Annotated in this window: 50 protein-coding genes and 1 pseudogene (2 of these 51 cut by a window edge); 17 read left to right on the top strand and 34 right to left on the bottom strand. The window is 74.7% G+C overall.

Annotated features, from left to right (window positions below; genetic code table 11):
* The 3 genes from GA0070213_RS08015 to GA0070213_RS32505 form a co-directional block, all read left to right on the top strand.
* Window positions 1–878: the end of a SpoIIE family protein phosphatase gene (locus GA0070213_RS08015; RefSeq protein WP_175441252.1), read on the top strand. The gene continues 1744 nt to the left of window position 1, outside the view; 878 of the gene's 2622 nt are visible here — the last part of the coding sequence; the start codon falls outside the window, past its left edge; the stop codon is at window positions 876–878.
* A 72-nt stretch (window positions 879–950) separates the two neighbouring features.
* Entirely contained in the window at window positions 951–1817 is an 867-nt protein-coding gene (locus GA0070213_RS08010) for an aldo/keto reductase (protein ID WP_091059824.1), read from the top strand.
* A gap of 68 nt (window positions 1818–1885) precedes the next feature.
* Window positions 1886–3478: a GMC family oxidoreductase gene (locus tag GA0070213_RS32505; RefSeq protein WP_091059820.1), complete on the top strand. Its 1593-nt coding sequence runs from the start codon at window positions 1886–1888 to the stop codon at window positions 3476–3478.
* A 43-nt stretch (window positions 3479–3521) separates the two neighbouring features.
* On the opposite strand, the gene GA0070213_RS08000 is transcribed toward GA0070213_RS32505, so the two are convergent.
* On the bottom strand, window positions 3522–4355 hold the full coding sequence (locus GA0070213_RS08000) for a lipase family alpha/beta hydrolase (protein ID WP_091059817.1): 834 nt from the start codon (window positions 4353–4355) through the stop codon (window positions 3522–3524).
* Window positions 4356–4649: 294 nt separating this feature from the next.
* Here GA0070213_RS08000 and GA0070213_RS07995 point away from each other — a divergent pair, with 294 nt between their 5' ends.
* Window positions 4650–5960 (top strand): pentapeptide repeat-containing protein, encoded by a 1311-nt coding sequence (locus GA0070213_RS07995; RefSeq protein WP_139128643.1) that lies wholly within the window; start codon window positions 4650–4652, stop codon window positions 5958–5960.
* Window positions 5961–5967: 7 nt separating this feature from the next.
* Here the strand turns inward: GA0070213_RS07995 and GA0070213_RS07990 are convergent, their stop codons facing one another.
* The 3 genes from GA0070213_RS07990 to GA0070213_RS07980 form a co-directional block, all read right to left on the bottom strand.
* Entirely contained in the window at window positions 5968–6231 is a 264-nt protein-coding gene (locus GA0070213_RS07990; protein WP_089157165.1) for a DUF6244 family protein, read from the bottom strand.
* Between the two features lie 128 nt (window positions 6232–6359).
* A complete protein-coding gene (locus tag GA0070213_RS07985; RefSeq protein ID WP_091059811.1) occupies window positions 6360–7076 on the bottom strand; it encodes a hypothetical protein in 717 nt (238 codons plus the stop codon).
* 58 nt (window positions 7077–7134) lie between these two features.
* Window positions 7135–9705, bottom strand: coding sequence for an FtsK/SpoIIIE domain-containing protein (locus GA0070213_RS07980; RefSeq protein WP_091059809.1), 2571 nt, complete (start codon window positions 9703–9705; stop codon window positions 7135–7137).
* Between the two features lie 185 nt (window positions 9706–9890).
* Here GA0070213_RS07980 and GA0070213_RS07975 point away from each other — a divergent pair, with 185 nt between their 5' ends.
* Window positions 9891–11300 carry an alkaline phosphatase PhoX gene (locus GA0070213_RS07975; RefSeq protein ID WP_091059806.1) on the top strand — a complete coding sequence of 470 codons (1410 nt, stop codon included), beginning with the start codon at window positions 9891–9893 and terminating at the stop codon, window positions 11298–11300.
* A 52-nt stretch (window positions 11301–11352) separates the two neighbouring features.
* Here the strand turns inward: GA0070213_RS07975 and GA0070213_RS07970 are convergent, their stop codons facing one another.
* The 3 genes from GA0070213_RS07970 to GA0070213_RS07960 form a co-directional block, all read right to left on the bottom strand.
* Window positions 11353–11784 (bottom strand): hypothetical protein, encoded by a 432-nt coding sequence (locus GA0070213_RS07970; RefSeq protein ID WP_139128642.1) that lies wholly within the window; start codon window positions 11782–11784, stop codon window positions 11353–11355.
* Between the two features lie 166 nt (window positions 11785–11950).
* Window positions 11951–14629 carry a type 1 periplasmic-binding domain-containing protein gene (locus GA0070213_RS07965; RefSeq protein WP_091060175.1) on the bottom strand — a complete coding sequence of 893 codons (2679 nt, stop codon included), beginning with the start codon at window positions 14627–14629 and terminating at the stop codon, window positions 11951–11953.
* 117 nt (window positions 14630–14746) lie between these two features.
* The gene (locus GA0070213_RS07960) at window positions 14747–15325 is read right to left on the bottom strand and encodes a TetR/AcrR family transcriptional regulator (protein ID WP_175441251.1); all 579 of its coding nucleotides are present in this window, start codon (window positions 15323–15325) and stop codon (window positions 14747–14749) included.
* A gap of 165 nt (window positions 15326–15490) precedes the next feature.
* Between GA0070213_RS07960 and GA0070213_RS07955 the strand changes: the two genes are divergently transcribed.
* Complete coding sequence (locus GA0070213_RS07955) at window positions 15491–17032, top strand: MFS transporter (RefSeq protein WP_245716299.1); 1542 nt, start codon at window positions 15491–15493, stop codon at window positions 17030–17032.
* On the opposite strand, the gene GA0070213_RS07950 is transcribed toward GA0070213_RS07955, so the two are convergent.
* Window positions 17022–17708, bottom strand: coding sequence for a Type 1 glutamine amidotransferase-like domain-containing protein (locus tag GA0070213_RS07950; RefSeq protein WP_091059796.1), 687 nt, complete (start codon window positions 17706–17708; stop codon window positions 17022–17024). The two genes, GA0070213_RS07955 and GA0070213_RS07950, sit on opposite strands and share 11 nt — an antisense overlap.
* Window positions 17709–17849: 141 nt before the next feature.
* A complete protein-coding gene (locus tag GA0070213_RS07945) occupies window positions 17850–18635 on the bottom strand; it encodes an SGNH/GDSL hydrolase family protein (RefSeq protein ID WP_091059794.1) in 786 nt (261 codons plus the stop codon).
* Between the two features lie 198 nt (window positions 18636–18833).
* Between GA0070213_RS07945 and GA0070213_RS07940 the strand changes: the two genes are divergently transcribed.
* Window positions 18834–20369: a M1 family metallopeptidase gene (locus GA0070213_RS07940; protein ID WP_091059791.1), complete on the top strand. Its 1536-nt coding sequence runs from the start codon at window positions 18834–18836 to the stop codon at window positions 20367–20369.
* Between the two features lie 4 nt (window positions 20370–20373).
* Here the strand turns inward: GA0070213_RS07940 and GA0070213_RS07935 are convergent, their stop codons facing one another.
* The 3 genes from GA0070213_RS07935 to gltB form a co-directional block, all read right to left on the bottom strand.
* Complete coding sequence (locus tag GA0070213_RS07935) at window positions 20374–20901, bottom strand: hypothetical protein (protein ID WP_091059788.1); 528 nt, start codon at window positions 20899–20901, stop codon at window positions 20374–20376.
* Between the two features lie 130 nt (window positions 20902–21031).
* On the bottom strand, window positions 21032–22537 hold the full coding sequence (locus GA0070213_RS07930; protein ID WP_091059784.1) for a glutamate synthase subunit beta: 1506 nt from the start codon (window positions 22535–22537) through the stop codon (window positions 21032–21034).
* Window positions 22530–27203, bottom strand: a complete 4674-nt coding sequence (gene gltB, locus GA0070213_RS07925) for a glutamate synthase large subunit (RefSeq protein WP_091059779.1) — start codon at window positions 27201–27203, stop codon at window positions 22530–22532. The genes GA0070213_RS07930 and gltB overlap by 8 nt, the downstream gene beginning before the upstream one ends.
* A 145-nt stretch (window positions 27204–27348) precedes the next feature.
* Here gltB and GA0070213_RS07920 point away from each other — a divergent pair, with 145 nt between their 5' ends.
* Window positions 27349–28191 carry a GNAT family N-acetyltransferase gene (locus tag GA0070213_RS07920; RefSeq protein ID WP_091059776.1) on the top strand — a complete coding sequence of 281 codons (843 nt, stop codon included), beginning with the start codon at window positions 27349–27351 and terminating at the stop codon, window positions 28189–28191.
* A gap of 18 nt (window positions 28192–28209) precedes the next feature.
* Here the strand turns inward: GA0070213_RS07920 and GA0070213_RS07915 are convergent, their stop codons facing one another.
* The 5 genes from GA0070213_RS07915 to trpC form a co-directional block, all read right to left on the bottom strand.
* Window positions 28210–29397 carry an FAD-dependent oxidoreductase gene (locus GA0070213_RS07915; protein WP_091059772.1) on the bottom strand — a complete coding sequence of 396 codons (1188 nt, stop codon included), beginning with the start codon at window positions 29395–29397 and terminating at the stop codon, window positions 28210–28212.
* Window positions 29398–29408: 11 nt separating this feature from the next.
* Entirely contained in the window at window positions 29409–30683 is a 1275-nt protein-coding gene (gene lgt, locus GA0070213_RS07910; protein ID WP_091059769.1) for a prolipoprotein diacylglyceryl transferase, read from the bottom strand.
* A 736-nt stretch (window positions 30684–31419) separates the two neighbouring features.
* The gene (gene trpA / locus GA0070213_RS07905; protein ID WP_091059765.1) at window positions 31420–32223 is read right to left on the bottom strand and encodes a tryptophan synthase subunit alpha; all 804 of its coding nucleotides are present in this window, start codon (window positions 32221–32223) and stop codon (window positions 31420–31422) included.
* 4 nt (window positions 32224–32227) lie between these two features.
* The gene (gene trpB / locus GA0070213_RS07900) at window positions 32228–33454 is read right to left on the bottom strand and encodes a tryptophan synthase subunit beta (RefSeq protein WP_091059761.1); all 1227 of its coding nucleotides are present in this window, start codon (window positions 33452–33454) and stop codon (window positions 32228–32230) included.
* 37 nt (window positions 33455–33491) lie between these two features.
* Complete coding sequence (gene trpC / locus GA0070213_RS07895) at window positions 33492–34295, bottom strand: indole-3-glycerol phosphate synthase TrpC (protein ID WP_175441263.1); 804 nt, start codon at window positions 34293–34295, stop codon at window positions 33492–33494.
* Between the two features lie 442 nt (window positions 34296–34737).
* Between trpC and GA0070213_RS07890 the strand changes: the two genes are divergently transcribed.
* A complete protein-coding gene (locus tag GA0070213_RS07890; RefSeq protein WP_091059754.1) occupies window positions 34738–35013 on the top strand; it encodes a hypothetical protein in 276 nt (91 codons plus the stop codon).
* Here GA0070213_RS07890 and GA0070213_RS07885 read toward each other — a convergent pair.
* The 5 genes and pseudogenes from GA0070213_RS07885 to GA0070213_RS07870 all read right to left on the bottom strand — a co-directional run bounded on the left by GA0070213_RS07885 (window position 35006) and on the right by GA0070213_RS07870 (window position 38931).
* Window positions 35006–35578 (bottom strand): Trp biosynthesis-associated membrane protein, encoded by a 573-nt coding sequence (locus tag GA0070213_RS07885; protein WP_091059751.1) that lies wholly within the window; start codon window positions 35576–35578, stop codon window positions 35006–35008. The two genes, GA0070213_RS07890 and GA0070213_RS07885, sit on opposite strands and share 8 nt — an antisense overlap.
* On the bottom strand, window positions 35575–37128 hold the full coding sequence (locus tag GA0070213_RS07880) for an anthranilate synthase component I (RefSeq protein ID WP_091059747.1): 1554 nt from the start codon (window positions 37126–37128) through the stop codon (window positions 35575–35577). The genes GA0070213_RS07885 and GA0070213_RS07880 overlap by 4 nt, the downstream gene beginning before the upstream one ends.
* A complete protein-coding gene (hisI, locus tag GA0070213_RS32090) occupies window positions 37125–37559 on the bottom strand; it encodes a phosphoribosyl-AMP cyclohydrolase (protein ID WP_091060172.1) in 435 nt (144 codons plus the stop codon). Before hisI ends, GA0070213_RS07880 begins: the two co-directional genes overlap by 4 nt.
* Before the next feature lie 249 nt (window positions 37560–37808).
* Window positions 37809–38378, bottom strand: a pseudogene (locus GA0070213_RS32085) (phosphoribosyl-AMP cyclohydrolase); the annotation flags it as partial.
* 163 nt (window positions 38379–38541) lie between these two features.
* Window positions 38542–38931 carry a MerR family transcriptional regulator gene (locus tag GA0070213_RS07870; RefSeq protein WP_091059742.1) on the bottom strand — a complete coding sequence of 130 codons (390 nt, stop codon included), beginning with the start codon at window positions 38929–38931 and terminating at the stop codon, window positions 38542–38544.
* Window positions 38932–39039: 108 nt separating this feature from the next.
* On the opposite strand from GA0070213_RS07870, the gene GA0070213_RS07865 reads away from it, so the two are divergent.
* The 3 genes from GA0070213_RS07865 to GA0070213_RS07855 are packed head-to-tail and all read left to right on the top strand — an operon-like array spanning window position 39040 to window position 41149.
* Entirely contained in the window at window positions 39040–39765 is a 726-nt protein-coding gene (locus GA0070213_RS07865; RefSeq protein WP_091059738.1) for an ABC transporter ATP-binding protein, read from the top strand.
* Complete coding sequence (locus GA0070213_RS07860; RefSeq protein ID WP_091059734.1) at window positions 39762–40517, top strand: ABC transporter permease; 756 nt, start codon at window positions 39762–39764, stop codon at window positions 40515–40517. The genes GA0070213_RS07865 and GA0070213_RS07860 overlap by 4 nt, the downstream gene beginning before the upstream one ends.
* Window positions 40514–41149 carry a TetR/AcrR family transcriptional regulator gene (locus tag GA0070213_RS07855; RefSeq protein WP_091059729.1) on the top strand — a complete coding sequence of 212 codons (636 nt, stop codon included), beginning with the start codon at window positions 40514–40516 and terminating at the stop codon, window positions 41147–41149. The genes GA0070213_RS07860 and GA0070213_RS07855 overlap by 4 nt, the downstream gene beginning before the upstream one ends.
* A gap of 155 nt (window positions 41150–41304) precedes the next feature.
* On the opposite strand, the gene GA0070213_RS07850 is transcribed toward GA0070213_RS07855, so the two are convergent.
* Both GA0070213_RS07850 and GA0070213_RS07845 read right to left on the bottom strand, forming a co-directional pair.
* Entirely contained in the window at window positions 41305–43068 is a 1764-nt protein-coding gene (locus tag GA0070213_RS07850; RefSeq protein ID WP_091059726.1) for an ABC transporter ATP-binding protein, read from the bottom strand.
* 5 nt (window positions 43069–43073) lie between these two features.
* Window positions 43074–44948 (bottom strand): ABC transporter ATP-binding protein, encoded by a 1875-nt coding sequence (locus GA0070213_RS07845; protein WP_175441249.1) that lies wholly within the window; start codon window positions 44946–44948, stop codon window positions 43074–43076.
* A gap of 194 nt (window positions 44949–45142) precedes the next feature.
* Here GA0070213_RS07845 and GA0070213_RS07840 point away from each other — a divergent pair, with 194 nt between their 5' ends.
* The 3 genes from GA0070213_RS07840 (at window position 45143) to GA0070213_RS07830 (ending at window position 48793) form a co-directional block, all read left to right on the top strand.
* Window positions 45143–45772, top strand: a complete 630-nt coding sequence (locus GA0070213_RS07840; protein ID WP_091059719.1) for a TIGR03085 family metal-binding protein — start codon at window positions 45143–45145, stop codon at window positions 45770–45772.
* A gap of 126 nt (window positions 45773–45898) precedes the next feature.
* Window positions 45899–46849, top strand: a complete 951-nt coding sequence (locus tag GA0070213_RS07835) for a terpene synthase family protein (protein WP_091059715.1) — start codon at window positions 45899–45901, stop codon at window positions 46847–46849.
* 117 nt (window positions 46850–46966) lie between these two features.
* Complete coding sequence (locus GA0070213_RS07830) at window positions 46967–48793, top strand: AMP-dependent synthetase/ligase (protein WP_091059712.1); 1827 nt, start codon at window positions 46967–46969, stop codon at window positions 48791–48793.
* A gap of 63 nt (window positions 48794–48856) precedes the next feature.
* Here the strand turns inward: GA0070213_RS07830 and GA0070213_RS07825 are convergent, their stop codons facing one another.
* A complete protein-coding gene (locus GA0070213_RS07825; protein ID WP_175441248.1) occupies window positions 48857–50164 on the bottom strand; it encodes a low temperature requirement protein A in 1308 nt (435 codons plus the stop codon).
* Between the two features lie 71 nt (window positions 50165–50235).
* Window positions 50236–51687 carry a MocR-like transcription factor YczR gene (gene yczR, locus GA0070213_RS07820; RefSeq protein ID WP_091059709.1) on the bottom strand — a complete coding sequence of 484 codons (1452 nt, stop codon included), beginning with the start codon at window positions 51685–51687 and terminating at the stop codon, window positions 50236–50238.
* 60 nt (window positions 51688–51747) lie between these two features.
* On the opposite strand from yczR, the gene yczE reads away from it, so the two are divergent.
* Together yczE and GA0070213_RS07810 are read left to right on the top strand one after the other, a co-directional pair.
* Complete coding sequence (gene yczE, locus GA0070213_RS07815; protein WP_091059705.1) at window positions 51748–52380, top strand: membrane protein YczE; 633 nt, start codon at window positions 51748–51750, stop codon at window positions 52378–52380.
* A 116-nt stretch (window positions 52381–52496) separates the two neighbouring features.
* Complete coding sequence (locus tag GA0070213_RS07810) at window positions 52497–52958, top strand: hypothetical protein (protein ID WP_091059702.1); 462 nt, start codon at window positions 52497–52499, stop codon at window positions 52956–52958.
* Between the two features lie 12 nt (window positions 52959–52970).
* Here the strand turns inward: GA0070213_RS07810 and hisF are convergent, their stop codons facing one another.
* The 8 genes from hisF to hisH all read right to left on the bottom strand — a co-directional run.
* The gene (gene hisF / locus GA0070213_RS07805) at window positions 52971–53738 is read right to left on the bottom strand and encodes an imidazole glycerol phosphate synthase subunit HisF (RefSeq protein ID WP_091059698.1); all 768 of its coding nucleotides are present in this window, start codon (window positions 53736–53738) and stop codon (window positions 52971–52973) included.
* Window positions 53739–53815: 77 nt separating this feature from the next.
* Window positions 53816–54826: an NADP-dependent oxidoreductase gene (locus GA0070213_RS07800; RefSeq protein ID WP_091059694.1), complete on the bottom strand. Its 1011-nt coding sequence runs from the start codon at window positions 54824–54826 to the stop codon at window positions 53816–53818.
* On the bottom strand, window positions 54823–55248 hold the full coding sequence (locus tag GA0070213_RS07795; RefSeq protein ID WP_091059690.1) for an organic hydroperoxide resistance protein: 426 nt from the start codon (window positions 55246–55248) through the stop codon (window positions 54823–54825). The genes GA0070213_RS07800 and GA0070213_RS07795 overlap by 4 nt, the downstream gene beginning before the upstream one ends.
* 2 nt (window positions 55249–55250) lie before the next feature.
* Window positions 55251–55697 (bottom strand): MarR family winged helix-turn-helix transcriptional regulator, encoded by a 447-nt coding sequence (locus GA0070213_RS07790; protein ID WP_091059687.1) that lies wholly within the window; start codon window positions 55695–55697, stop codon window positions 55251–55253.
* Between the two features lie 118 nt (window positions 55698–55815).
* Window positions 55816–56265 (bottom strand): RidA family protein, encoded by a 450-nt coding sequence (locus GA0070213_RS07785; protein WP_091059684.1) that lies wholly within the window; start codon window positions 56263–56265, stop codon window positions 55816–55818.
* Window positions 56262–56990, bottom strand: coding sequence for a bifunctional 1-(5-phosphoribosyl)-5-((5-phosphoribosylamino)methylideneamino)imidazole-4-carboxamide isomerase/phosphoribosylanthranilate isomerase PriA (gene priA, locus GA0070213_RS07780; protein WP_091059681.1), 729 nt, complete (start codon window positions 56988–56990; stop codon window positions 56262–56264). Before priA ends, GA0070213_RS07785 begins: the two co-directional genes overlap by 4 nt.
* A gap of 19 nt (window positions 56991–57009) precedes the next feature.
* A complete protein-coding gene (locus GA0070213_RS07775) occupies window positions 57010–57330 on the bottom strand; it encodes a hypothetical protein (protein WP_091059677.1) in 321 nt (106 codons plus the stop codon).
* A protein-coding gene (hisH, locus tag GA0070213_RS07770) for an imidazole glycerol phosphate synthase subunit HisH (protein WP_091059673.1) crosses the window boundary here: on the bottom strand, window positions 57323–57332 show its end. 617 nt of this gene lie beyond the right edge of the window; 10 of the gene's 627 nt are visible here — the last part of the coding sequence; its start codon lies beyond the right edge, outside the window — the gene reads right to left on this strand; it ends in the stop codon at window positions 57323–57325. The genes GA0070213_RS07775 and hisH overlap by 8 nt, the downstream gene beginning before the upstream one ends.

Raw genomic sequence — 57332 nt, 5'->3', positions numbered from 1 at the left:
TCGGCGCCCACGGCCTGGTGACCACCGTGGCGCTGCCGCTGTTCGGCGCCGGGCACCGCCCGATCGCCGCGCTGGGGTTCGGCTGGCGGCGGGAGCGCCCGCTGCGCGACACCGACCTGGCGCTGCTGGACACGGTCGCCGACCTGTGCGAGCAGACGCTGGAGCGGGTCCGGCTGGCCGCCGCCGAGCACAATCTGGTGACCCGGCTGGCCGGCCGGCTGCGCAGCTCGTCGCTGACCGCGCCGCGGGGGATGGAGGTCGCCACCCGCTACCGGCCGGCGATGAGCGGCCTGCACCTGGGCGGCGACTGGTACGACCTGGTCCGGCAGGACGGCGACCGGCTGGCCGTGGTGGTCGGCGACGTGGTCGGGCACCAGGTCGAGGCCGCCGCCGACATGGCCCAGCTGCGCACCATGCTGAACACGTTGATCCGGTTGGGCGTGCCGCTGGAGGAGGTGTTCCTCCGGCTCACCGAGCTGCTCGGCGTCGGTTTCCTGGGCACCTGCCTGGTCGTGGTGGTGGATCCGGTGGCCCGTACGGCGCGGGTGGCCCGGGCCGGGCACCCGCATCCGGTGGTGCTGCCGGCCGGGCAGCCACCGCGCACCGTGCGGACCGCGCACGCCCTGCCGCTGGGCATGGTGGACCGGCCGATGACGGTCACCACCATCCCGTTCTCCCCGGGCGACGTGCTGGTGGCGTACACCGACGGGCTGGTGGAGCGGCGCGGCCGGCCGTACGACGAGGGCGTCGCGGCGCTGCACCGGTCGCTGCTGGGGGTGCGCGACGAGCCGGTGGAGGCGATCGCGGACGCGCTGCTGCACGACCTGGCCGGTTCCGAGGACGACCAGGCGCTGGTGGTGTTGCGGCACCTCGGTTGAGCAGGCTTCGGCCCGGCGTTTCGGGGAATGTCCTCCGGTCGGGAGACCACCCACCACCTCAGGAGGACCGTGATGGCCACCAGCGACCAGCCGGCCAAGGCGTCGGGCAGCTACCGGATCGGCGGTGACCTGCGGGTCGACCGCCTGGGCTACGGGGCGATGCAGCTCACCGGGCCCGGTGTCTGGGGCGACCCGAAGGATCCGGCCGAGGCGGTGCGGGTGCTGCGCCGCGCGTACGAGCTGGGGGTCACGTTCATCGACACCGCCGACTCGTACGGGCCGTTCGTCAGCGAGATGCTGATCAAGGAAGCGCTGCACCCGTACCCGGACGACCTGGTGATCGCGACGAAGGCCGGGCTGACCCGCTCCGGTCCGGGTGACTGGCGGCCGGTGGGGCGCCCGGAATACCTGCGCCAGCAGTGCGAGCTGAGCCTGCGTCACCTGGGCCTGGACGCGATCGGGCTCTACCAGTTGCACCGGATCGACGAGAAGGTGCCGCTGGCGGACCAGCTCGGCGAGCTGGCGCTGCTGAAGCAGGAGGGCAAGATCCGGCACATCGGGCTCTCCGAGGTGAGCGTGGAGCAGATCGAGGCGGCCCGGAAGATCACCCCGATCGTGTCCGTGCAGAACCTCTACAACCTGGCCGACCGCAGCGCCGAGGACGTGCTGGAGCACTGCGAACGCAACGACCTGGCGTTCATCCCCTGGTTCCCGATCGCCACCGGCAACCTGGCCCGGCCGGGCGGCCCGCTGGACGCGATCTCGACCGGGCACGGCGCGAGCCCCGCGCAGCTCGCCCTGGCGTGGCTGCTGCGCCGGTCGCCGGTGATGCTCCCGATCCCGGGCACGTCGTCGGTGGGGCACCTGGAGGAGAACGTGGCGGCGGCCGAGGTGGAGCTGACCGACGACGAGTACGAGGCGTTGGCGAAGGCCGCCTGACCGGCCCCCTATGCGCGGCGTGATCGACAAACTACGGTGAGAAGGATTCTCGTGAGTGGGGGTCCTCAGTGGTGGAATTCGACTACGTCGTCGTGGGCGCCGGCGCGGCGGGCTGCGTGCTGGCCGACCGGCTGAGCGAGGACCCCGGCACCCGGGTGCTGCTGCTGGAGGCCGGCGGCTGGGACCGCAGCCCGTTCGTCCGGGTGCCGAAGGCGTTCTCCCGGCTGATGGACGATCCGCGCACCGCCTGGCACTACCCGGCGACGATCGGGCCGGACCGGCGGGAGGTCTGGCAACGCGGCCGGATGGTCGGCGGCTCCACCTCGGTCAACGGCATGATCTGGAGCCGCGGCGCGGCCCGGGACTGGGACGCGCTGGCGCCGCTGGGCTGGGGCTGGTCGGCGGTGCGGCCGGCGTTCCAGCGGCTGGAGGACCATCCGCTGGGGCCCGCGCCGCACCGGGGCGTCGGCGGTCCGGTGCGGCTCTCGATCGCCACCGGCACCGACCCGCTGGCCGAGGAGATGGTGGCCACCGGGGCGGAGCTGGGGTGGCGGCCGGTGGACGACCTGGACGCCGACGACGACGAGCGGATCGGCTATCCGACCGCCACCATCCACCGGGGCCGCCGGGTCAGCGCCGCCGACGCGTTCCTGCACCCGGCCCGGCGGCGACCCAACCTGACCGTCGTGGTGGGCGCGGTCGCGCTGCGGGTGCTGGTGGAGGACGGCCGGGCGGTCGGCGTGCGGGTGGCGCACCGGGGCCACGAGGTCGAGCACCGGGCGGCCGGCGAGGTGATCCTCGCCGCCGGCGCCCTGGCCACCCCGCAGTTGTTGCAGGTCTCCGGCATCGGGCCGGCGGACACGCTGCGCGCCGCCGGGGTGGAGGTGCTGCTCGACCGGCCCCGGGTGGGCGCCGGGCTGCGGGAGCACCGGTCGATCGCGTTGCAGTACCGGCTCGCCGGGCCGGGCGGCCACAACGCCCGGCTGGCGAGCCCGCTCGGGCAGGCCCGCGCCACGCTGCGCTGGCTGCTCACCCGCGGCGGCCCGTTGGCCCTGCCGGTGCTCGACGTGGCCGCGCACGTGAAGTCCCGCCCGGGCCTGGACCGTCCGGACGGCCACCTGCTGATGGCGCCGTTCTCGGCCGCCCCGCCGCGCCCGGGCCGGGCGCTGGAGCTGGAACGGGAGCCCGGCCTGATGTGCCTGGGCACGGTGACCCGGCCGGACAGCGAGGGCAGCCTCGCCGTCACCGACGCCGACCCGCGGGTCCCGCCGGCGATCGTGGCGAACTATCTCGCCACCGCGCACGACCGGCGGGCGGCGGTGGGCCTGTTCCGCCGGATGCGGGAGTTCTTCGCCACCGGGCCGATCGCGAAGCGGATCCACGCGGAGACGGTGCCCGGCCCGGCGACGCGGACCGACGACGAGATCGTCGAGGCGGCGGTGACGCGCGGCTACTGCGGCTACCACGCGGTGGGCACCTGTGCGATGGGCGCGGACGACGACCACGTGGTCGATCCCGAGCTGCGGGTCCGCGGCGTCGACGGGCTGCGGGTGGTCGACGCGTCGGTGCTGCCGGCGATGGTGGCGGGCTGGACCAGCGCGCCGGTGTCGGCGCTGGCCTGGCGGGCCGCCGACCTGATCCGGGGCCGCGCGCAGGGGTGAGCGCGGTCGGTCCGGGCCCGCCCGGGGGCGGGCCCGGACCGGCTCAGACCGCGAGGCAGTTCGGCCGGATCGCGGCGCCCGCGAGGGTCTGCCGCACCGCCGTGTAGGTGGTGCCGTCGAGGACCAGTCCGAGGTGGCCGACGACCCGCAGCGGGCACCACGCCTGCACCAGCACGTTCGTCGCGCCGTCGGCGAGCACGGCGTTGTCGACCGGTCGGACCAGCTCGTCCTGCCAGGTGCGCAGCGTGGTCCAGCGGACCGGCCCGGGGGTGTCGTCGCCGGCGTTCAGCTCGGCCAGGAAGCTCGACCCGATGGTCATCTGCTGGCAGGCGACGATGCCGGCGCAACTGCCCAGCCCGACGAAGTTGACGATGTTGGCGACGTAGGTGCCGTACTGCGGGCTGCCGAGGCTGACGTACTGGTCGACCTTGTCGGCTCCGCCGAGGAACTTGACGTACCAGCGGCTGACCAGGCCGCCTTCGGAGTGGGTGACCAGGTCGACCCGGCTCGCGCCGGTGGCGGCGCGGACCTGGTCCACGTAGGACGACAGCGCCCGGGCGGACTCGCGGATGTCACCGAAGCCCAGGTTGGGCAGCTGGTAGATGGAGACCCGGTAGCCGTCGGCGCGCAGCCGGGCGGCGATCGGTTCGTAGGCGATGGAGATCCCGATCAGCCCGCCGACCACGATCACCGGGTCGGCGGCCGCGGCGGCGGCCCGCTCGGCGGCGGTGACGGTGCCGGCGGGGGCGCCGATGGTGGTGGTGGTGGTGGTGACCGTGTCCGGCCGGGTGGGGGGCGCGGCGGCGTGGGCGGCGGTGGCCGGCCCGAGCAGGGCGGTGGCGGCGGTGGTGGCGGCCAGGATCGTTCGGAGCAGCATGGGCTGCACCTCCGATGGGAGGAGGCACCCGGGGTGACCGGGAGGGACGGGTGGGATCCGATCGATCGTGGGAACGATGATGCGTGGCCGATTTCACACACGTCAATGAGAAGTTACGCGCCGGTAACCAGTTGTTCCGCAGGGCGCGTGAATCCCCAAAAGGGACGGACGGCGGAACCCCACGTCGCCGGCCCGGATGGCATGCTGGGCGCCGTGTCCGCCCCGCCACCGGCCGAACCGGCCGCACCGCCAGCCGGGTCCGCCGCACCGCCGACGGAGAAACCGCTCCGGGTGATGCCCTGGTGGCTGGCCCTGCTCGGGCTGCTGCTGGCCGTCGGCCTCGGTTGGCTGGTGCTCGACTGGCTGCTCGCCGAGGCCGACCGCGCCGTCCAACCCGACACCCGCGCCACGCTGCGCGTCGACGCCATCCGCACCGGCCTGAGCGTGGTCGCCGGCACCGGCGGCGGGTTGGCGCTGCTCTTCGCCGCGCGTCGACAGTGGATCACCGAGCGCGGCCAGCGGCACCAGGAGGCCGTCGCGGCCCGCGACCAGGCGCACCGCGACCGGGTGCAGGAGCATGCCGAGACGGTCGCCGAGACCGCCGCCCGGCACCAGGAGCGCCAGGCCACCGCCGCCGAGCACGACGCCGTCGAGCGCCGGCTCACCGAGCTCTACGTCCGGGCCATCGAGCTGGTCGGCAGCGACAACCCGGCGGTACGCCTCGGCGGCCTGCACGCCCTGGAGCGGCTCGGTCAGGACAACCCGGGGCAGCGGGCGACCACGGTGGCGGTGCTCTGCGCGTACCTCCGGATGCCGGCGCCCGACGACCCGCGCGAGACCGAGGTGCGCCGCACCGCGCAGCGGACCCTGACCCGGCACCTGCGGGCGGACGGGGACACCTGGTGGCCCGGCATCGCGCTGGACCTGACCGGCGCCCGGCTGGACGACTTCGACGCCGCCGGCTGCACCCTGGCGGACCTCGACCTCACCGGCGCGGTCTGCACCGGCACCACCAGCTTCGCCGGCGCGGTGGTGCACGGCCGGCTGCGGCTGGCCGCCGAGTTCGCCGACGTGGTGTTCGACGACCTCACCGGCGACGCCGAACTCGTGCTGGACGGTGCGCGGGTCACCGGCCGGGCCAGCTTCGACCGGGCCGACCTCGGCGGCCCGCTGTCCTGCCGGGACGCAAGCTTCGGCTCGTTCTCCCTGTTCGCCGCCGTGCTGCGGCAGCCGAGCAGCTTCGATCGGGCCACATTCGCCGGCGCCGCCACCTTTCGCAAGACAGTCTTCCTCAGTGGACTGTCCATGGAGCACACTCACTTCGCCGGCTACGCGGGCTTCCGCCGGGCCCGCTTCGCCGACCTGGCGCTGTTCCGCTGGACCGAGTTCGGCGCGGAGGCCTGGTTCGAGGGCGCCCGCTTCGAGGGTGGCACCAACTTCGGCCGGGCCGTCTTCCACGCCGGGGCCCACTTCGACGGGGCGGAGCTGGCCCGCCGGCCGCTGGTCGACCAGGCCCGCGCGTCGGCGTCCGCCACCCACGTCTGGCCCGCGGACGTCACCGTGACCCGGCGCGACGGCGACTGGCTCGTCCTCACCGACCCGTGACGACCGGTCAGTTGCCCAGCGCCTGGACCTTCGCGATGGTCTCCTGCACGTGCTGGCGGGCCGGCTCGCCACCCTGCGCGGCCTGGGCGAGCGCCTGCCGGTAGGCGTCGATGACGCCGATCAGCGGCCCCGCCGTCGCGCCCTCCAACGCGCCCGCGACCAACGCCCGCGCCTCGGCCGCGTCCTGCGCCGCGGCGGCCGTGCGCGCCTTCGCCTCGTCCAGCTTCTGGGCCGCCGCCGCCAGCCGGGCGATCACCTCCGCAGCACTCACAGCCCCTCCCCGGGTCCACGTACCCGTCACCCTACCCATCCCCTCCCGCGATCTTGCACGTGCTGCCCGCCCACAAGCCACAAAGACGCGAGGGAGGGGCGCAACCGCACGATCGGCGAGCGGAGGGGTCAGCGGAGGAGGCGGAAGAGGAGGAGGTAGACGCAGAACAGGGACGGGGAGACCAGGGCGCAGATCACGAAGCCCAGCGGGACGTAGCGGCCGGCGGGGGTCTCGCCGTCGGCCAGCACCGGGCGGCCCCAGCGGGCGAGCACGAACTGGCCGGCCACGAACGACATCAGCGGCACCCCCGCGCAGGACAGCGCCGCCACCAGGTCCATCCCGGACACCGGCAGCGGCGACCCGACCAGCGCGATCAGCATCAGCAGCGAGCCGACCAGCGCGCACCCGGCGTAGACCGCGACCGCCCGGGCCGGCGCCGACCAGGCCGGCAGCAGCACCGGACGCCGGGCCAGCGCCTCGGCCTCCCGCCCGTGCCGGTCGGCTTCGTCGGCCAGCCGCCCGGCCGTCGCCAGCTCCGCCGCCGGATCTCCGGGGTACGCCCCGACGTCCGGCCGCCCCGGCGCGGCGGCTCCGCCGCCGGACCCCCCGTCCCCCGGTCCGGGGCCGGCCGGCGGCGCGTCCGGGACCGCCGCCATCGGCACGCCGACCGCCGCCCCGAGCCGGTCGAGATGCGCGCCCTGGGCGGCCAGCCGCCCGCCCATCGCGTCCGCCCCGGACTGGAGGCCGCGACGGCGCTCCGCCTCGGCCGCGATCGCCCGTTCCCCGCCACGCTGCCGGGTGGACAGCTCCCGGATCAGCGCCGCGTACTCGTCGAAGCCGCTCATGCTGTGCCCCCGTTCGTTCGCGACCGCGGGGCTCGCAGAACCGGCTCACTCCTCGCGCTCACGGGCTGTTCCGCTCGTCGCCGAACGGCACGACCAGGGCGGTGCGGTGATCGTGCCGGTCGACCAGCAGGGCCCGACCCTCGCGCGGCGTCCAGGCGAGGTCGTGCACGCCCAGGTGCAGGCCGAGGTCGGCGGCCGGCACGTTCAACGCGACCAGGCCGGTCACGTCGTCGCGGTGCCCGCTGCCACCGAGGTCGTCGGCGAGCCGGCGCAGCCCGCGCCACCAGCCGAGCACGTGCACCCCGCGCGCCGGGCCCTGGCGCAGCACCGCGCGCAGGTCGTCGTGGCCGGAACGGAACGTGCCCGGGTCGGTGGCGGCCAGCGTGCCGGCGGCCGCGTCCACCCCGAACACCACGAGGTAGGTGCGGTCCGGCCCGGTGGCGTCGCCGGCCAACTCGGCGAGGAGCGCGCACAGCGCGCCGGCGTCGAGGCGGCGGACCGGGTGGCCGGCGGCGGCCAGCGTCATGGCCAGGTCGTCGGCGAGGTCGGTGGTGCCCGGGGCCAGCGGCGCGAACAGGAACCGGGCGGTGCCCGGGGTGTGCTGGCGGGCCAGGGACAGCGTGGCGCAGCGCAGCAGCTCCGCGCCGGCGGCGGCGGTGCCGACCACGGCCAGGTGCCGGCCGGGACTGGCGTCGAGGGCGAACCCGGCCGGGCTGCCGGCGACGTCCACGACGCGGCCGATGAGGGCGTACGGCGGGTCGGCGCCGGGCGCCAGCGCGGCGAAGGCGGGGTCGTCGGCGAGCCGGGGCGTCTCGTGGCCGCGGAAGACCGACGGCGGCACGGATCCCGCCGGCCGGGCCGCGTGCAGCTCGTGGCGCAGCGCCGCGAGGTCGGCCGCGGCGGCGTGCGCGTCCGGGAAGCCCACCTCGACGTCGGCGCCGGGCGCGCCGGCGGCGGTGTTCAGCACGGCCGTGCCGACGGTGAGCCCGCGCGCGGCGGGGTTCAGCGGGTCCAGCACGGCGTCCCCGCCGGGCAACGCGATGCGCAGCGGGAACTGACCGAAGATCGCCTCGGCCCGGCCGTAGAGGGCCTCGACGCCGGTGGTGCTCTGGCTGGCCAGCACCAGGTGCAGGCCGTACGAGCGGCCCTTGCGGGCCAGCTCCTCGATCAGGTCGACGGCCTGCCGGGCCAGCGCGTCGTTGCCGGCGAACAGCACGTGGAACTCGTCGACGACGGTGACGATCCGGGGTGGGCGGGCGTTCGGCGGCAGGTCGGCGAGCCGGCTGACGCCGTGCCGCTTGAGCAGGTCGGCGCGGCCGGTCAGCTCGGCGCGCAGCTCCCGGAGCACGGCCACGCCGTACTCGCGGTCGGACTCGATGCCGACCGCGCGGGCGTGCGGCAGCCAGGACGGATCGCGTGGGGTGGGCACGAACTCGGTGAAGCTGACGCCCTCCTTGAAGTCGAGCAGCATCAGCCGCAGCTCGGCCGGGGAGTAGCGGGCGGCCAGCCCGTAGAGCACGTCGAGCAGCAGCACCGTCTTGCCGGCACCGGTGCGCCCACCGACCAGCCAGTGCGGCGTGGCATCGTCGAACGCGACGGTCACCGGCTTGCGGCCGGCCCGGCCGAGCACGGTCCGCAGGCCGGTGGCGGCCGACTCCGTCCAGCGCGACGCCGGCAGCAGGTCGGCGAACGTGACCGCCGAGCTGTCGTCGGCGGCCTCGGCGAGCCGGCGGGCCAGCGCCGTCACCGCGGCGTGCGACGGGTCGCCGTCGAGCACCACCGGCGCGGCCAGCCCGCTGCCGTCGGTGCTGAACGGCCGCCCGGGCGGGTCGCCGACCAGGGTGTAGCGCTCGGTGACCCGGAGCTGGGTGGCCGCCCCCAGCGGCGGCGCCCCGGACGCCGCCGGCGACCCGGCCGGCCACTGGCCGCCGGCCCGCCCGGGCATCCCACCCGGGGCGGCCGGGGAGTAGCCGGCCAGCAGCACGCAGACCGCGGCGGCCGGGCCGGCGTGGGTGAGCGCGGCCAGCCGGGCCAGCTCCCGGGCCGGCGGCGCCGACGCGACGACCACCACCAGCAGCTCACGGTCCTCCGGGTCGGCCCGCTGGGCGGTACGCGCGTGGCGCTCCGCGGCGTCCAGCAACGCGGTCGTCTCCGCCTCGGTGGTCGCCGCCGCGGCGAGCACCCCGGCGTCGTGCAGCGGGCGCAGCGGCAGGAACGCCGCGCCGAACGCGGCCTGGTCGATGCCGACCACCCGGACCGCGCCGGCCGGGGCGGCGGTGAGCAGCCGCACCACCACCGCGCGCAGCAGCTCGCCGACGCGCGGGTCGCGGGCGTCCACGTCGATCGCCAGGTGGGCGCCGGCCCCCACCGGCACCAGCACCGGGAACGCGCCGTCGACGGTGGTCGCCTCGCCGACGCGTACCGGAACGGGGTGGGTGGCGACGCGGGCGGTGCCGGGCACCGCGGCGGCCAGCGTCCCGCCCAGGCGGGCCAGCCGGGCGACCAGCTCGGGGCTGCCGACGGGGGCCGGACCGGCGGCGCCGAGCAGCCGCCGGGCCGCCTCCCAGTGGCGCAGCGCCTGCCGGTGCCGGTCGACCGCCTGCCGGTACGCCGCCGCGAGCCTGTTCACCGTCCGCCCTCCGACGCCGTCTGCGATCGAGGGAACCCTAACGGACGCGCGCGAGCGGAGCACGGCACGCTCGGCACCCGAGGTTCGTCCACTGTTCACCCGGCGGCGGCCGGTCCCGCCGCCCGCCGTTCCCGCGGCCCGACTTGCCTGCCAGTGCAACCTCGTGTGCACAGGAAGGCGACGACGTGACCTCCTCTCCCCTCTCCCGGCGGGCGCTGCTCGGTGGCGCGGCCGGCGGCCTCGGCATCGTGGTGGCCGGCAACCTCGACGCCATCGCCGGCCCGGCGGCGGCCCGGGCCGCGTGCCGCCCCGCGGTCGGCTACGGCGACCTGGTGCCGGATCCCGCCGGCCTGCTGGCGCTGCCGCCGGGCTTCTCCTACACCGTCGTCGCCCAGGCGGGCGCGACGCTGCTGGAGTCCGGCCATCCCACCCCCAGCGACGCCGACGGCACCGGCTGCTTCCGCGGCCCGCGCGGCTCGGTGCTGGTGAACAACCACGAGATCGGCGGCGACGAGCCCCACCCGGTGCCCGCGCTGCCCGGCCTCACCTACGACCCGGGCGCGCGCGGCGGCACCACCACCATCGAGGTGGACAGGCACGGCCGGCGGCTGCGCGAGTACGTCAGCGTGGCCGGCACGCACAACAACTGCGCCGGCGGCATCACCCCGTGGGGAACGTGGCTGACCTGCGAGGAGACCGAACAGCGCGCCGGCGGGCAGTTCCAGAAGGACCACGGGTACGTCTTCGAGGTCGACCCGCACGACCGGTCCGCCAACGCCGACCCGGTGGCGCTGACGTTCCTCGGCCGCTACTCCCACGAGGCGGTGGCGGTCGACCCGTACACCCACTCGATCTACCTGACCGAGGACGCGAGCGGCCCGAACGGGCTCTACTTCCGGTGGACGCCGCCGCCCGGCTTCCGGGCCGGCAAGGGCGCGCTGCGCGCGCTCGCCCAGCGGCCGGACGGCGGCACCGCCGGCACCCTGGAGGCGATGCGCTGCCTGCGCGGCGACGGGCACGTGGCCGACCTGTCCGAGGCCACCACGCCCGGCACCCGCTACACGGTGGAGTGGGTGGAGGTGCCGGACCGCGACGCCCGGACCGTGTCGGTGCGCAAGCAGTTCGCCGACGGCGAGGTGACCCGCAGCCGCAAGCTGGAGGGCGCCTGGTGGGGCGACGGCGGCGCCTACTTCGTGGCCAGCTACGCCCGGCTCAGCGACGGCAGCGTGCACGAGCACGACGGGCAGGTCTGGTTCTACGACCCGCGCCGGCAGACCGTCACGCTGAAGACCATCTTCGGGGTGAACACCGACCCGGAGGCGGACAACGGCAACTACGACGGGCCGGACAACATCACCGTCTCCCCGTACGGCGGGGTGATCCTGGCCGAGGACGGTGAGGGCGTGTCGCACCTGGTCGGCGTCACCGCGCAGGGCAAGGCGTACGCGCTGGCCCGCAACGAGTTGAACGACAGCGAGTTCACCGGGCCGACGTTCAGCGCGGACGGGACGATCCTCTTCGCCAACATCCAGACCCCGGGCTACGTCTTCGCGATCACCGGCCCCTGGGGCCGGCCGAGCAACGCCCACCGTTGACCGTGTAGGCCGGCGGTTCCCGGTGGGAGTCGCCGGCCAGCCTCGTCGGCTGTCAGGCCGCGTCGCGGGCCCGAGTGACGTTCTCAGCGATCGCGTGAAGTGTCGCGGGGTCCGCCGCGTCGGGGTCGACCAGCACGTCGACCGCGACGCCGGGCTCGACGAGCCAGAACGCCTCGGCATCGCCGATCAGGCCCGGGCCGTCGGGGTGGGCGAAGTCGGCCAGCTCCCAGGTGGCGGCGTCGCGCTCGTGGTAGTCGGCGAGGAACGCGCGCACCGCGCCCAGGTCGGTGAGCCGCTCGGCGCGCAGCACGTGCACGCGCAGGTCGACCCGGTAGCCGGCCTCGACCTCACGCTCCCAGACGCGGGTGGCGAAGCGGACGTCCTCCCACTCGGTGGCGAAGTCCGACACCTGCTCGCCGACCTCGGCCGGCAGAACTCCGATGTGGAAGCCATCCAGGTCCCCGCCGTCGCGCACTCGTCTCACGCCCCCATGGTCGTGCCGAAACGCATCGCCGACAACCAACATGACTCAGAGTCATAATTATGACCGAGAGTCATACCACCGAAAAGTCCTACCCTCTCCGTGCGGCGTCACCCACAGTTACCGGCCAGCCCCGCCGCGGACCCCCGGCGCCGGCGTCGACGGCACGCTACCTCGCCACGCGGCAGCCGGGATCCGGACCCGCGGCGTCGGCCACGCCGCAGTGGAAGACCTCGACCGGGGCGGCGGCCACGTCGGGCACCTTCGCCACGGTGAGCAGCGCCAGGCGCTTCGCGACCGGTTCGCCGGAGTCCGGGGCGTACCGGATCAGGCCGCTGACCCCCGGGTAGCCGCCGGCGGCGTTCTGCCGCAGCACCTCGGCGTGCACCCCGACCGGGTTGACCGCGCGCGGCTCCCAGCGGCGGCCGGTGTCGGCGTGCCGCAGCCGGGCGGCCAGGCTCTCCAGCGCGCGCACCATCATCATCGCGGCGTCGTAGGCGAGGCTGACCCGCTCGCCGACGGGCGGGCCGGTCCCCTCCCGGCAGCGCGGCGGGTCCAGCAGGTCGTCCGCGCCGATCCAGGTGAGGAAGCTGCCCCGGGCGTCGTCGCGGGCGGCCTGCGCGGCCCGCAGCGCGGCGCACGTGGCCAGCGACGCCTTCGACACGTACGTGACGGGCAGGTTGCCCGGCGCGCTGGCCCGCAGCCCGGGGTTCGCCATGTAGCGGTTCACCGAGTCGTCGGCGACCAGGTGCCGGGGTGGGTCCGCGCCGCACTCCTTGAGCGCGCGCAGGAAGCCGTCGAACTCCGACCAGCGGCCGGCGAAGAAGAGCATCCCGGGGTAGCCGCACTCCTGGTTGAGCCGCCGGCCGCTGCGCCACTCGTCGAGCCGGGTGAGCCGGGTGCCGAACCGCTCCCGCAGGCCGTCGACGAGGGTGGAGACGTAGAGGTCGTCGGTGAGCGAACTGCGCTCGCCGGTGGTCCAGTAGACGTGCGCCTCGCCCACCCGCAGCACCTGCCGGGCGTACGCCTCGACCATCCGGGCCTGCTCCCGGTTGGGCGCCGACATGGCCAGGTAGAGGCTGGAGTTGGTGTCCATCCGGTCGGCGGACAGGGTGGGCGCGAGCACCGGCAGGCCGACCCGGTTGAGTTCGCGCAGCGCCGCCGCCGTGCTGGTGCGGCTGTCCACCAGCCCGACCACGCCGAGCACCGTCGGGTCGTCGCGGGCCAGCCCCTCCAGCATCCGTACCGCGTCGCCGGCGTGCCGCATCTGCCGGCCGGCGTTGGCCACCACGATGTGCAGCAGCGCCGCGTCGTCCGCCGCCGCCGACTCCTTCAGCAGCGCGTACTGGGCGGTCGCCATGCCCTCCAACTCCTCGCGCTCGGAGACGTAGGACTCCTCGTCCGCGCGGGTCCGGTTGCCGGTGAGGCTGCCCAGGTAGACGAGCGTCAGGTAGGGGCGGCGGTGGTCGCTGCGCCGCCACACCTCCTCGGTGGCCCGGTTCTGCGCGAAGATGCGCCGCTGCACCGCCCGCAGCCGGTCCTGCCCGGGCTCGCTGTTGAAGACCTGCCCGGTGGTGTCGCTGTAGCCGACGCACTCCCCGCCGACCAGCCGCACGCTCACCCGGTCGGTCGGCCAGGGGCGGCAGTCCGGCGCCCACCGGCCGTGCGCCCACACCCCCACGCCGGCCAGCAGCACCACGGCCACCGCCGCGGGCAGGAACCGCCGCGCCCACCACGGCGGGTCCGGCGCCACCAGCGCCGGCGGGGCAACCCCCGGGGGTACGCCGGGAGCGTCCTCCTCCGCCGCCAGCACCATCAGCCAGGCGCCGGGGCGGCGCAGCCGCCGACGCTCCGGCAGCGCCTCGGCCCACTCCTCGTACGCCTCCTCGGCCTCGGCCATCGGACGCGGCGCGGCCGGTTCCGGCGGCGGGTCGGCGGCGACCGCGACCACCAGCAGCGGGTCGTTGCGGCCGGTCTCGTTGCGGACCTCGTCGACGATGCGGACCAGGGTGTGCCCGACGTTGTCGGGGCGTACGCCGTCGAGCAGCATCACCGGGTAGGCGGTGCGACGCCAGTCACCCGGTCGCCAGAACCGCCGCCGGTACGCCAGCCGCAGGTCCTCCAGGAACGCGTGCAGCAGCAGCTTCTCCACCTGGGCCGGGTGCTCGCCGTCGCGCCAGCCGGCGGTGAGCCGCTCGGCGAAGCCGAGGAACGTCACCGACTGCCGGGGTGCCAGGTACTGCTGGCGCATGAACCAGCGGTACTGCCGGCCGACCACCGGCACGCGGCCGGACACGGCGATCCGGAAGACCACACTCGGCACCGCCCGGCGCAGCAGCCAGAGCAGCAGTTGCAGCACGGCGCCGAGCCCCGAGTCGACGCCCACCTGCGGGTCGTCGCCGACGCGCCGGCCCCGCCAGTCCCGCAGCCGGCGCACCAGCGAGGCCCGGCCGCTGTCCGCGGCGTCCACGTCGACGGCGAGCGTCTGGTGCATCAGCCAGTCGGCGAGCGGATAGTGCCGGAACCGCAGTCGGGGCGCGCCGAACGCCTCCAGGGAGAGCTGCCGGTGCACCTCCCGCAGCGCCGTCGCCACGTCGTCGGTGGGCGGCCGGTCGGCCAGGTCGAGCACGGCGTGCGGCACCCGGCGCCCGGTGCCCCGGGCGGTGAAGCGGCGCAGCAGGGCGGCGACCGCCCCGTCGCCGGCCGGCCGGAGCAGCCACAGCAGCGGGAGCCGGCGGTCGCCGCGGCGGGGCCGCCGCAGCAGCCGGGCCAACAGGGTGAGCAGCTCCAGGCCGCCGGCCGGTAGCTGCTCCCGGGCGGGCCGGGGCCGGGTCGCCGGTTCGCGCATGGTCACCTCCGGGTGACGGCCGGTGTCCCCCCATTGTCGACACCCCCGCAAGGTGTAAGGAGGGGCCCCTTGTTAACGCCTCAGGTAGAGGAAGGGGCCCCGCTTAACACCCGCGCCTCAGCGCGGCGGCGGGGGGCGCAGGCCGTCGAGCGCGATGGTCAGCACGCGGTCGCGTTGCGCCGGGTCCGGGAACTGGTAGGCGGCGAGCCCGCTGATCAGGCGCACCACGTCGTCGAAGTCGGCGTCCGGCCGGGCGGCCCCGGCGGCCTGGGCGCGGCGCAGCAGCGGCTCGCCGGCGGCGTAGATCTCGGTGCGGCAGCTGCGGAACACCTCGGAGTCGTGCACCAACTCCTCGGCCAGCGCCCGCTTGGTCGCGACGTAGGCGACGAACCGGTGCAGCCAGCCGACCAGGGCGTCCCACGGGTCGAGGTCGGCCAGGTCGGCGGCGGTGGCGCTGAGCGCGCGCACCTCCTCGACGTAGACCGCCTCGAACAGGTCCCGGCGCTGCGGGAAGTTGCGGTAGAGCGTGCCGATGCCCACGCCGGCCCGGCGGGCGATCTGCTCCAGCGACGCGCTCGCGCCGTGCTCGCCGAACACCTCGCGGGCCGCGGCGACCAGCGCGTCGTAGTTGCGCCGGGCGTCGGCCCGCTTCGGGCGGCGGGCGAAGACCTCGGTGGACCCGTCGGCGCTGGGCATGACGCGCGTCACTCCTTCCCCCTTGCAAGCGGAGGCAACCCTCCACTACGTTGGTGGAGGCACCCCTCCGGATAGCGTACTCCGGAGGCCCCGGCCCGATGCGCCGCCACCGCCGCCCCATCGCGCGAGCGGCCACCATCTCGTACCGAACGGGAGTTCTCCCACATGATCGCCACCTTCCGGCGCGGCTCGCGCCGGATGACGTTCCTCGTCCTCGCGGCCGGCACCGGCTTCTTCGCGATGCTCCAGTCGCTGATCACCCCGGTGCTGCCCACCATCCAGCACGACCTGCACACCTCGCCGAACACGGTGACCTGGGTGCTGACCGCCTACCTGCTCTCCGCGTCGATCTTCACGCCGATTCTCGGCCGGGTCGGCGACATGGTCGGCAAGGAACGGATGCTCGTCGTCTCGCTCGCCGCGCTCGCGCTGGGCTGCCTGCTGGCGGCCGTCGCGCCGAGCATCGGCGTCCTCATCGCCGCCCGGGTGGTCCAGGGCATCGGCGGCGCCGTCTTCCCGCTGTCCTTCGGCATCATCCGGGACGAGTTCCCGGCCGCCCGGGTCAGCTCCGCGGTCGCCTCGATCTCGGCGGTGGTGGCCGTCGGCGGCGGCCTCGGCGTCGTGCTCGCCGGCCCGATCGTGACCACCCTGGGCTACCGCTGGCTGTTCTGGATCCCGCTGGTCGTGGTCGGCCTCACCGCGCTGGCCGCGCACCGGTTCGTGCCCCGCTCGCCGGTACGCACCCCCGGCCGGATCAACTGGGTCAGCGCCGTGCTGCTCTCCGGCTGGCTGGTGGCGCTGTTGCTGCCGGTCAGCAAGGGTGCCGCCTGGGGCTGGTCCTCCGGCCGGGTGATCGGCCTGCTGGTGCTCGCCGCGGTGCTCGTGGCCGGCTGGTTGGCGGTCGAGGCACGCGCCGCGAACCCGCTGATCGACCTGCGGATGATGCGCCTGCCGGCGGTCTGGACCACCAACCTGGTCGCCCTGCTCTACGGCGCCTCGATGTTCGCCGTCTACGCGTTCCTGCCGCAGTTCGCGCAGATCCCGACCAGCGCCGGGTACGGCTTCGGCGCCAGCATCACCCAGGCCGGGCTGCTCATGCTGCCGATGTTGGTCGGCATGTTCGCGGCCGGCCTGCTGGCCGGACGGCTGGAGTCACGGTTCAGCCCGAAGGCGCAGCTGAGCACCGGCGCGGTGTTCAACGTGACGGCCGCGGCGATGCTCACCGTCGCGCACGACGCCCGCTGGCAGGTGGCCCTGGCCGGCGGTCTGGTCGGGCTCGGCATCGGCCTGGCGTTCGCCTCGATGGCGAACCTGATCGTGGGCAACGTGCCGGCCTCGCAGACCGGCGCGGCGACCGGCATGAACGCCAACATCCGTACCATCGGCGGAGCGATCGGCGCGGCCCTGGCCAGCACCGTGATCACCGCCGACCCGCAGCCGAGCGGGCTGCCCCGGGAGGCCGGCTTCACCGCCGGTTTCCTGCTGCTCACCGGCATCTCGCTGGCCGCCGCGCTGGCCGCGCTCGCCGTACCCTCCGGGCGCCGCGCCCGGCCCCGGCGGCGGGTCGGGCCGGTGCCGGAGGTGGTGCCGGGCGTGCCCGGCGCCCCGGCCGTGCCGGCTGGTTCCGTCGGCGAGTTCCGGCTGCACCCGCTCGCGGCTCCGGGCCCCACCGCACGTCGACGGAGGCCGGTGCCGGTCAGGGATTGATCAGTTTCCAGTCACCCTCGGAGATCACGTCAACACCGCCATCGACCACCTTGATGGCGGTGTTGTCGTCGATGGCGTAGGTCGGTACCGGGATTCCGGACGCCCACTTCTCGATGTTGGACAGCGCGGCGTCCTCCATGTCCGGATGGTCGAGGTGGGGGTACAACGTGAAATCCACCAGCCCCAGCGCCCGGTCGGCGCCCTGCGCCATGTCGCTGCCGTCCGGGACGAACCGAAGGTCGAACTCGGCGTCGCAGTTGTACGGGGTGACCGCGATGCTCCCGGCGCTGACCCCGACATAGACCGTGTCACTCAGCGACGGCAGGAGGTCGGCCAGGCCCGACCGGCGCAGCCAGTGGGTCAGGTAGAGCACGTCGCCGCCCCAGACGAGAAGGGCATCGGCCTCCCGGACCGCCGGGACCCAGTTCTCCTCCCGGATGGTCGGCAGCGCGGTGAGCTCCAACACCCCCAGGGATTTCCAACCCAGCTGGGTCAGCGGGATCGAGTCGCGGCCGTGGATCGCCTGCCACGCGCTCGCGCTTCCGCCGGGGAAGGGGTAGACCCCGGTGGGGACGAACAGGGCCGTGGACTCGGCGACCGGCTTGCCGAGCAGGTCGACGAGGGCGTCGGAGATGCTCGGATTACTGATGCCCGACGACGTGAGAAGGAACTTCACGACACCCGCCCTCCTGGAGCCACCCGACCGTGCGGCCCAGCGTACCGGCGCGGATCGTCCACTGCGGCCCGCCGGCCGGTGAGGCGTTGAGCGGGGGCCCCGGCAATGCGGAATGCGTTAACCGGGGCCCCTCCTTTCACCTCAGCCGATGGTGGCGGTGAGGGCGGCCAGGTAGCCGTAGCGGTAGCCGTTCGCGTTCGGGTGGTAGGCCTCGATCACGCCGCTGACGTCGCGGATCCACGGGTCCGCCGCGCACACGCCGTGCCCGGTGAAGTACGGCCGCGCGTCGACGAACGTCGCCCCGGCCGCGCCGGCCCGGTCGGCGGTGACCCCGTTCAGCACGTCGGCGGCCTGGTTGAGGATGGTCCGCTTGTAACTGCTCATGGCGAGCAGGCCGCACGAGCCGGTCTCGAACAGGCGCGGGTAGCCGAGCACCACGAGCCGGGCGTTCGGGGCCCGTCCGCGGATCGCGGCGTAGGTGGCGTCCAGCCGGCCGGGCAGCGTCGCGGTGGCGAACGCCTTCGCCCCGGCCACCGCGCTCTCGCAGCTCGACGTGCTGCCGAAGCGGCAACTGGTCATCACGTCGGCGAAGCCGGCGTCGTTGCCGCCGATGGTGATGGTGACCAGCGTGGTGCTGGCGCTGAGCTGCCCCACCTGGTTGTTGAGCACGTCGGCGGTGACCGCGCCGCCGCAGGCCGGGAAGCGGAAGCTGGTGACCGCGTGCGCCGCGGCCCAGAGCGGGGCGTACGACTTCTGGCTGCGCAGGCAGGTGGAGAGGTCGTACGGCCCGGCGCCGACGCCGGAGGAGTAGGAGTCGCCGAGGGCGACGTAGTTGACGGTGGCCGCCCGGGCGGCGCCGGGCAGGAGCACGGCGCCGAGGACGGCCGCCAGCACCGCGGCGAGGGCGGTACGGACGCGACGGGACATGACAGGACCTCCACGGGACAGGGGTGGTGGAGCCCGTTGACCGCGCGCGTGGCCGAGGGGTCGTGCTTGTTACTAGTCGGTAATGCTATCGAAACATTCGCAAGAATTGAATAGCCCCGGTCGCCGGTTCGGGGCAGATCCGTTTACATGTGTCGATTAGGTTGGCGGTGCGTACACCCGACGGAGGGAGTCCCACCCGTGCCACGCGCACTCTCGGCGGCAATCGCCGCCCTGACCCTCACCACCGCCGTCACCACCGTGACCGGCGCACCCGGCCAGGCCGCCACCACCGGATGGGGCCGCCCGCACGTCTCGGCGGCCACCCCCACGCCGGGCAGCCCCGGGCTGGGCGACAGCTACTTCCCCGACTACGGCAACGGCGGCTACGACGTCGACCACTACGACATCCGGCTGCGCTACGAGCCGGCCACCGACCGACTCAGCGGCACCACCACGATCCTGGCCGCCGCCACCCAGGACCTGTCCCGGTTCAACCTCGACTTCGCGCTCGACGTCGAGTCGGTCCGGGTCAACGGTCTGGTCGCCGGCTTCGCCCGGGCCGGCGACCACGAGCTGGTGGTCACCCCGACCCGGACGCTGCTCAAGGGCCAGCAGCTCACCGTCGTGGTGAAGTACGCCGGCATCCCCTCGCAGACCAAGGTCTACGGCTACACCGGCTGGACCCGCACCGCCGACGGCGCGCTCGCCGTGAACGAGCCCGAGTCGACCTGGTGGTGGTACCCGAGCAACGACCACCCGAAGGACAAGGCCACCTGGGACATCTCCGTCTCGGTGCCGACCGGCGTCGAGGTGATCAGCAACGGCGTGCAGCCGCGCGACCCGCTGCCCGAGGCGGGCAACCGCACCCGGTGGAGCTGGCGCAGCGTCAAGCCCGGCGCCACCTACCAGTCGTTCCTGGCCATCGGGCAGTACGACATCGTCACCGACACCGCGCCGAACGGGCAGCCGGTGGTGAACGCGTACAGCACCACGCTGGGCGAGCGCGGGCCGGCCGCCCGGGCCAGCATCGAACGCACCGCCGAGATCGTCGACTGGGAGAGCGGGGTGTTCGGCCCGTACCCGTTCGAGGCGCAGGGCGGTGTGGCCGGCCCGATCGACGGCATCAGCTTCGCCCTGGAGACGCAGACCCGCCCGGTCTACGGCCCCGGCTTCTGGCGACGCGGCTCGAACCCCTACGTGGTGGTGCACGAGAACGCCCACCAGTGGTTCGGCGACTCCGTCTCGGTGGCGGACTGGCGCAACATCTGGCTGAACGAGGGCTTCGCCTCGTACGCGGAGTGGCTCTGGTCGGAGGAGCAGGACGAGGGCACCGCGCAGGAGCTGTTCGACTTCACCTACGACTACTACCCGGCCGACTCCGAGTTCTGGCAGGTGCTCCCCGGCGACCCGGGCGCCGACCGGGTCTTCGACGACGCCGTCTACGACCGGGGCGCGATGGCGCTGCACCAGATCCGGCTGGCCGTCGGCGACCCGGCGTTCTTCCGGATCCTGCGCACCTGGACGGCGCAGCACCAGTACGGCAACGGCACCATCGAGCAGTTCCAGGCGCTCGCCGAGCAGATCGCCGGGCGGGACCTCGACGCGGTGTTCACCACCTGGCTGTTCACCGCCGGCCGGCCCGAGGTGGGCGCCGCCGCGCGTACCTCGGCGGCCCCGGCCCGGCCGGCCTCCTGGTCGAAGATCCGGACGGCGCACGACCTGCTGCACCGCTGAGGCGTCAGGTCGGGCGGGGCTCCCGCGCGAGCGGGGCCCCGCCCGACCCCACCGCCGCCTCGACGGCGCGGATGTGCCGGTAGGCGAACCAGAGCGGCGGGAACGCGCCGACCGCGAACGACAGGTCGACGAGCGTCCAGAACCAGGGGATGTCCCGGATCGGGCCACAGATCAGCGCCAGCGGCACGATGCCGGCGCAGGCGATCATCCCGACCTGGACCACCCAGACGTTGCGCACCGGGTCGCGCAGCGGCCCCCAGAACGCCACCGCGAGCACCAGGTGGGCGAAGGCCAGCCAGTCGGTGCCGTAGAGCAGGAACGGGTAGTCACGGTCGGCGGTCACGAGTCCGGTGTGGACGCGCTCGATCCAGCTCACCAACGCGGGGAACCGGCCGGCGAGCGGATCGAGCGCCGCCAGCAGCCACCGCACCTCGATCTCCAGCGGGAACGCGGTCACCCCGCTGAGGAAGAGCCCCACCACCACGATCCAGAGCCAGCGGCGCACCCGCCGCAGGCGTACCTCGACGTCCATGCCCGCAGCGTAACGATGATCTTCGTGCCCTCGGTGCCCCGCCGGACGAGACGTGGCCCACGCCCGGCGGTGTTAAGCGGGGCCCCCGCCTATACCGAATGCGTTAAGCGGGGGCCCCTCCTTACACCTCTCACCTCGCGGCGAGCGGCTGCCGGGCCGGGTCGACGGGGGCGGGCAGCTCGCCCACCCCGCCCAGGTAGGTGTGGACGGCCGCGGCGGCGGCCCGCCCCTCGGCGATCGCCCAGACGATCAGCGACGCGCCCCGGTGCATGTCACCGGCGACGAAGACCCCGTCGGTCGCCTGCCAGTCCGGGCCGGCGTCGATCGCGCCGCGGCCGTTGCGGGCCACCCCGAGCTGCGCCAGCAACGGCTGCTCCTCGGTGCCCTCGAAACCGATCGCGAGCAGCACCAGGTCGGCCGGGATCTCCCGCTCCGAACCGGGCATCGCGGTGACGATCCGCCGGCCGTCGACCTTCTCCACCGTCACCTCGGCGATCCGCACGGCCCGGACCTGCCCGGTGCCGTCGTCGACGAACTCCTGCACCGCCACCGCGAAGACCCGCTCGCCGCCCTCCTCGTGCGCCGGGTAGGAGCGCAGCACCCACGGCCAGGTCGGCCACGGGTCGCGGGCGGCGTCCCGGTCCGCCGGGGGCTGCGGGTAGAGATCGAGCTGGTGTACGCCGGCCGCGCCCTGCCGGTGCGCCACACCGAGGCAGTCCGCGGCGGTGTCCCCACCTCCGATGATCACCACGTGCTTGCCGGCCGCGTCGATCGGCGTGCCGTCCGGCAGCACGGCGAGGGCCGGTCGACCGTCGCCCGCCGCCGCCACCACCCGGTTCGCGGCCACCAGGTGCGACATCGCCTGGTGTACGCCGCGCAGCGCCCGACCCGGCGTCTCCGGGGTGTCCCGGCCCTGCAACGCGCCGCAGGCGAGCAGCACCGCGTCGTGCTCGGCGCGCAACTGCTCGGCGGTCACGTCCACGCCGACGTCGACCCCGGTGCGGAACCGCACCCCCTCGGCGGTGAGCTGGGCCACCCGGCGGTCGACGTGGTGCTTCTCCAGCTTGAAGTCGGGGATGCCGTAGCGGAGCAGGCCACCGGGGGTGTCGTCGCGCTCGTAGACGATGACGGCGTGACCGGCGCGGGCGAGCTGCTGCGCGGCGGCCAGGCCGGCCGGGCCGGAGCCGACCACCGCGACCGAGCGGCCGGTCGACGTCGACGCGGGCCGGGGCCCCAGGCCGTCGCGGGCCACCGCCGCGTCGGCGATCTCCACCTCGACCTGCTTGATGGTGACCGGCTGCTGGCCGCCCAGCCCGAGCACGCAGGCCGCCTCGCAGGGCGCCGGGCAGAGCCGGCCGGTGAACTCGGGAAAGTTGTTGGTGGCGTGCAGCGACTCCACCGCGGCGTCCCAGTTGCCGGTGCGGACCAGGTCGTTCCAGTCGGGGATGCGGTTGCCCAACGGACAACCGTCGTGACAGAACGGGATGCCGCAGTCCATGCACCGGGTGGCCTGCTCGCGGATCAGCTCCTCACCGGCCGGCGGGTAGACCTCCCGCCAGTCGGTGATCCGCACCGGCACCGGGCGGCGGGCCGGCAGCCGCCGGTCGTAGCGCAGGAAACCGTTCGGGTCAGGCACGAGCCACCTCCTGGGCGACCGCCCGCGGCGCGGGCGGCACGGACGCGGCGGTGGGAGGCGCCGGGGCGAGCGCACTCATCACCGCGTCGTCGACGTCGTGGCCGGCGGCTTCGGCGGCCCGCATGATCTCCATGACCCGGCGGTAGTCCCGGGGTACCACGGCGGTGAACTCCTCCACCGCCTCCGGCCAGCGCTTCAGCAGCGCCTCGGCGACCGCCGAGGCGGTCTCCGCGACGTGCCGCTGCACCAGCTCGTGCAGTCGGTCGCGTTCCTCGTCGCGCAGTGGGGACAGGTCGACCAACTCGGCGTTGACCAACCTGCGGTCGAGGCGGTGCACGAACGCGGTGCCACCGGACATGCCGGCGGCGAAGTTCCGCCCGGTCGGCCCGAGCACCACGACCGTGCCGCCGGTCATGTACTCGCAGCCGTGGTCGCCGAGCCCCTCGACCACCGCCACCGCGCCGGAGTTGCGCACCGCGAACCGCTCACCGACCCGGCCGCGCAGGAACACCTCGCCGCCGGTGGCGCCGTAGAGGATCGTGTTGCCGGCGATGATCTGGTCCTCGGCGCGCCGGCCCGGCTCGGCGTCGTCGCCGACGAACGGCGCGGCGGCGTCCGGCCGGATCACGATCCGCCCACCGGAGAGCCCCTTGCCGACGTAGTCGTTGGCGTCGCCGTGCAGCCGCAACGTGACCCCGCGCGGCAGGAACGCGCCGAACGACTGGCCGGCGGTGCCGTGCAGCAGGAACTCGACGGTGTCGTCGGGCAGCCCGGCGCCGCCGAACCGGCGGGTCACCTCGCCGCCGAGCATGGCACCGACGCTGCGGTGCTCGTTGCGCACGTCGACCTCGACCCGCACCGGGGCGCCGTCGCGCAGCGCCGGGCCGGCCAGCTCGATGAGCCGGTTGTCCAGGGCGACGTCGAGGCCGTGGTCCTGGGCGCGGACGCCGCGCCGGGCCGCGCCCTCGGGTAGCTCCGGCAGGTGCAGGACCCGACCCAGGTCGAGGCCGTGACCCTTCCAGTGGTCGATCGCGCCGGCCACGTCGAGCAGCTCGGTGTGCCCGATCGCCTCGTCGATGCTGCGGAAGCCCAGCTCGGCCAGGTAACCGCGGACCTCCTCGGCGAGGAAGAGGAAGAAGTTCTCCACGAACTCCGGCTTGCCGGTGAACCGCTCCCGCAGCACCGGGTTCTGGGTGGCGATGCCGACCGGACAGGTGTCGAGGTGGCAGACCCGCATCATCACGCAGCCCTCGACGATCAGCGGGGCGGTGGCGAAGCCGAACTCCTCCGCGCCGAGCAGCGCCGCGACCAGCACGTCCCGGCCGGTCTTGAGCTGGCCGTCGACCTGCACGGTGACCCGGTCGCGCAGCTTGTTGAGCAGCAGCGTCTGCTGCGCCTCGGCCAGGCCCAGCTCCCACGGGGTGCCGGCGTGCTTGAGCGAGTTGAGCGGGGACGCGCCGGTGCCGCCGTCGTGCCCCGAGATCAGGATGACGTCGGCCTTGAGCTTGGCCACGCCGGCCGCCACGGTGCCCACGCCCACCTCGCTGACCAGCTTGACGTGCACCCGGGCGGCCGGGTTGACGCACTTCAGGTCGTGGACGAGCTGGGCCAGGTCCTCGATGGAGTAGATGTCGTGGTGCGGCGGCGGGGAGATCAGGCCGACGCCCGGGGTGGCGTGCCGGGTGCGGGCGATCCACGGCCAGACCTTGTTGCCGGGCAACTGCCCGCCCTCGCCGGGCTTCGCGCCCTGCGCCATCTTGATCTGGAGGTCGTCCGCGTTGACCAGGTATTCGCTGGTCACGCCGAACCGGCCGCTGGCGATCTGCTTGACCGCCGAGCGCCGCGCCGGGTCGTGCAGCCGGTCGACGTCCTCGCCGCCCTCGCCGGTGTTGGACTTGCCGCCGAGCCGGTTCATCGCGATCGCGAGCGTCTCGTGCGCCTCGGCCGAGATCGACCCGTACGACATGGCGCCGGTGGCGAACCGCTTGACGATCTCGGCGGCCGGTTCGACCTCGTCCAGCGGCACCGCCGGCCGCACGCCGGTGCGCAGCGTGAACAGCCCGCGCAGCGAGCCCGCCTGCGCGGCCAGCTCGTCGACCTTGGCGGTGTACTGCCGGAAGACGTCGTACTGACGGCTGCGGGTGGCGTGCTGGAGCAGGAAGACGGTCTCCGGGTTGAACAGGTGCAGTTCGCCCTCGCGGCGCCACTGGTATTCGCCGCCGACCTCCAGCCGGTCGCTGGCCTGACTGCCCGCCGCCGGCCAGGCCAGCGCGTGCCGGGCGGCCACCTCGGCGTGGATCTCGGCCAACCCGATGCCGCCGATGGTGCTCGGTGTGCCCCGGAAGTAGCGGTCGACCAGGCGGGTGTCCAGGCCGACCGCCTCGAACACCTGCGCGCCGCAGTACGACGACACGGTCGAGATGCCCATCTTGGACATGATCTTCAGGACGCCCTTGCCGAGCGCCTTGACGTAGTTGCGGACCGCCTTCGCCGGCTCCACGCCGACGAGCGCGCCGGTGGAGATCATGTCCTCGACCGACTCGAAGGCGAGGTAGGGGTTGACCGCCGCCGCCCCGTAGCCGATCAGCACGGCCGCGTGGTGCACCTCCCGGCAGTCGCCGGACTCCACGATCAGCGCCACCTGGGTGCGCGTCTGCTCGCGTACCAGGTGCTGGTGCACCGCGGCGGTGAGCAGCAGCGACGGGATCGGCGCCAGGTCGGCGTTGGAGTCCCGGTCGGAGAGCACCAGGATGCGCACGCCGTCCTCGATCGCCTCGGAGACGTGCCGGCAGATCTCGGTCAGCCGGGCCTTGATGCCGGCGCCGCCGTCGCGGATCCGGTAGAGGCCGGAGACCCGGACCGCCTTGAAGCCGGGCAGGTCGCCGTCCTCGTCGATGGAGAGGATCTTGGCCAGCTCGTCGTTGTCGACCACCGGGTAGGGCAGCACGATCTGCCGGCAGCTCGCCGGACCCGGGTCGAGCAGGTTGCCCTCCGGCCCGATGGTGGACGCCAGGCTGGTCACCAGCTCCTCCCGGATGGCGTCCAGCGGCGGGTTGGTGACCTGGGCGAAGAGCTGGTGGAAGTAGTCGTAGAGCAGCCGCGGCCGGGTGGACAGCGGGGCGATCGGGGTGTCCGTGCCCATCGAGCCGATCGGCTCCGCGCCGACCCGGGCCATCGGGCCGAGCAGGATCTTCAGCTCCTCCTCGGTGTAGCCGAACGTCTGCTGCCGGCGGCGCACCGAGTCGTGGGTGTAGACGGTGTGCTCGCGCGCGGGCAGGTCGTCCAGTTCGATCAGGCCGGCGTGCAGCCACTCCCGGTAGGGCTGGGCGGCGGCCAGCTCGGTCTTGATCTCGTCGTCGGAGACGATCCGCCCGTTGACGGTGTCGACCAGGAACATCCGGCCCGGCTGGAGCCGGCCCTTGGCCACCACGGTCGCCGGGTCGAGGTCGAGCACGCCCGCCTCGCTGCCCAGCACCACCAGCCCGTCGCTGGTGTGCCACCAGCGACCCGGGCGCAGGCCGTTGCGGTCGAGCACCGCGCCGACGACCTCGCCGTCGGTGAAGGCGACCGAGGCGGGACCGTCCCACGGCTCCATCAGGCTGGCGTGGAAGCGGTAGAACGCGCGCTTGTCGGCGCGCATGTCCGGGTCGTTCTCCCACGCCTCCGGGATCATCATGAGCACCGCGTGCGGCAGGCTCCGCCCGGCCAGGTGCAACAGCTCCAGCACCTCGTCGAAGTTGGCCGAGTCGGACGCGGCCGGGGTGCACACCGGGAAGACCCGCCGGATGTTGCCGGGCAGGTGCGGACTGCGGAGCAGCGCCTCCCGGGCCTGCATCCAGTTGCGGTTGCCCCGGATCGTGTTGATCTCGCCGTTGTGCGCGATGAACCGGTAGGGGTGCGCCAGCGGCCAGGACGGGAACGTGTTGGTGGAGAAGCGCGAGTGCACCAGCGCGATCGCGCTGTCCACCCGCTCGTCGGTCAGCTCCGGGTAGAACGCCGGAAGCTGGTCGGGGGTGAGCATGCCCTTCCACACCATGGTCCGGCCGGAGAGCGACGGGAAGTAGGCCGGCTGGCCCCGCTCGGCGGTCTCCCGCTCCACCTGCTTGCGCAGGCAGAACGCCACCCGGTCCAGGTCGAGCCCGGTCAGCGGGTCCCCGGCCGCGCCGGCCGGCGAGTCGGTCAGCCGACGCGCGGCCAGGAAGAGCTGCCGGACCCGGGGCATCGCCGCGAGCGCGGTCTCGCCCAGGCCGGACGCGTCGGTCGGCACGGTGCGCCAGCCGAGCACGTCGGCGCCCTCGACCAGCGCGTACTTGTCCACCACCTGGCGGGCGCGGGCCTCGGCCGCGTCGTCGTCGGGCAGGAAGACCAGGCCGGTGGCGTACTGCCCGGCGGGGGGCAGCGGGAAGTCGACGGTCGCGCGCAGGAACGCGTCCGGCACCTGGATCATGATCCCGGCGCCGTCACCGGTGTTGTGCTCCGCGCCCCGGGCGCCCCGGTGGTCCAGCCGGCGCAACGCCCCGAGGCCGTTCGCGACGACCTGGTGCGAACGCCGCCCGTGCAGGTCGGCCACGAAGGCCACGCCGCAGGCGTCGTGCTCGTACGCGGGGTCGTAGAGACCCGGCGTCCGCGGGGCCGGCTGCGGGCTGTGAGGGTACGGAAAGGCCACCGGGCCTCCTGTCGTCACTCAGGTTGGTACATGGTGGGGACGACGTCGGCCCGCTGGGGTTTATTGAGTCTACGTTAGGGCGTACGGCGCAAGGCCAGTTCAGATTGATCACACTTCCAGATGGTGGGACGTGTAGTCTCGCGCGGTGGATGTCGTACGAGCTGACGTGCTCGACCGGTTGGAGCGTTTCTACGACGCGGTGCCCCGCGACGGGGCCCGGACGGAGGAGTTCGACTCCCTGGTGCTGTTCGTCCGCGACGGCGCCGGCTGGCCGTTCTACGCCCGCCCCCGGCTCGACGCCACCGACGCGCCCACGCTTGCCGAGGTGACCGCCGTCCGCGCCCGGCAGCGGGAGCTGGGGCTGCCGGAGGCGTTCGAGTGGGTGCACGAGCACCAGCCGGACCTGCTGGCGGTGGCCCGCTCGGCGGGGCTGACCGTGCTGGAGGCCCCGCTGATGCTGCTGGAGGTGGAGCGGCTGCCCGACCCGGCGACGCTCAGCGACGTACCCGTGCGGGTGCTGGACCCGGGCGACCCGGGCTTCGCGGCGGACATCGCGCTGCGCCGGGCCGTCGCCGCGGTCGGCTTCGCCCACGGCGGCACCGCGCGGGGCGAGGCCGGACCGGCCGAGCGGGACGCGGCGCTCGCCCGGCTGGACGTCGACGCGCTGGAGGAGGAGGCGGCCCGGGTGGCCGACGGCCGGCGGGTCTCGGTGCTCGCCGCCACGCCTGAGGACGGCACGCTGGCCAGCGGCATGGCGATGCGGGTCGGCGACGTGGCGGAGATCGCCGGGGTGGCCACCCTGCCGTCCGCCCGGCGGCGCGGGCTGGGCGCCGCGGTGACCGCCACGCTGGCCCGGGAACTGCGCGCCGCCGGCACCGACCTGATCTTCCTGAGCGCGGGCAGCGAGGAGATCGCCCGGGTCTACCTGCGGGTGGGCTTCCGCCGGGTCGGCACGGCCTGCATCGCCGAGCCGGCCGCGGTCATCTGAGCGCCGGCCCGCGCCCGGTCAGGACGGTGGTTGCCAGTCGGCGGCGGCCGCCGCCGCGGTGTTGCGCAGCCGTGGGCTGATCGTGCCCAGCGCGGCGTCCCGGGCGCGCAACGCCAGCCGGCCCCGGGTCTGCAGCACGGCCGACATCCGGCGGGTCTGCCGGACCATGGTCGCGGCGCGCGGGCGGCGCAGCCGGTCGTAGGCGGTGACCGCGTCCGGCAGCCGCGACTCGCGCAGCAGGCCGGCGAGCGTGGCCGCGTCCTCGAACGCCAGGCACGCGCCCTGCCCGAGGTGTGGCGGCATGGCGTGCGCGGCGTCGCCGAGCAGCACCACGCCGCCCGGACCGGCCGTGAAGCCGTACGACCGGGGCAGCGGTCGCAGCTCGCGGACCTCCTGCTGCACCACGTCGGCCGGGTCGGTCGCCTCCAGCAGCGTGGCGATCGGCGCGGGCCAGCCTGCGAACCAGCGCTTGAGCAGGGCGAGCTGGATCTCCGGCGGCTCCGGTCGGGGCGCGCCCGCGGCGGTGGCCACCCAGTAGATGCCGCCCCGCCGGGACGCTCCGGCGGTGCCCCGCTCGCCGAGCGACGCCGCCACGAACCGGTAGCCGGCGCCCAGCGTCTCGCCGTGCACCGGCTGGTCGTCGGGGAGCTGCGGGGCCGCGTACCAGGGGATCACCGCGCGCCAGGCGGCGCAGCCGGAACTCACCACGGCGGTCTCCGGAGCGAGCTGCCGCCGGATCTCGCTGTGGGTGCCGTCGGCCGCCACCACCAGGTCGGCCTCGAACAGGTGCCGGCCGTCGCCCACCGCGGGCCGTTCGCCGGCCGTCGTGCGCACGCTCCGCACGCTGACACCGGTACGCAGCTCCACCTGTTCACCGAGCCCGGCGATGAGCGCGTCGTGCAGGTCCTCCCGGTGCACCACCACCGGCATCCGCTCGGCCGGGGTGGGGCGGGGCTGCACCAGCCACTGCCCGTCCGGACGGCGGATCCCCCCGTCGGGCAGCGGGGTGGCGATCGCGTCCAGCCCCGCGCCGAGGCCGAGGGCGCGCAGCGCGCGTACCCCGTTCGGCCAGAGCACCACGGCGGTCGCCTCCGGCCGGACCCGGTCGGCCTTCTCCAGCAGCGTGACCTGCCATCCGGAGCGGGCCAGCGCGCCGGCCACCGCCATCCCGCCGAGGCCGGCGCCGACCACCACCGCACTGCGCATGGCGCCCCCGCTCAGCTGTCCCGGTCCGCCGGGCGCCGGCCGGCGTCCGCCCGGCCGGCACGCTCGGCCTCGCCCGTACCGCCCGAACCGCCCGTCGCGGCCCGGTCGTCCGCCGCGTCGGAGCCAGTTCCTGCGCCGGCCACGTCGCCGTCGCGGGTCGCGTCCCGGTCCGCCACGTCGCCGTCGCCGGTCGCGTCCCGGTCGGCGTCGCCGCGGTCGGTCGGGTCGTCGGCACCGGTCGCGGCGCCGTCGGAGTCGGGCCCGCCGGTCGCCGCCGGCTCCGCCGGTGGCAGCGCGCCGGTCTCCCGGTACGCCCGGAACTGCTCCTCGGTCACCACCCGGTAGCCCTCCGGCGCCACGGTCGCCGCCCCGGCCTCCCGAGCGGCGAGGTCGACCTGGGACACGTCACCGGCCGGGGTCACCGGCACGCCCGGCTCGCCCACCGGGACGAGGTATTCCCGCGGGCCGCGCACCCGGACGAAGTAGGCGAGCGCGCCGAGGAAGACCAGCGCCGCGGTCCAGACGTTGAGCCGGACGCCGAGGATGTGGTTGGCCTCGTCGGTGCGCATCAGCTCGATCCAGAACCGGCCGGCCGTGTAGCCCATCACGTAGAGCGCGAAGGCCCGGCCCCGGCCCAGCCGCAGCTTGCGGTCGAGGAGCAGCACCAGCGCGGCCACGCCGACGTTCCAGATCAACTCGTAGAGGAATGTCGGATGGTAGAGCCCCGGTTGCAGCACCGGGGTGCCGGCGTCGTCGCGCAGCGCGTGACCCGGATTGTCCGGGTCCATCACGTGCACCTCGAGCCCCCACGGCAGGCTGGTGCGCCCGCCGTACAGCTCGTTGTTGAACCAGTTGCCCAACCGGCCGACGGCCTGGGCCAGCGGCATGCCCGGGGCCAACGCGTCGGCCACCACGGTGAGCGGGATGCCGAGCTGCCGGGCGGCGATCCAGGCGCCGACCGCGCCACCGGCCACCGCGCCCCAGATGCCGAGACCGCCCTCCCAGATGGCGAACGCCTTGAGCGGCTGGCCGCCGTCGCCGAAGTATTTCTCCGGTGAGGTGATCACGTGGTAGATCCGGGCGCCGATGATGCCCGCCGGCACCGCCCAGACGGCGATGTCGAGCACCGCGCCCGGAGCCACGCCCCGGCGACGCAGCCGGTACTCGGTGACCACGCAGGCCACCACGATGCCGGCGATGATGCAGAGCGCGTAGGCCCGGATCGGGACCGGACCGAGCTGCCAGACGGCGGTGCTGGGGCTGGGCATGGCCGCCAGGGAGGTCATCGGGGCATGGGTCACGGGTGCACACGGTACCGGTGCGGACCGTGTGCGCGGCACCCCGGGCCGCCTCACCGCGCCCGTCGAACCGCACGACGCCCACCGGCCCGGCCGGTCCGCACGATCTGCGCGAGGCGCTGCACCGCGACCGGATCATCCCGGATGATCGCTCGGTCGTCACCGAACACGCGCCTGCGGCCATGCCGTCCGAGTGCCTACAAAGTTGATGACGTGAACGACTCAGCCCGTCGGCCGAGCGGACGCGGCGGAGGAGGCCGGGCGTCCCGGCCACGACCGGGGGCGTCCCGGCCAGGCCCGGGAGACGGACCAGGGCGGCAGAGCGAGCCCAGACGGGCGGTCCGAAGCCAGGCGGCCCGACATGAACCAGGACCGCAGCCCGAGCCAGGAGCGCAGCCCGAACCACGACCGCAGCCCGGACCACGACCGCAGCCCGGACCACGTGGGCAGGCCGTGGCGGGTGGGCAGGCCATGCCCGGCGCGCAGGCCGTGCCCGATGCGCAGGCCACGCCCGATAGGCAGGCCACGCCCGGTGACGGCGGGGCGAGCGCTGCCCGGCCTGCGATCCATCGGCGACATCAAGTTTGTAGGCACCCGGAAGTCAGGGTGGCACCCCGCCACGACACGTCGGCACGAGACGGGATGGAGCAGGAGAGCAGGCGGCGCGGTGACGGGACGGAGCGACGGGCGCGAGGACCGTGCGGCCGCGAGGTCGGGGCCGGCCTCAGCGGACCGGGTTGCGGACGCCCTCGGCGAGTTCGGCGCTGAGCCTGCGCAACGCGGTCAGGCCGGCGGCCTGGTCGGGCGCGTCGAGCACGCACCGCACCAGCGCGCTGCCCACGATCACCGCGTCGGCGTAGCCGGCGACGGTGGCGGCCTGCGCACCGGTGCCCACGCCCAGCCCGACCCCGACCGGCAGGTCGCTGACCTCGCGGAGCCGGGAGACGAGGATCGGCGCCGCCTCGGACGTCTGCGCCCGCGCGCCGGTCACCCCCATGATCGCGGTGGCGTAGACGAAGCCGCGGCAGTGCTCGACGGTCATCCGCAGCCGGGCGTCGGTGGAGGACGGCGACACCAGGAACGTCCGGTCCACGCCGTGCGCGTCGGAGGCGGCCAACCACTCGGCTGCCTCGTCGGGGATCAGGTCCGGCGTGATCAGCCCGGTGCCGCCGGCCGCGGCCATGTCGCGGGCGAACGCGTCGACGCCGTACTGCTCGATCGGGTTCCAGTAGGTCATCGTGACCACGGACGCGCCGGTCGCGGCGACCGCCTCGACGATGCGCAGCGCGTCGGCGGTGCGGACGCCGCCGGCCAGCGCGATGTCACTCGCCCGCTGGATGACCGGGCCGTCCATCACCGGGTCGGAGTAGGGGATCTCCACCTCGATGACGTCGACGCCCGCCTCGACCATGGCGGTCATCGCGGCGATGCTGCCCTCGACGGTCGGGAAGCCGGCCGGCATGCAACCGACCAGCACGGCCCGCCCGTCGGCCCGGGCCTTGTCGAAGGCGACCCCGATGCGGCTCACGCTGTCACTCCTTGTCGAGGATGCCGAAGTACGCCCCGGCGGTGTGCACGTCCTTGTCGCCCCGGCCGGAGAGGTTGACCACGATCACCGGTTCCCGGCCCAGCTCGGCGGCGAGCTCCGGGGCGATCCGCCGGGCGCCGGCCAGCGCGTGCGCGCTCTCGATCGCCGGGATGATTCCCTCGGTGCGGCAGAGCAGCTCGAACGCGGCCATCGCCTCGGCGTCGTCGACCGGCAGGTAGGTGGCCCGGCCGGCGTCGTGCAGCCAGGCGTGCTCCGGCCCGACGCCCGGATAGTCCAGGCCGGCCGAGATCGAGTGCGACTCGATGGTCTGGCCGTCGGCGTCCTGCAGGACGTAGGTGCGGGTGCCGTGCAGCACGCCCGACGAGCCGCCGGTGATGCTGGCGGCGTGCCGGCCGGTCGTCACGCCCTCGCCGCCGGCCTCGAAGCCGTAGAGCCGCACGCCGGCGTCGGGCACGAAGGCGTGGAAGATGCCCAGCGCGTTCGAGCCACCGCCGACGCAGGCCGCGACCGCGTCCGGCAGCGCGCCGGTCAGGTCCAGGCACTGCTGGCGGGACTCCACGCCGATGCCGCGCACGAAGTCGCGCACCATCTCGGGGAACGGGTGCGGCCCGGCGGCGGTGCCGATCAGGTAGTGGGTGTCGTCGACGTTGGCGACCCAGTCGCGCATCGCCTCGTTCATCGCGTCCTTGAGCGTGCGCGAGCCGGCCGTCACCGGGACCACGGTGGCGCCGAGCATCCGCATCCGGGCCACGTTGAGCGCCTGCCGCTCGGTGTCCACCTCGCCCATGTAGACGACGCACTCGAGGTCGAACAGGGCGGCGGCGGTCGCGGTGGCCACGCCGTGCTGGCCGGCGCCGGTCTCCGCGATCACCCGCCGCTTGCCCATCCGCCGGGTGAGCAACGCCTGGCCGAGCACGTTGCGGATCTTGTGGGCGCCGGTGTGGTTCAGGTCCTCGCGCTTGAGCAGGATCCGCGCTCCCACCTGGGCGGAGAGCCGGCGGGCCTCGTACAGCTCGGACGGGGTGCCGGCGTAGTCGCGCAGCAGGGCGTCGAACTCGGCGAGGAACTCGTCGTCGCCCATCGCCTTGCGGTAGGCCGCGTCCAGCTCGTCGAGCGCGGCGACCAGCGCCTCGGGGACGAACCGGCCGCCGAACCGGCCGAAGTGGCCGGCGGCGTCGGGAAGCTGGCCGGCTGCGGGTGCGGCGCTCATCGCGGGCGTCCTCTCGGTTCGGGTGGCCCGGCGCGGCTCAGCGCACCGGGCGGGGCGTGGCCGGGTGGTTACCGGCGTTGACCAGCTCGGCGACCGCCTCGCGCGGGCTCTTCTGGGTGACCAGGCCCTCGCCCACCAGGACGGCGTCGGCGCCGGCCGAGGCGTACCGGATCAGGTCGTGCGGACCGCGCACGCCCGACTCGGCGATCTTGACGACGCTGCTCGGCAGGCCGGGCGCGATCCGCTCGAAGACCGAGCGGTCGACCTCCAGGGTACGCAGGTCACGGGCGTTGACGCCGATCACCTGCGCGCCCGCCTCCAGGGCGCGGTCCGCCTCCTCCTCGGTGTGCACCTCGACGAGGGCGGTCATGCCCAGCGACTCGATCCGCTCCAGCAGGCCGACCAGGGCGTTCTGCTCCAGCGCGGCGACGATCAGCAGCACCAGGTCGGCGCCGTGCGCGCGGGCCTCGTGCACCTGATAGCTGGAGACGACGAAGTCCTTGCGCAGCACCGGCACGTTGACCGCGGCCCGCACGGCGGCCAGGTCGTCCAGCGACCCACCGAACCAGCGGCCCTCGGTCAGCACGCTGATCGCCCGCGCGCCACCGGCCGCGTAGTCGCCGGCCAGGTCGGCCGGGTCGGCGATCTCGGCCAGCCGCCCCTTGGACGGCGACGAGCGCTTCACCTCGGCGATCACGGCCACGCCGGGCCGGCGCAGCGCCGCGTACGCGTCGAGCGGCGGCGGCGCGGCGGCGGCCAGGTCGCGGATCCGCTCCAGCGGAATCTGCTCCTGCCGCCGGGCGACGTCCTCGCGCACGCCGGCCAGGATCTCGTCGAGCACGCCTGCGGACGGCGCCACTCCGGCGTCGTCCCCCTCCGCGTGCGCATGCTCAGCAGTCACCAACGGACTCCCCTCTCCGGGCGTCATGGGCCGATGCTAGGGGGCGCCACCTGGCGACACATGCCGGGGGGTATGGCGCACCTCACCACATGGGCTGTGGCATGATGGCCGACTTCCGGTGAACGCGGTGTCACGCAGCGCCACCTGATGCATCGACCGCCGCCCATGCCCTATCTCACCACGGCCGGGCGTGCGCCGCAGGCCGGCATCGGACCGGCTGTGACCAAGCTCAAGGACCTCCGGCCCTGCCCAGGTCGCGCCCGCTGCCGGACCGTTGACCCGTACGTCACGGTGGCGAAACGTGCGACCGGCAGCATCGTCCTCGGGCAGACTCGTCGAGGCTGCCGCCGACCGTCGCCAACGATCTCGTGTGGGGTGAACCATGAGCGCCAACGGGCCGAACCAGAACCTCGGGCTGACGACCATCTCCCGGACCGTCGCCTCGCTCGCCGTCGGGGTGGTGCACACGCTCGAACGCGCCGCGGCGGGCGACGGGCGCACGCGTACCGCCCGGGGCAACGCCTGGGAGGCGGTCTGCGCCGATCGCGCCCGCGCCGCCCAGCGTCGCGAACTGGAGCGGCTGGTGGCCGAGCTGACCGCCGCCCGGGCGGCGGCCCGGGAGCGCCGTGACGCCCGCGAGGCGCAGCCGGTCAGCTGACCGTCGGGTCCTCGCCCCGGTCCAACGCGTCCCACGCGTCCCGGGTGCCCCGCTCGACCGCCGGCCGGTCCGCGCCGGCGGTCGACGCCGACGCCGCCCCCCGTTCGTAGCGGGCCCCCATCGCCGGCCAGCCGCCGCCGCGCGACGCGGTGAACGCGCCACCGGCGGCCGACGCCAGGCCCCCCACGAGCACCAGCGCCGGCCAGTGCCGGCTCACCCCGGCCTCGGTCAGCCCGACGCCGCCGCCGACCGCCACGGCCAGTCCGACGCCGGTCAGCAGCACGCCCAGCAGCCGGCGCAGCCGCCCCCGGGTCGCCAGCACCGCGCCGCCGCCGGCCAGCCCCACGTAGGCCAGGGCCGACACCCACGGCAGCAGGTCCGCGCCGGTGCGGGACCGCTGGCCGGACGGCAGCCCGCCGCGGGAGGTCACCTCCACCGACCAGGCCCGGGTCACCGCCCAGGCGGCCAGGCCCGCGCCGACCAGGCAGAGCAGCACCGCGTACGCCAGCTCACGCCGGCCCCGGGCGGCGGTCCGGCCGCCCCCGGCGGTGACCGGCGCGGTCACCGGGCCGGCCGCAGCGTCTCGGCGGCGGCGATGGCGGCGAGCACCGCGGCGGCCTTGTTCCGCGTCTCCTGGTCCTCGGCGGCGGGATCGGAATCGGCCACCACACCAGCACCTGCCTGCACGTAGGCCCGGCCGTCGCGGATCAGCGCGGTGCGGATGGCGATCGCCATGTCCAGGTCGCCGCCGAAGGCGAAGTAGCCGACCGTGCCGCCGTAGACGCCGCGGCGGACCGGCTCCAGCTCCTCGATGATCTCCATGGCCCGCACCTTGGGCGCGCCGCTGAGCGTGCCGGCGGGGAACGTGGCGGCCAGCGCGTCGAACGCGGTGCGGTCGTCGCGCAGCTCGCCGACCACTGTCGAGACGATGTGCATGACGTGGCTGTAGCGCTCGATGGTGGCGAACTCCGGCACCTGCACGGTGCCCGGCCGGCAGACCCGGCCCAGGTCGTTGCGGCCCAGGTCGACGAGCATGACGTGCTCGGCGCGCTCCTTCGGGTCGGTGAGCAGCTCGGCGGCGAGCCGGGCGTCGGCGTCGGGCGAGCCGCCGCGCGGCCGGGTGCCGGCGATCGGGTGCAGCAGCGCGCGGCGCCGCCCGTCCGGGCCGGCGCTCACCTTGAGGTGCGCCTCCGGCGACGAGCCGACGATGTCGAACCCGTCGAAGCGCAGCAGGTACATGTACGGGCTCGGATTGGTGGTGCGCAGCACCCGGTAGACGTCGAGCGGGTCGGCGTCGGTGGCCCGCTCGAAGCGCTGGCTGAGCACGATCTGGAAGCACTCGCCGGCCCGGATCGCCTCCTTGGCCGCCTCCACCGCCTTCGGGTAGCCGCCGTCGGGCGTCCGGCTGGTCACCTCGCCGACGCCGGGGCGGCCGACGGTGGCGACCATGGGCGGAATCGGTCGGGACAGCGCGGTGGTCATCGCGTCCAGGCGACCCACCGCGTGGTGGTACGCGGCGGCGACCCGCGCCGGCCGGTCCGGCGCGTCCGGCGGCGGCAGGACCGCGTTGGCGACCAGGATCGCCGAGCCCTCGTAGTGGTCGAGCACCACCAGGTCGGTGGCGAGCATCATGCCCAGCTCGGGCACGTCCAGCTCGTCCTCGGTCAGCTCCGGCAGCCGCTCGAACCGGCGGACCAGGTCGTAGCCGAGGTAGCCGACCAGGCCGCCGGTGAGCGGCGGCATGTCGCCGTCCGGGTCCCAGGCCGGGCCGGCGAGCGCGTCGACGGTCTCCCGGAGCACGCTGACCGGGTCGCCCGAGGTGGGCACGCCGGCCGGCGGGGCACCGGTCCAGCTCGCCTCGCCGCCGTGCTCGGTGAGCGTGGCGGCGCTGCGGACGCCGATGAACGAGTAGCGCGACCAGGCCGTGCCGGCCGAGCCGACGCCCTGCTCGGCGGACTCCAGCAGGAACGTGCCGGGGCCACCGGCCAGCTTGCGGTAGACCCCGACCGGGGTCTCGGCGTCGGCCAGCAGCCGCCGGGTGACCGGCACGACCCGCCAGCGGTCGGCCAGCTCGGCGAAGGCGGACCGGTCCGGGGTGACCGTGCCGTCGGTCACGGGGTCACCTCCGGCGAGCTGACCGGGAGGTCGGTGAAGAAGCAGGTGCGGTGCCCGGTGTGGCAGGCCGCGCCGACCTGCTCCACGCTGACCAGCAGCGCGTCGCCGTCGCAGTCCAGCGCGACCGAGCGGACGTACTGGTGGTGGCCGGAGGTGGCGCCCTTGACCCAGTATTCCCCCCGGCTGCGGGACCAGTAGGTGGCCCGGCCGGTGGTGAGCGTGCGGTGCAGCGCCTCGTCGTCCATCCAGGCGACCATCAGCACCTCACCGGAGTCGTGCGCGCGGACCACGGCGGCGACCAGGCCGTCGGGGCCGCGACGCAGCTTGGCCGCGATGGCCGGGTCGAGCCGGGAGGGGCGCTCCGGGCCGGGGGCCGGGGCACCGCCGGGGCGGGTGGGTGCGCCGGTCACCGGCGCGTCAGAGGCGGGCACGGTTGACCATTCTCCCGCACGCGGTGCCGGCACCGAAGACGTGTCCCGGGTGACGGGCGGCACCGCGTGCAGGGCCCGGCTGAGCTGACCGAGGTAGCGGTCGAGGCGGCCGTCGGCCAGCGCCTCGGCCAGGTCGGCGCCGGCCACCGCGGCGACCTCCTCGGCGTACGGGCGGACCAGCGGGACGATGCCGGTGACCAGCCGGCCGGCGGCGGCGCCGACCTCGGCCGGTTCGCCGGCGCGCAGCCCGAGGCAGAGCAGCATGTCGGCGCGGTAGCCGGGCGGGGCGACCGGCAGGTCCAGCGCGGCGGTCAGGGCCGCCCGCCGGGACACCACCCGGACCGAGGGGTTGGCCAGCCGGAGCACCGAGGGGCAGAGCCGGGCCAGGTCGGCCGCGGCGAGCCGGACCCCGATCCGGTCGCCGGCCCAGCGCGCGCCGGCCACCTTGCCCAGCGAGGCGATCAACTCCTCCAGGCGCGGCTCGTCCGCGGGCTGGCAGAGCACCGGCAGGTCGATCCGGCGGCGCCACTCCGGCACCGCCCAGAGCAGCCGGGCCGGCGCGGTGACCGGCAGCCCGAACGCCCAGTCGGCGGGCTGGCCGAGCCGGTGCACCCAGGAGCGGACGTCCCGGGAGGCCACCGAGACGTGCACCAGGCGGCCGTCGAACTCGGCCAGGTAGGCGCGACGCGCGGCGAAGGGGTCGGCGGGGCGGGGGCGGGTCGACGAGCCGGAGCGGTCGTCGTCGGCGGCGACGAGCACGTCCACGTCGACGTCGCTGTGCTCGGTGGCGGCCCGCCGGGCGTGACTGCCACGCAGCATGATCCCCACGACCGGGCGGTCCGCGGCCTGTCGGAGGCGGGCGGCCCAGTCGTCGAGGAATCCGGACTCGGGCAACGAAGCGGGACCCACCGCGACATGGTGCCGGAAGTCCGATCTTCGGCGCAATGACCGATGGCGGACCGGGTGTCCGCTGCGGACGGCTTCAGCCCAGTTCCTCCTCGGCGCGCCGGTACGCGTCGATCTTGTGGTCGAGCACCTTCAGGTCCTCGGTCAGGTCGGCCATCCGAGCCAGCACGCGTACCCGGTGCGCCTCGAAGAGCGCCCGTCGCGCGCCGAGCGTGCGGTCGCCCTGCCGGGCCAGCTCGGCGTAGCGGCGCATGTCGCGTACCGGCATCCCGGTACGCCGCAGCCGGGTCAGCAGGAACAGCCAGCTGACGTCGGCCTCGGTGTAGCGCCGGCGGCCGGCGGAGTCCCGCCCGACCGGGGCGACCAGGCCCTCCTGCTCGTACCAGCGCAACGTGTAGGTGGTCAGGCCGACCCGCTCCGCCGCCTCGCCGACGCTGAGGCTCTTCTCCCGGATACCGATGTCCACGCCGACCAGGCTTCCAGTTCAAGCCCACTCGAAGTCAACAGCATTGCCCGGACGGAGAAATTCATCTAGCGTTGATTTCAACAGCTGAAGAATTCGACGGAGGCGGTCATGGAGGACGCGGTGTCGGTCCGCGACCTGGTGGTCGACCGGGGCGGGCGGCGGGTGCTGCACGGCATCAGCTGCGCCGTTCCCCGGGGCACGGTCACCGGGTTGCTGGGCCCCAGCGGCAGCGGCAAGACCACGTTGATGCGCGCGGTGGTCGGCGTGCAGACGGTCGGCGGCGGCACGGTCCACGTGCTCGGCGAGCCCGCCGGCTCGACCGGGCTGCGCCGCCGGGTCGGCTACCTCACGCAGGCGCCGAGCGTCTACGCCGACCTCACGGTCCGGGAGAACGCCCGCTACTTCGCCGTGCTCCAGGGCCGGGGCCGCGCCGAGGCCGACCGCGCGGTGACCGACGTCGGCCTGGCCGGGGCGGCCGACCAACTCGTCGGCACGCTCTCCGGCGGCCAGCGCAGCCGGGCCTCGCTCGCCTGCGCCCTGGTCGGCGAGCCGGAGCTGGTCGTCCTCGACGAGCCCACGGTCGGGCAGGACCCGGTCCTGCGCGCCGACCTGTGGGCCCGGTTCCACGCCATGGCCGCCGCCGGCACCACGCTGCTGGTCTCCAGCCACGTGATGGACGAGGCGGCGCGCTGCGACCGGCTGCTGCTGATCCGCGAGGGCCGGCTGGTCGCCGACGACACCCCGGCCGCGGTCCGCGCCGCCACCGGGGTGGACGACCTGGAGGAGGCGTTCCTCCGCCTGATCCGCGGCGGCGAGTCGGAGGCCACCTCGTGAACGGGCGCATCCTGGCCGCCACGACCGGGCGGATCCTGCGGCAGCTCCGGCACGACAAGCGCACCGTCGCGCTGCTCCTGGTGGTGCCGGGCGTGCTGCTCACACTGGTCTACTTCATGTACGTCGACCAGCCCACCCCGCCCGGCGCACCGCGCACCTTCGACCGGGTCGCGCTGATCATGCTGGGCTTCTTCCCGTTCATCATCATGTTCCTGGTGACCAGCATCGCCATGCTCCGCGAACGCACCACCGGCACGCTGGAACGGCTGCTCACCACGCCGCTGGGCAAGCTCGACCTGCTCTTCGGCTACGGCATCGCGTTCGGCCTGGCCGGGGTGCTCCAGTCCACCGTCGCCTCGCTGGTGGCCTACCAGATCTTCGGGCTGGACACCGCCGGCAGCCCGTGGCTGGTCGTGCTGATCGCCGGCGTGAACGCGGTGCTCGCGGTGGCGCTCGGCCTGCTCTGCTCGGCGTTCGCCCGCACCGAGTTCCAGGCGGTGCAGTTCATGCCGGTGGTGGTCGCCCCGCAACTGCTGCTCTGCGGGCTGTTCGTGCCGCGCGACCAGATGGCCGGCTGGCTCCAGGCGGTCAGCGACGCGCTGCCCCTGTCGTACGCGGTCGAGGCGCTCCAGGAGGTCGGCGCGCACGCCGACGCGACCGGCACCATGTGGCGCGACGTGGCGATCGTGGCCGGGGCGGCGGTGGTCGCGCTGGTGCTGGCCGCCGCGACGCTGCGCCGGCGCAGCGGATGAGCCGCCCCGACGCCGGTGCGGCACGGCCGGCGAGCCCACGCCGCACCGGGCGGCGGCCCGGCAACCCGGACACCCGGGAGGCGATCCTGAACGCGGCCCGGAAGGCGTTCGCCGAGCGGGGCTACGACGCCACGCCGATCCGGGCGGTCGCGGCGGCCGCCGGGGTGGACCCGGCGCTGGTGCACCACTACTTCGGCGCCAAGGAGGAGCTGTTCCGCGCCGCCATGGCGATCCCGGTCGACCCGGCCGAGCTGGTGCCGCGGGTGCTGGCCGGCGGGCCGGCCGAGGTCGGCGAGCGGCTGGTCCGCACGTTCCTGACCGTGTGGGACTCCCCGGCCGGCGTCGCCGCGGTTGCCCTGCTCCGCTCCGCGGTGAGCAACCAGTGGACCGCCCGCCTGCTGCGCGAGTTCCTGACCACCCAGATCCTGCGCCGGGTGGTCGCCCAGCTCGATCTCGACCCGGCCGAGGTGCCGCTGCGGGGCGCGCTGGTGGCCACCCAGATCGCCGGCCTGGCCATGATGCGCTACGTGATCCACCTGGAGCCGGTCGCGTCCGCCTCCCCGGACACGCTGGCCGCCACCATCGGCCCGACTCTCCAGCGCTATCTCACCGGCCCGCTGGACGCGGCCTGAACGACGGCGCGCGGCCGGGCGCGCCGGACGCCCCGGAACCGCCTGCGAACTTGATGGCGTGGATGCGTCAGCCGCCACGGTCCGCCTGAACCGGATACGCCATCAAGTTTGCAGGCGACCAGGGGGACGAGCGCCGCCCGGCGGCCCCGAACCGGTCAGCGGGTCTGCTCCAGCCAGGACGCGTAGAGCAGGGCGTAGACCGAGTCGGTGTCCCGCACCAGTTCCTCGTGCGGGCCACGCTGGACGACCCGGCCCCGGTCCACCACGATCACCTCGTCGGCCGCCTGCGCGGTGGAGAGCCGGTGCGCGATGGCGAGCGTGGTGCGTCCCCGGGTCACCGCGTCCAGCGTGCGCTGCAGGCGTACCTCGGTGGCCGGGTCGACCGCGCTGGTCGCCTCGTCGAGCACCAGCAGGTCCGGGTCGGCCACGTAGGCGCGGGCCAGCGCCACCAACTGCCGCTCGCCGACGCTGAGCGCCTCGCCGCGCTCCCCGACCGGGGTGTCCAACCCGGCCGGCAGCCCGTCCAGCCAGTCGGCCAGGCCCAGCTCGGTGAAGGCGGCGGTGAGCCGCGCGTCGCTCAGGTCCGGGCGGGCGAAGCGGACGTTCTCCCCGACCGTGGCGTCGAACAGGAAGCCGTCCTGCGGCACCATCACCACCCGGGTGCGCAGCGAGTCGAAGCGCACCTGGCGCAGGTCGACGCCGGAGAGCAGCACCTGACCCTCGGCCGGGTCCATCAGCCGGGTGAGCAGCTTGGCGAACGTGGTCTTGCCGCTGCCGGTCTCCCCCACCACCGCCACCCGGCTCTTCGCCGGGATGTCCAGCGTCACGCCGTGCAGCACCGGCGGCCCGCCCGGGTAGGCGAACGTCACGCCGGCGAAGCGGACGTCGAGCGGACCGGCCGGCAGCTCCCGGCCCTGCTCGCCCGGGTCGGCCACGTCCGGGGCGACGTCCAGCACGTCGAGCACCCGGCGCCAGCCGGCGATCGCGTTCTGCGCCTCGTTGAGCACCTCGGTGGCGATCTGCACCGGCTGGATGAAGAGCGTGACCAGGAACAGGAACGCGGTGAGCTGGCCGACCGACAGCGTGCGGTCGACGCCGAGGCTCACCCCGACCACCACCACCCCGGCCAGCGCCAGACCGGCGGCCAGTTCCCCGACCGAGCTGCCCAGGATGCTGATCCGGATGGCCCGCTGCTGGGCCACCCGCTGCCCGTCGATCGCCGCGTCGAGGCGGCGGGCGGTGCGGCCGGAGATGCCGTACGCCCGGATCACCGGTGCGCCCACCACGCTCTCGCCGATCGCGCCGAGCAGCGTGCCGGTGCGCTGCCGGACCAGCCCGTACGCGCCGGCCAGCCGGCGCTGGAGCTGCCGGATGACCAGCACCGCCGGCGCGAACGCGACGAGCACCACGAGCGTCAACTGCCAGGAGTACGCGAGCATCACCGCGGTGGTCACCAGCAACTGGCCCAGGTTGACGATGAGGATCACGCCGCCCCACTGGAGGAACTGGGTGATCTGGTCGACGTCGCTGGTGACCCGGGAGACCAGCGACCCGCGCCGCTCGGACTGCTGGTGCAGCATGGACAGGTCGTGCACGTGCCGGAACGCGCGGGTGCGTACCCCGGCCAGCGCGGTCTCGCTGACCGTGAACAACCGGCGCATCATCAGGTAGCCGCAGGTGGTGGTGACCACCAGCACGGCGGCGGTGATCGCCACGGTCAGCGAGATGACGTCCAGGTCGAGGCCGCCGACGATGCCGTGGTCGATGCCGCGCTGCACCGCCACCGGCACGGCCACCCGGCCGACCATGTAGACGAGTGCCAACGCCAGCGTGCCGGCCAGGCCGGTCTTCAGCTCCGGGGAGAGCGCCAGCCCGCGCCGCAGCGTCCCCCAGGTCGACTCGGTCCGCTCCTCGGCCACGGCAGTCACCGGTCCACCTCGATCTCCAGGCCGGAGGTCATCGGCGTGACCTCGTCGTACGTGCGGTTCTGCTCGCGCTCCTGCTCGGCCTGCTCGTACGCGGTGACCAGGTCGGCGTACCCGGACACGGTGGCCAGCAGCTCGGGGTGGGTGCCGCGCGCGATCACCCGGCCCTGCTCCACGTAGATCACCTCGTCGGCGAGCGCGATGGTGGCCCGGCGGTACGCCACCACCAGGATCGACGCGGGCGCGCCACCGTCGGCCGGGGCGCGCAGGCCGGCCAGGATGGCCGCCTCGACCCGGGGATCGACGGCGCTGGTGGCGTCGTCGAGCACCAGCAGTCGGGGCCGGCCGGCGAGCGCCCGGGCCAGCGTGAGCCGCTGCCGTTGCCCGCCGGAGAGCGAGGTGCCCCGCTCGCCGACCATGGTGTCCAGCCCGTCCGGCAGCGCGGCGACGAAGCCGTCCGCCTCGGCCAGCCGCAGCGCCGCCCACACCTCGTCGTCGCCGATGCCGGCCCGGTCGAGCGTGATGTTGGCCCGGACCGTGTCGTCGAAGACGAACGGCACCTGGGCCACCAGCGCAACGGTGGCGGCGAGCGAGGCGGCGGTCAGGTCGCGCACGTCGACGCCGTCCAGCGTGACCCGGCCGCGGTCCGGGTCGACCAGGCGCACGGCCAGCGACGTGATGGTGGACTTGCCGGCGCCCGTCGGCCCGACCAGGGCGACCGTCTTCCCGGCCGGCACCGTGAAGGTCACCTCGCCGAGCACCTCCGCGCCGGGCAGGTGCGCCTCGGCCGGCTCGTAGGAGAAGTGGACGTCGTCGAAGCCCAGCGTGGCCGGCGCCCGGGTGGCCGGGTCGAGCGTCACGTCGCCGTACGGCATCTCGCCGGTGGCGTCGAGGACCCGGCGGACCCGGTCCCAGCCGGCGACGCTGCGCGGCAGCTCGGCCAGCACCCAGCCGATGGCCCGCACCGGGAACGCCAGCACGGTGAACAGGAACGCCACGCTGACCAGCTCGGTCACGGTGATCGCGCCCTGCCGGAGCCGGATCGCGCCGACCACCAGCACGGCGAGCGTGCCGAGGCTGGGCAGCGTCTCCAGCATCGGGTCGAAGACGCCGCGCAGCCGGCCGACGGAGATCAGCGCGTCGCGCAGCTCACCGGCGCGGGCCGCGAAGCGGGCCGTCTCCTGCGACTCGCGGCCCATGGTCTTGACCACCAGCGCGCCGTCGAAGCTCTCGTGCGCGATGCCGCTGACCTCGGCGCGCAGTCGCTGGGCGCGGGCCTGCCGGGGCGCCATCCGGCGGGAGTAGACCACGTTGAGCGCGAACAGCGCGGGGAAGACGGCGAGACCGACCAGGGCGAGTGCCCAGTCGGTGAGGAACAGCGAGGCGACGGCGCCGACCAGCATCACCAGCGTGCCGACCGCGAACGGCAGCGGCGCGATCGGATACCAGGCCGCCTCCACGTCGGAGTTGGCGTTGGACAGCAACGTGCCGGTGGAGTTGCGGTGGTGCCAGGCCAGCGGCAGGTCCAGGTAGCGGCGGGTCACCCGACGGCGGTAGGCGGCCTGGAGCCGGTACTGCATGTAGCCGGCGCCGAGGCGGCGGCCGAAGATGCCGACCACCCGCAGCACGCTGATCCCGAACAGCGCCGCCGCGGCGAGCGCGAGCGCGCCGGTGGGCACCGCGCCGCGCTCGACCGCCGGCACCACCACCTCGCCGACCACGCCGCCGATCACGTACGCGCTGGCGATCACGAGGAGGCCGAAGAGCACACTGCCGGTGACCGCCACCGCGAAGATCCGGGGTTGTTCCCGGATCGCCCGGCCCAGCACCCGGAGCCCCCTGCCGAGCACGTCCCGACTTGTCCCGCTCGCCACGCTCTCCCCCGCCGTAAGCCGCACTTTTCTCCCCCATCCTTACCGCTCGACGCCACGTCCGCCGACCGGCCGGGATATGTCCGCCGTCACGTTCCCACGGACCGTGTGCCGTTGGTCGACCCCCGGCGCGGCGGCCACCGCCGCCGCGCCGGCCGCGCCGCGCCGATCGGCCCGATCGGGCCTACGATCGGGCCATGCCGCGGTACGCCCGGGCGGAGCGCGAGGCGCTCGCCGACCTGATGCTGGAACTCGGACCCGACGCGCCGACGGTCAACGAGGGTTGGACCACCCGTGACCTGGCGGCGCACCTGCTGGTGCGGGAGCGCCGGCCGGACGCGGCCGGCGGCATCCTGCTGCCGCCGCTGCGCGGCCACGGCGAGGCGGTGCGCCTGCGCGTCGCCGCCGGCCCGTACGCCGACCTGGTCGACCGGGTCCGCCGTCCGCCGGTGTGGAGCCCGGTGAGCAATCCGCTCACCGACGAGCTGGCCAACGGCGTGGAGTTCTTCATCCACCACGAGGACGTGCGGCGGGGCCGACCCGGCTGGCGCCCGCGCGACCTCCCGGCCGGCCAGCAGGCGATGCTCTGGAAGCGGGTCACCCTGCTGGCGCGGATGGCGCTGCGGCGGTTCCCCGCCGAGGTGCTGGTGCAGGCGCCGGGGCACGGCGAGCTGCGGGTCGGGCGGGGCGGCGAGCGGCTGCGGCTGGTGGGCGCGCCGGGCGAGCTGATCCTGTTCCTCAGCGGCCGGCAGCGGGTGGCCCGGGTGCAGGTGGACGGCCCGGTCGGGGCCGCGGACCGGTTGCGCGCCGCCGAGCTGGGCTTCTGACCGAGCGTGTGCGAACGGTGACCGGCTTATTGTGCAAAATGCACATCCCAACGATGAATACCGATTTCCTCTGACGTACGCTCCTGCCCGCCACCCGGCCTCACGGGCGGCGGACAGGGGGCAGGGATGCGTGGCTTCGCGCTCTCGGCACTGCACGAGCCGCCCTTCCCGGCGCGGCGGCATCCCGCCGTGGACCGGGTCGCCGCGGAGAGCGCCGGGTGGGCACGCGACCTCGGCCTGGTCGGTGATCCGGCCGGCCAGCGCCGGCTGGCCGGCGCGCACGCCGCCGAGTTGGCCGGCCGGGCCTGCCCGGAGGCGCCCCTCGCCGGCCTGCGCCTGCTCACCGACCTGATCAACTGGCTGTTCGTGGTGGACGACGCCTGCGACGACGACGACCTCGGCGTCGACCCCACCCGGCTGGCCCCCACCGTGGCGGCGCTGCTGACCGTGCTCGACCGGCACGGCGACCCGGCCGGGTCCGCCCCGACCGACGCCGGCCCGCTCGCGGTGGCCCTGCACGACCTGTGCCGGCGGGCCCGCGAGGCGCAGCGCCCCGCGCTGCTGCTCCGCCTGGTCAGCCAGCTGCGTGAATACCTGCTGGCGCTGCTCTGGGAGGCGGCCAACCGGGAGCACCGGCGGGTGCCCGGGGTGGCCGAGTACGTGCAGATGCGCCGGCACACCGGTGGCGTCCGGCCCAGCTTCACGGTGACCGACCTGGCGAGCCCGGCACGACAGGGTCCCGCCCGGCGGGCCGATCCGGCGCTGGCCGCCCTGGACGCCCTCGCCACCGACCTGGTGTGCTGGTGCAACGACCTGTTCTCGTACGACAAGGAGCGCGGCCTCGCCCCGGCGACGCACAACCTGGTCACCACGATCGCGGGCGAGACCGGGCAGGGGGAGGAGGCGGCGCTGCGCGCGGCGGCCGCCCGGTTCAACGCGGCGCTCGCCGCGTACGCGGAGCGCGACGCGGCGCTGGCCGCCGGCGCCGACGACGGCGTGCGCGCGTTCCTGGCCACCCGGCGGGACTGGATCCGGGCCACCTACGACTGGTCCCGCGCCGCCGCCCGGTACGCCTGAGCCGACACCCTGGCCGTTCCGCACTAGCCGCTGGCCGGGTGCACGCAATACTCTTCGGTAACCGCAGACCGGCGTGACCCCCGTCACGTCCCTCCACCCCTGAAGGCGGCTACCACGATGGCTCTCGATGTACCGTACCGTTCCGTACCGGACATGTTCCTCAAGCGCGTGGCGGATTCCCCCGACCGGCACGCGTTCGCCCACCCCGCCCAGGACGACTCGGGCCCGGTCTGGCTGACGTGGGAGCAGGTCGGGCAGCGGGCCAAGGCCATCGCGGCCGGGCTGCACGGGCTCGGTGTGGGCCTCGAGGACCCGGTGGCGATCCTGGCCAACACGCGCCTGGAGTGGGTCCTCGCGGACTTCGGCGTGATGTGCGCCGGCGGGGCCACCACGACCGTCTACCCCACCACCGAGCCGGAGGACGCGGTCTACATCCTGGCCGACTCGGGCTCGCGCGTGCTGTTCGCGGAGAACCCGGCCCAGGCGGCGAAGATCGCCGGCGCGGAACTGCCGGCGCTGACCCACGTGGTGCTGCTCGACGGCGCGCCCGACCCGGCCGCCGGCGTACCCCAGCTCACCCTCGCCGAGCTGGAGGAGCGCGGCGCCGCCGCACTGGCCGCCGAGCCCGACCTGGTCGACCGCCTGGTCGCCGGCATCGGCCCGGACCACCTGGCCACGCTGATCTACACCTCGGGCACCACCGGGCGGCCCAAGGGCGTGGAGCTGCTGCACGGCGGCTGGTGCTGGGAGGGCGTGGCGCAGGCCGAGCTGGGCCTGCTGCGCGTCGACGACCTGCAATACCTGTGGCTGCCGCTGTCCCACTCGTTCGGCAAGACGCTGCTCTGCGGCGCCACCCACGTCGGGCTGCCCACCTACGTCGACGGCCGGGTGGACAAGCTGGTCGAGCTGCTCGGCGTGGTCCGGCCGACGCTGATGTGCGGCGCGCCGCGGGTCTTCGAGAAGGTCTACAACAAGGCGGTGACCACGGCGCAGTCCGCCGGCGGCGCGAAGGCGAAGATCTTCGCCTGGGGGGTCGCGGTCGGCAAGGAGAAGGTCGCCCTGGAGCAGGCCGGCAAGCCGGTCCCGGCCGGGCTGCGGCTGAAGTACGGGCTGGCCGAGAAGCTGGTCTTCAGCAAGCTCCAGGCGCGCCTCGGCGGCCGGATGCGGGTCCTGGTGTCCGGCGCGGCGCCGCTGAGCGCGGAGATCGCCACCTTCTTCGCCGCCGCCAACCTGCCCATCTCGGAGGGGTACGGCCTCACCGAGACCAGTGCCGGCGCGTTCGTCAACCCGCCCGACGGGCTCAAGATCGGCAGTGTGGGTCGCGCCATGGGCGACCTGGAGTGCCGGATCGACACCGACGGCGAGATCCTGGTCCGCGGCCGCCCGGTCATGCGCGGCTACCACAACCTGCCCGGGGAGACCGCGGAGGCGTTCACCGACGACGGGTTCTTCCGCACCGGCGACATCGGCACCCTCGACGACGACGGCTACCTGCGCATCACCGACCGCAAGAAGGACCTGGTCAAGACGTCCGGCGGCAAGTACGTGGCGCCGTCGCACATCGAGGGCGTGTTCAAGGCCGTCTGTCCCTACACCTCGCAGGCGGTGGTGATCGGGCAGGCCCGCAACTACTGCACCATGCTGGTGACGCTGGACCCGGACGCGATCCAGGCGTGGGCCGCCGGCACCCGGCTGGAGGGCAGTGACTACACCACGATCGTCACCTCGCCGGAGGCGCAGGAGATGGTCGAGGGCTACGTGGCGGAGCTGAACGCCAAGCTCAACCGCTGGGAGACGATCAAGAAGGTGACGATCCTCCCCCGCGACCTCACCATCGCCGACGGCGAGGTCACCCCGTCGCTGAAGATCAAGCGCCGCAGCGTGGAGACCAACTTCGCCGGCGAGATCGACAAGATGTACGAGGGCACGCTCGCCGAGCTGTAGCCCGCCTCCGGCGCCGCGCGGGCCGTGCCCCACCGTCCCGGGGCACGGCCCGCGCGGGACCGGTCACAGGTGTTCCCGCCGCCACCGGCTCTGCTCGGCCTCGGCGGCGAGCTGTTCCTCCAGCGCGAGCTGGCGCACCCGCCGCCGCCGGCCGTTCTCACTGCGGGTCTCCCACGCCACCCCGGCGGCGGTCAGCAGCGCCAGCACCCCCAACGCGGCCACCTCCGGCACCCGGAACGCGATCGGGGTGGACGCGACGAGCGCGCCCACCGCGACCAGCAGCGGCCGGTGCACCTCCCGCACCGCCAGCCACCAGCAACCGACGATGCTGAGCAGGTAGAGGGCCACGCCGCCGTAGAGCACGCCGCCCCAGAAGCCGCCCAACGCCCACCCCCAGGTCGGGGTGGCCGGGTCGGCGACCTCGGCCAGCAGGTCCTTGAGGCCCAGCGCGTAGAGGATCGTCCCGGTGGTCATCGGCAGGTGCAGGAACGTGTAGACCGCGCGGGCCAGTCGCAGTCGGGCGGTCCGGTCGCGGGCGTGATGCAACGCCTGCTCCAGCGCGAACGCCAGCGTGTCGAAGTAGACCCACCAGAGCGCCGCCACGACGAGGATGCCGAGCAACGCGGCCGCCGCCACCGGGCCGGTCAGCGGCAGCCCGGTCTTCGGGCCGAGCCCGAGCGCGATGATCGACTCGCCCAGGGCGACGAGCACCATCAGCGCGTGCCGCTCCGCCCAGTGCCCGGCCGACACCACCACCCACCAGTGCCAGGCCACCGTGGTGCCGACCGCGTACTCGATCAGCACCGCGAGCGTCCAGAGCGCCAGTTGCAGCCCGACCGCGAACCGGGCCTCGGGCAGCCGGGCGGGCACGGTGCCGGCGACCACCAGCAGCGCGGTGGCCATCGCCGGCACCAGCAGGCGGGTCAGGAACCGCCGACGGCGCGTCGGGTCGGCGCGGTCCACCCGGCCGAAGACGCTCAGCTGGGCCATCCGGATCACGAAGTAGCAGCCGGCGAAGACCAGCGGGCCGGGCAGGCCACCCGGGCGGTCCTGGAACGCGCCGGGGGCGCTGAGCACCAGCAGGAACGTGGCCGCCACGGTGACGAACCCGACCACCGGCAGCATCCCCTGGTCGGCGCGGCAGGCGTTGCCCACCCGGGCGAACCCGGTCCACGACCACCAGAGCAGCGCCAGCACCAGCAGGAAGCGGTAGAGGTTGACCGGGGTCAGGTCCGTGGCGGTCAGCGTGGTGACGCTGAGGAACGCGAAGACGAAGACCAGGTCGTAGAAGAGTTCCAACCGGGTGGTACGGGAACCCGGGGCGGCCGCCTGCAGCCCCCACGACCAGCGGGCGTCGTTCCGCTTCCCCACCCGGGCAGTCTGCGGGGCGCGGCCGGCCCACCGGCCCGGTTCCACCGATCCCCACCGGAACGGGCGCCGGCTCAGGCGATGACGCTCGGCTCCCGCCACTGCGGGCGGCCGGCCCGGTCCAGGTCGTAGCGGACCGCGGCGAGCCGGCCCACCGCCTCCACCAGCTCGGCGGCCGGCAGCGTGAAGGGCAGCCGGAGGAACCGCTCCAGCGTGCCGTCCAGGCCGAACCGGGGTCCGGGCGCCAGCCGTACGCCGACCTCCTCGGCCGCCCGGGCCAGCGCGCTGGAGATCGGGCCGTCCAGCTCGGCCCAGAGCGTGACGCCACCGCGCGGCACGGTGACCCGCCAGTCGGGCAGCCGCTCGGCGAGCGCGTCGACGAGCGCGTCGCGCTGGGCGGCGAGCTGCGTCCGGCGCGCGGCGACGATGGCGGGGGCCTGGGCGAGCAGGTGCACCGCGACGAGCTGGTCGAGCACCGGGCTGGCCATGTCCACCCCGACCCGGGCGGCGGCCAGCCGCTGCACCTGGGGCGCGGAGGCGCGTACCCAGCCGATCCGCAGCCCGCCCCAGTAGGGCTTGCTCATCCCGCCGATGCTGATCACCCGGGAGTGCCGGTCGAAGACCGCGACCGGCGGCGGCAGCGGGGTGCCGTCCAGCGGCAGGTCGACGAAGGATTCGTCGACCACCAGGTCGGTCCCGGCCGCGTGGGCCGTGCCGACCAGCCGCTCGCGCAGGTCGGCCGCCATCAGGTGGCCGGTCGGGTTGTGGAACTCCGGGATGACGTACGCCAGCTTCGGCCGGGTCTGCCGGAGGCTGCCGAGCAGCAGGTCGGCGTCCCAGCCGGTGTCGGAGAGTCCGTGGGTGGTGATCCGGGCCCGACGGGCCGCCAGCGCGGCGAGCGCGTTGGGGTAGGTGGGCGACTCCACCAGCACCGGGCCGCCGGGCGACAGCGCCAGCCGCAGCACCAGGTCCAGCGCGTGCTGGGTGCCGCTGGTGACCATGATCTGCTCGGGGCTGGTGGGTAGTCCGCGCTCGGTGTAGCCGCGCGCCACCGCCTCGCGCAGCTCGATGATGCCGGTCGGGTGGTAGCCGGCCCCGCCGAGATAGCGGGGCAGGTCCTCGGCGGCCGCCCGGGCGGCCGGGACGAGCTGCGGCGGGGCGGACAGCGCGGCGACCCCGAGGTCGATCATGTCCCGGTCGTCGAGCGGGGTCCACAGGCCGGTGCTGGCCACCCGGTGGGTGCCCGGCAGCATGGTCCAGCTCCCCGCCCCGCGCCGGCTGGCCAGGTGGCCGCTCTCGCGCAGTTCCCGGTAGGCGGCGGTGACGGTGGTCCGGCTGATCCGCAGCGCCTCGGCCAGTTCCCGCTCGGCCGGCAGGCGTACCCCGAGGGGGAGCCGGCCGTCGGCGAGCAGTCCCCGGACGGCGGCGGCGAGCGCGACGTAGTCGGGGCTGCGGCGGCGGCCGGGCAACGCGTGCCACTGGCCGAGCAGCCGCGCCAATTGGACGCCACGCACCTGGCTGGTCATAGCCACCTCTCCCCGATTGGCCTCTTCATAGCCCGCCAATTGGACCCTAGGGTGGCATGCATGGCACCGCTTGGCAATCTCCGGCACCGGCCCGTACGGCGGCTCACCCAGCTCTACGCCGGCCTGGTCCTCTACGGGCTCAGCATGGCGCTGATGATCCGGTCCGGGCTCGGCCTGGATCCCTGGGACGTGTTCCACCAGGGGCTGGCCCGGCAGACCGGGCTCTCCTTCGGCACCGTCACCATCGCCGTCGGCGCCGTGGTGCTGCTGCTCTGGATCCCGCTGCGGCAACGGCCCGGCCTCGGCACGGTCAGCAACGTCGTGGTGATCGGGCTGGTCGTCGACGGCGTCCTGGCCGTGCTGCCGCCGGGCGAGGGGCTGCCGGTACGCGTCACGCTGCTGGTCGTCGGCATCGTCGCCAACGGCGCCGCCACCGGCCTCTACCTGGGCGCGGGCCTCGGCCCCGGGCCGCGCGACGGTCTGATGACCGGCTTCACCGCCCGCCACCCCCGCTGGTCGCTGCGGCTGGTCCGGACCGTCATCGAGGTGACCGTGCTGGCCCTCGGTTGGATGCTCGGCGGGACGGTCGGCCTCGGCACCGTGGCCTACGCGCTGGCCATCGGGCCGCTCGCCCAGCTGTTCATCCCGATCTTCGCACTGCCACCCCGACCGGCCAACGCCTACGCTGCGTGAGCATCGTCGGGCCCACCGCCATCGCGCGTGCCGACCCGGACGGCCCTGAGCTGCGACGACGTACGACGGCAAAACCGGGTGTTTCCTCCGCCGTCGCGGGCGGGCATCATTCGTGCATGGGGGAGAACGGATGGCGTTGGAGCGACGCCTGGATCTTCGTCGCGTTGGTCATCGCGAGCGGCGCCGGCCGGCACCGCCGGGCCGCCGCCACACGCCGCCCCGAAGGGGTGCGCCTCGCCGACGTCCTCTCCACCGCCGACCACCTCAACCAGGCCATTCCGGAACGCCACGAGGTCGAGGGGGCGGTGCGCCGGCTCGCCGGCGCCGGCCTGGTCAGCGTCTCCGACGGCTGGTTCCGGGTCACCCCGGACGGCGAGCGGCTCTGGCGCACCCGACCCAGCGCCGGGCTGGGCACCACCGTGGACACCGTGCAGGGGGTGCTGACCCGCCGGCACCCGCCGGGCGAGGCCGAGTGGCAGCTCGCCGAGGACGACCACGCGGCGGCCGTCCAGGAGTACGTGGTCCGGTCCATCCCGATGCCGCGCCGCTCCCCCGAGGGGCGTTCCGGCCGGCCGTGAGCGCCCGCGCGTTCAGCGCACCGGGTGACCGGCGCCGCGCAGGGCGTCCTTGACCTCGCCGACGGTCAGCTCGCCGAAGTGGAAGACGCTGGCCGCCAACACCGCGTCGGCGCCCGCGTCGACGGCCGGCGGGAAGTGCGCCACCGCGCCCGCGCCGCCGCTGGCGATCACCGGCACGTCGACCACGTCGCGGACCGCCTGGATCAGCGGCAGGTCGAAGCCGGCCTTGGTGCCGTCGGCGTCCATCGAGTTGAGCAGGATCTCGCCCGCGCCCAGTTCGGCGCCGCGCGCCGCCCACTCGACCGCGTCCAGCCCGGCGCCGCGCCGGCCGCCGTGCGTGGTGACCTCGAACCCGCTCGGCGTCACGCCCGCCGGGGCGCGGCGCACGTCCAGCGAGAGCACCAGCACCTGCCGGCCGAACCGGTCGGCGATCTCGGCGATCAGCTCCGGCCGGGCGATGGCCGCGGTGTTCACCCCGACCTTGTCCGCACCGGCCCGCAGCAGCGTGTCCACGTCCTCGACCCGGCGGATGCCACCGCCGACGGTGAGCGGGATGAAGACCGACTCGGCGGTGCGGCGCACCACGTCGAGCATGGTGCCGCGGTCGCTGGACGAGGCGGTCACGTCGAGGAACGTCAGCTCGTCCGCGCCGGCCCGGTCGTACGCCGCCGCCAGCTCCACCGGGTCGCCGGCGTCGCGCAGGTCGAGGAAGTTGACGCCCTTGACCACGCGCCCGGCGTCCACGTCCAGACACGGGATGACCCGTACCGCCACCGTCATGACCGGAAGCCTAGCCAACGCGCGGGCGGCGGCGACCGGCCGGTGAGGCCGATCACCGCCGCCCGGGGCGTGGACCGTCAGAGGCGGACGAGCATCTTGCCGAGGTTCTCGCCGCGCATCAGGCCGAGGAAGGCCTCCGGCGCCGCCTCGATGCCGTCGACCACGGTCTCGTCGTAGGACAGCCGGCCCTCGCGCAGCCAGCCGGCCATCTCCTGGACGAACTGGTCACGCAGGTGACCGTGGTCACCGACGAGGAAGCCGCGCAGGGTCAGCCGCTTGCCGATCACCAGCGCCAGGTTGCGCGGGGCGGCCGGCGGCTCGGCCGAGTTGTACTGGGCGATCATGCCGCAGATGGCGACCCGGCCGTGCAGGTTCATCGCCCCGATCGCGGCCTCCAGGTGGTCCGAGCCGACGTTGTCGAAGTAGACGTCGACGCCGTCCGGAGCGGCGGCCTTGAGCTGCTGGTAGACCGGGCCCTCGTGGTAGTCGAAGGCGGCGTCGAAGCCGAGCGCGAGGAGCCGCTCGACCTTCGCCGGGGAGCCGGCGCTGCCGATCACCCGGCCGGCGCCGCGCAGCTTCGCGATCTGCCCGACCATGCTGCCCACCGCACCGGCCGCGCCGGAGACGAAGACGGTCTCCCCCGGCTTCATCGCGGCCACGTCGAGCAGCCCGGCGTACGCGGTCAGCCCGGTCATGCCGAGCGCGCTGAGGTAGGCGCTGACCGGGGCGATGCCCGGGTCGACCTTGCGCACGGCCCGGGCGTCGACGAGCGCGTACTCGCGCCAGCCGAGGCTGTGCAGGACGATGTCGCCGGGCTTGACGCCCTCGGCCTCGCCGGCCACCACCTCACCGATCGCGCCGCCGTCGAGCGGGGCGTCGAGCGCGAACGGCGGCATGTAGGACTTCACGTCATTCATCCGCCCGCGCATGTACGGGTCGACGGACATGAACTGGTTGCGGACCACGAGCTGGCCGGGCCCCGGCGTCGGCACCTCGGTGGTGACCAGCCGGAAGTTGTCGGCGGTCGGCCAGCCCTCGGGGCGGGACGCCAGGTGGATCTCCCGGTTCACGCTGCTGTCGCTGCTCACAGGGCCTCCCGGACGGTCAGCGCGACCTCGATGTTGCCGCGGGTCGCGTTCGAGTAGGGGCAGACCTGGTGGGCGGTCTCGACCAGCTTCTCGGCGGCCGACCGCTCGACCGCGGGCAGGTCCACCACCAGTGTCACGGCCAGGCCGTAGCCGCCGCTGCCGTTCGGGCCGATGCCCACCTCGGCCTCGACGACCGAGCCGGAGACGTCCGCCTTGGCCTGCCGGCCGACGATGCGCAGCGCGGAGTGGAAGCAGGCCGCGTAGCCGGCGGCGAAGAGCTGCTCCGGGTTCGCGGCGCCGCCGGCGCCGCCCATCTCCTTCGGCACGGCGAGGTCCAGCTCGACGGTGCCGTCGGAGGTGCGGACGTGGCCGTCGCGGCCGTCGCCGGTGGCCTTGGCGGACGCGGTGTAGAGGACCTGCATGGTCACTGCTCCTTCTGTCGGTGGATCGTCTCGGTGACCCGGGTCAGCGTGTCGCGCAGCCCGACCAGCTCGGCCTCGGTGAGGCCGGTGGCGCGGGCCACCCGCAGCGGCACGTCCTCCATCCGCTCCCGCAGCGCCCGGCCCCGGTCGGTGAGGCCCACCTCGACCCGGCGCTCGTCGGCGGCCGAGCGGGTACGCACCACCAGACCGGCCGCCTCCAGCCGCTTGAGCAGCGGGGAGAGCGTGCCGGAGTCGAGCCGGAGCCGCGCGCCGAGCTCGGAGACCGTGGGAGCGTCGTCGCCGCGCTCCCAGAGCACCAGCAGCACCAGGTACTGCGGGTAGGTCAGGCCGTGCTCGTCGAGGATGGGCCGGTAGACGTCGGTCAGGGCGCGCGACGCCGCGTAGAGGGCGAAGCACACCTGCCGGCGCAGCACCAGATCATCGGTCACGGGTTGAACCGTAGCGCGCAATCTAGTTGTGCACAACTTATCCGGCCGCGGTGGTGCAGTTCGTAGCAACCCCTGAGCCATCTCCGGCCGGCGCCGGGAGGGGCCGTCGATCCCCGGATCAACGCCCGGTGATCCACGCCTCCAACTCGATCTCGACCAGGTGATCCGGATCGAGCAGCCCGGCCACCACCACCATGGTCGCCACCGGCCGGACCGGCCCGAACACCGCGTTGTGCGCCCGGCCGACCTCGTCGGCGTAGAGCCGGTCGGTCACGTACATCCGGGTCCGCACCACGTCGCCCGGCTCCGCGCCCACCTCGGCCAGCGCGTCCAGGCCGATCCGGATCGCCTGCGCGGTCTGCGCCGCCGCGTCCCCCACGTGCGCCACCCCGCCGTCCACGGTCGAGGTGCAGCCGGCGGTGATCGCCAGCGCGCCGGCCCGGACCACCCGGGAGTAGCCGTAGACCGCCTCCCACGGGCCGCCCGAGCCGAGCCGGGTCACCACCGAGCCGTCGACCGACGGCTCCCCCGGGCCGCCGTCCGGCAGCGTGCCCGCGCCCGCCGTCATGCGCCGGCCCGCAGCGTGGCGAGCGCCTCCGCGACGGTGAACGCGCCCGCGTAGAGCGCCTTGCCGGCGATCACACCCTCCACCCCGACCGGCTCCAGCGTGGCCAGGGCCCGCAGGTCGTCCAGCGTGGACACCCCACCGGAGGCGATCACCGGGGCGTCGGTGCGGGCGCACACCTCACGCAGCAGGTCCAGGTTCGGCCCGCGCATGGTGCCGTCCTTGGTGATGTCCGTGACCACGTACCGCGCCGCGCCGGCGGCGTCCAGGCGGGCCAGCACGTCGTAGAGGTCACCGCCGTCGCGGGTCCAGCCCCGCGCCGAGAGGGTACGACCACGCACGTCCAGGCCGATCGCCACCCGGTCGCCGTACTCGCCGCAGATCCGGTCGCACCACTCCGGGTCCTCCAGTGCGGCGGTGCCGATGTTGACCCGGGCCGCGCCGGTGCCCAGCGCCGCCCGCAGCGACTCGTCGTCGCGGATGCCGCCGGAGAGCTCCACCTTGACGTCGAGCTTGCCGACCACCTCGGCGAGCAGCGCGGCGTTCGTGCCCCGCCCGAACGCCGCGTCCAGGTCCACCAGGTGGATCCACTGGGCGCCGTCGGACTGCCAGGCCAGGGCCGCGTCCAGCGGATCGCCGTAGGCGGTCTCGCTGCCGGCGGCGCCCTGCACGAGCCGGACGGCCTGGCCGTCGGCGACGTCCACGGCGGGCAACAGGTCAAGGCTCAACGGTTGTCTCCTCGCATCCTCAACGACGGTCCAGCGCGATCACCACGATCGCCGGCAGGACCAGCAGCAACAACACGACCAACGCCAGCCGCAGCGCCAGGTCGTCGACGAAACTCCAGATGCCGGCCACCGCCACGGCGGTGAGCAGCACGATCGCCGCCCGCTCGCCCCGGCTGTGCCGGCGCAGGCGACCGGTGCGGCCCCGGCGCAGCCGCGGCGTCAGCACGCGTACCCACGAACGGCGCCGCTCCCGGCGCGCCACCCGGCGGGCCCGGGCGGCCCGTGCCCGCTCCTGGTCGGCCTCGCGCGCCGCCCGGCGCCGCGCCCGTTCCTTACTCAAGC

The organism is Micromonospora humi (assembly GCF_900090105.1).
GTDB classification, from domain to species: domain Bacteria; phylum Actinomycetota; class Actinomycetes; order Mycobacteriales; family Micromonosporaceae; genus Micromonospora; species Micromonospora humi.
This window is presented reverse-complemented; position numbering and strand designations above follow the sequence as displayed.

Coding starts and splice junctions, on each gene's coding strand:
- GA0070213_RS07855 (WP_091059729.1), top strand. CDS start 40,514: ATGAGCCGCCCCGACGCCGGTGCGGCACGGCCGGCGAGCCCACGCCGC.
- GA0070213_RS07955 (WP_245716299.1), top strand. CDS start 15,491: ATGATCGCCACCTTCCGGCGCGGCTCGCGCCGGATGACGTTCCTCGTC.
- GA0070213_RS07960 (WP_175441251.1), bottom strand. CDS start 15,325: ATGCCCAGCGCCGACGGGTCCACCGAGGTCTTCGCCCGCCGCCCGAAG.
- yczR (WP_091059709.1), bottom strand. CDS start 51,687: ATGACCAGCCAGGTGCGTGGCGTCCAATTGGCGCGGCTGCTCGGCCAG.
- GA0070213_RS08010 (WP_091059824.1), top strand. CDS start 951: ATGGCCACCAGCGACCAGCCGGCCAAGGCGTCGGGCAGCTACCGGATC.
- lgt (WP_091059769.1), bottom strand. CDS start 30,683: ATGACCTCCCTGGCGGCCATGCCCAGCCCCAGCACCGCCGTCTGGCAG.
- GA0070213_RS08000 (WP_091059817.1), bottom strand. CDS start 4,355: ATGCTGCTCCGAACGATCCTGGCCGCCACCACCGCCGCCACCGCCCTG.
- GA0070213_RS07945 (WP_091059794.1), bottom strand. CDS start 18,635: ATGTCCCGTCGCGTCCGTACCGCCCTCGCCGCGGTGCTGGCGGCCGTC.
- GA0070213_RS07890 (WP_091059754.1), top strand. CDS start 34,738: ATGAGCGCCAACGGGCCGAACCAGAACCTCGGGCTGACGACCATCTCC.
- trpB (WP_091059761.1), bottom strand. CDS start 33,454: ATGAGCGCCGCACCCGCAGCCGGCCAGCTTCCCGACGCCGCCGGCCAC.
- GA0070213_RS07835 (WP_091059715.1), top strand. CDS start 45,899: ATGCGTGGCTTCGCGCTCTCGGCACTGCACGAGCCGCCCTTCCCGGCG.
- GA0070213_RS07810 (WP_091059702.1), top strand. CDS start 52,497: ATGGGGGAGAACGGATGGCGTTGGAGCGACGCCTGGATCTTCGTCGCG.
- GA0070213_RS07830 (WP_091059712.1), top strand. CDS start 46,967: ATGGCTCTCGATGTACCGTACCGTTCCGTACCGGACATGTTCCTCAAG.
- GA0070213_RS07965 (WP_091060175.1), bottom strand. CDS start 14,629: ATGCGCGAACCGGCGACCCGGCCCCGGCCCGCCCGGGAGCAGCTACCG.
- GA0070213_RS07840 (WP_091059719.1), top strand. CDS start 45,143: ATGCCGCGGTACGCCCGGGCGGAGCGCGAGGCGCTCGCCGACCTGATG.
- GA0070213_RS07865 (WP_091059738.1), top strand. CDS start 39,040: ATGGAGGACGCGGTGTCGGTCCGCGACCTGGTGGTCGACCGGGGCGGG.
- GA0070213_RS07995 (WP_139128643.1), top strand. CDS start 4,650: ATGCCCTGGTGGCTGGCCCTGCTCGGGCTGCTGCTGGCCGTCGGCCTC.
- GA0070213_RS07935 (WP_091059788.1), bottom strand. CDS start 20,901: ATGGACGTCGAGGTACGCCTGCGGCGGGTGCGCCGCTGGCTCTGGATC.
- GA0070213_RS07795 (WP_091059690.1), bottom strand. CDS start 55,248: ATGCAGGTCCTCTACACCGCGTCCGCCAAGGCCACCGGCGACGGCCGC.
- GA0070213_RS07985 (WP_091059811.1), bottom strand. CDS start 7,076: ATGAGCGGCTTCGACGAGTACGCGGCGCTGATCCGGGAGCTGTCCACC.
- hisF (WP_091059698.1), bottom strand. CDS start 53,738: ATGACGGTGGCGGTACGGGTCATCCCGTGTCTGGACGTGGACGCCGGG.
- GA0070213_RS07785 (WP_091059684.1), bottom strand. CDS start 56,265: ATGACGGCGGGCGCGGGCACGCTGCCGGACGGCGGCCCGGGGGAGCCG.
- GA0070213_RS07915 (WP_091059772.1), bottom strand. CDS start 29,397: ATGCGCAGTGCGGTGGTGGTCGGCGCCGGCCTCGGCGGGATGGCGGTG.
- yczE (WP_091059705.1), top strand. CDS start 51,748: ATGGCACCGCTTGGCAATCTCCGGCACCGGCCCGTACGGCGGCTCACC.